The 44,215-nt window shown below is 53.0% G+C and carries 37 protein-coding genes, 16 tRNA genes and 1 rRNA gene (2 of these 54 running past the window's edge); 43 read left to right on the top strand and 11 right to left on the bottom strand.

What is annotated here, in order from left to right; translation table 11 throughout:
- From MKZ15_RS19385 to MKZ15_RS19305, 17 genes are all read left to right on the top strand, one after another.
- Positions 1-1,989: ribosomal RNA gene (locus MKZ15_RS19385) — 23S ribosomal RNA — on the top strand (it extends 938 nt beyond the left edge of the window).
- Positions 1,990-2,107: 118 nt separating this feature from the next.
- Positions 2,108-2,183: transfer RNA gene (locus tag MKZ15_RS19380), tRNA-Asn, on the top strand.
- 6 nt (positions 2,184-2,189) lie between these two features.
- A tRNA-Ser gene (locus MKZ15_RS19375) sits at positions 2,190-2,281 on the top strand.
- Between the two features lie 22 nt (positions 2,282-2,303).
- A tRNA-Glu gene (locus MKZ15_RS19370) sits at positions 2,304-2,375 on the top strand.
- Between the two features lie 83 nt (positions 2,376-2,458).
- Positions 2,459-2,534: transfer RNA gene (locus MKZ15_RS19365), tRNA-Val, on the top strand.
- 19 nt (positions 2,535-2,553) lie between these two features.
- Positions 2,554-2,627, top strand: a tRNA-Met gene (locus tag MKZ15_RS19360).
- Between the two features lie 34 nt (positions 2,628-2,661).
- A tRNA-Asp gene (locus tag MKZ15_RS19355) sits at positions 2,662-2,738 on the top strand.
- Positions 2,739-2,755: 17 nt separating this feature from the next.
- Positions 2,756-2,831: transfer RNA gene (locus MKZ15_RS19350), tRNA-Phe, on the top strand.
- 19 nt (positions 2,832-2,850) lie between these two features.
- Positions 2,851-2,926, top strand: a tRNA-Thr gene (locus MKZ15_RS19345).
- 3 nt (positions 2,927-2,929) lie between these two features.
- Positions 2,930-3,015 (top strand) — tRNA-Tyr (locus MKZ15_RS19340).
- A gap of 7 nt (positions 3,016-3,022) precedes the next feature.
- Positions 3,023-3,096 (top strand) — tRNA-Trp (locus MKZ15_RS19335).
- Between the two features lie 32 nt (positions 3,097-3,128).
- Positions 3,129-3,204: transfer RNA gene (locus tag MKZ15_RS19330), tRNA-His, on the top strand.
- 23 nt (positions 3,205-3,227) lie between these two features.
- A tRNA-Gln gene (locus tag MKZ15_RS19325) sits at positions 3,228-3,299 on the top strand.
- A gap of 5 nt (positions 3,300-3,304) precedes the next feature.
- A tRNA-Gly gene (locus MKZ15_RS19320) sits at positions 3,305-3,379 on the top strand.
- Between the two features lie 11 nt (positions 3,380-3,390).
- Positions 3,391-3,464: transfer RNA gene (locus MKZ15_RS19315), tRNA-Cys, on the top strand.
- A 10-nt stretch (positions 3,465-3,474) separates the two neighbouring features.
- Positions 3,475-3,560 (top strand) — tRNA-Leu (locus MKZ15_RS19310).
- 21 nt (positions 3,561-3,581) lie between these two features.
- Positions 3,582-3,661, top strand: a tRNA-Leu gene (locus MKZ15_RS19305).
- Between the two features lie 97 nt (positions 3,662-3,758).
- On the opposite strand, the gene MKZ15_RS19300 is transcribed toward MKZ15_RS19305, so the two are convergent.
- Positions 3,759-5,708, bottom strand: coding sequence for a GxGYxYP domain-containing protein (locus MKZ15_RS19300; RefSeq protein ID WP_339817435.1), 1,950 nt, complete (start codon positions 5,706-5,708; stop codon positions 3,759-3,761).
- 399 nt (positions 5,709-6,107) lie between these two features.
- Here MKZ15_RS19300 and MKZ15_RS19295 point away from each other — a divergent pair, with 399 nt between their 5' ends.
- From MKZ15_RS19295 to MKZ15_RS19255, 9 genes are all read left to right on the top strand, one after another.
- Positions 6,108-7,361, top strand: coding sequence for a GntR family transcriptional regulator (locus MKZ15_RS19295; RefSeq protein ID WP_339817433.1), 1,254 nt, complete (start codon positions 6,108-6,110; stop codon positions 7,359-7,361).
- A 194-nt stretch (positions 7,362-7,555) separates the two neighbouring features.
- Positions 7,556-8,554, top strand: coding sequence for a sugar ABC transporter permease (locus tag MKZ15_RS19290; protein WP_213623235.1), 999 nt, complete (start codon positions 7,556-7,558; stop codon positions 8,552-8,554).
- Complete coding sequence (locus tag MKZ15_RS19285) at positions 8,526-9,449, top strand: carbohydrate ABC transporter permease (RefSeq protein ID WP_213623236.1); 924 nt, start codon at positions 8,526-8,528, stop codon at positions 9,447-9,449. Before MKZ15_RS19290 ends, MKZ15_RS19285 begins: the two co-directional genes overlap by 29 nt.
- Before the next feature lie 130 nt (positions 9,450-9,579).
- Positions 9,580-11,052, top strand: coding sequence for an extracellular solute-binding protein (locus MKZ15_RS19280; protein WP_155606108.1), 1,473 nt, complete (start codon positions 9,580-9,582; stop codon positions 11,050-11,052).
- A gap of 24 nt (positions 11,053-11,076) precedes the next feature.
- Entirely contained in the window at positions 11,077-14,109 is a 3,033-nt protein-coding gene (locus tag MKZ15_RS19275; protein ID WP_339817428.1) for a glycoside hydrolase family 38 C-terminal domain-containing protein, read from the top strand.
- Positions 14,110-14,162: 53 nt separating this feature from the next.
- Complete coding sequence (locus tag MKZ15_RS19270) at positions 14,163-16,472, top strand: hypothetical protein (protein ID WP_339817426.1); 2,310 nt, start codon at positions 14,163-14,165, stop codon at positions 16,470-16,472.
- Positions 16,473-16,526: 54 nt separating this feature from the next.
- Entirely contained in the window at positions 16,527-18,563 is a 2,037-nt protein-coding gene (locus tag MKZ15_RS19265) for a DUF4965 domain-containing protein (protein ID WP_339817424.1), read from the top strand.
- Between the two features lie 294 nt (positions 18,564-18,857).
- Complete coding sequence (locus MKZ15_RS19260) at positions 18,858-19,700, top strand: aldo/keto reductase (protein WP_339817422.1); 843 nt, start codon at positions 18,858-18,860, stop codon at positions 19,698-19,700.
- Positions 19,687-19,887, top strand: coding sequence for a LysR substrate-binding domain-containing protein (locus MKZ15_RS19255; protein ID WP_193417330.1), 201 nt, complete (start codon positions 19,687-19,689; stop codon positions 19,885-19,887). Before MKZ15_RS19260 ends, MKZ15_RS19255 begins: the two co-directional genes overlap by 14 nt.
- 68 nt (positions 19,888-19,955) lie before the next feature.
- On the opposite strand, the gene MKZ15_RS19250 is transcribed toward MKZ15_RS19255, so the two are convergent.
- The 5 genes from MKZ15_RS19250 to MKZ15_RS19230 all read right to left on the bottom strand — a co-directional run bounded on the left by MKZ15_RS19250 (position 19,956) and on the right by MKZ15_RS19230 (position 24,463).
- On the bottom strand, positions 19,956-20,813 hold the full coding sequence (locus tag MKZ15_RS19250; RefSeq protein ID WP_339817420.1) for a YitT family protein: 858 nt from the start codon (positions 20,811-20,813) through the stop codon (positions 19,956-19,958).
- A gap of 74 nt (positions 20,814-20,887) precedes the next feature.
- Positions 20,888-22,135 (bottom strand): cation:proton antiporter, encoded by a 1,248-nt coding sequence (locus tag MKZ15_RS19245; protein WP_193417332.1) that lies wholly within the window; start codon positions 22,133-22,135, stop codon positions 20,888-20,890.
- A 1-nt stretch (position 22,136) separates the two neighbouring features.
- The gene (locus MKZ15_RS19240) at positions 22,137-22,631 is read right to left on the bottom strand and encodes a cation:proton antiporter regulatory subunit (RefSeq protein ID WP_155606119.1); all 495 of its coding nucleotides are present in this window, start codon (positions 22,629-22,631) and stop codon (positions 22,137-22,139) included.
- 132 nt (positions 22,632-22,763) lie between these two features.
- The gene (locus MKZ15_RS19235; protein ID WP_193417333.1) at positions 22,764-23,117 is read right to left on the bottom strand and encodes a hypothetical protein; all 354 of its coding nucleotides are present in this window, start codon (positions 23,115-23,117) and stop codon (positions 22,764-22,766) included.
- Between the two features lie 65 nt (positions 23,118-23,182).
- The gene (locus MKZ15_RS19230; RefSeq protein ID WP_339817417.1) at positions 23,183-24,463 is read right to left on the bottom strand and encodes an ArsB/NhaD family transporter; all 1,281 of its coding nucleotides are present in this window, start codon (positions 24,461-24,463) and stop codon (positions 23,183-23,185) included.
- A 353-nt stretch (positions 24,464-24,816) separates the two neighbouring features.
- On the opposite strand from MKZ15_RS19230, the gene MKZ15_RS19225 reads away from it, so the two are divergent.
- From MKZ15_RS19225 to MKZ15_RS19195, 7 genes are all read left to right on the top strand, one after another.
- Entirely contained in the window at positions 24,817-25,113 is a 297-nt protein-coding gene (locus MKZ15_RS19225; RefSeq protein WP_059041158.1) for a hypothetical protein, read from the top strand.
- A 64-nt stretch (positions 25,114-25,177) separates the two neighbouring features.
- Complete coding sequence (locus MKZ15_RS19220; protein ID WP_155606122.1) at positions 25,178-25,852, top strand: PspA/IM30 family protein; 675 nt, start codon at positions 25,178-25,180, stop codon at positions 25,850-25,852.
- A gap of 5 nt (positions 25,853-25,857) precedes the next feature.
- Complete coding sequence (locus MKZ15_RS19215) at positions 25,858-26,358, top strand: PspC domain-containing protein (protein ID WP_155606123.1); 501 nt, start codon at positions 25,858-25,860, stop codon at positions 26,356-26,358.
- A 3-nt stretch (positions 26,359-26,361) separates the two neighbouring features.
- Positions 26,362-27,063, top strand: coding sequence for a PspA/IM30 family protein (locus MKZ15_RS19210; RefSeq protein WP_155606124.1), 702 nt, complete (start codon positions 26,362-26,364; stop codon positions 27,061-27,063).
- Between the two features lie 114 nt (positions 27,064-27,177).
- On the top strand, positions 27,178-27,828 hold the full coding sequence (gene liaF / locus MKZ15_RS19205; RefSeq protein ID WP_155606125.1) for a cell wall-active antibiotics response protein LiaF: 651 nt from the start codon (positions 27,178-27,180) through the stop codon (positions 27,826-27,828).
- 19 nt (positions 27,829-27,847) lie between these two features.
- On the top strand, positions 27,848-28,930 hold the full coding sequence (locus MKZ15_RS19200) for a sensor histidine kinase (RefSeq protein ID WP_193417335.1): 1,083 nt from the start codon (positions 27,848-27,850) through the stop codon (positions 28,928-28,930).
- Positions 28,905-29,558, top strand: a complete 654-nt coding sequence (locus MKZ15_RS19195) for a response regulator transcription factor (protein WP_155606127.1) — start codon at positions 28,905-28,907, stop codon at positions 29,556-29,558. The genes MKZ15_RS19200 and MKZ15_RS19195 overlap by 26 nt, the downstream gene beginning before the upstream one ends.
- 22 nt (positions 29,559-29,580) lie before the next feature.
- On the opposite strand, the gene MKZ15_RS19190 is transcribed toward MKZ15_RS19195, so the two are convergent.
- Genes MKZ15_RS19190 through MKZ15_RS19180 form a run of 3 tightly spaced genes read right to left on the bottom strand, consistent with a single transcriptional unit; the run spans position 29,581 to position 33,301 of the window.
- Positions 29,581-30,726, bottom strand: a complete 1,146-nt coding sequence (locus MKZ15_RS19190; protein ID WP_213623244.1) for a Ger(x)C family spore germination protein — start codon at positions 30,724-30,726, stop codon at positions 29,581-29,583.
- A complete protein-coding gene (locus MKZ15_RS19185) occupies positions 30,723-32,213 on the bottom strand; it encodes a spore germination protein (RefSeq protein ID WP_213623245.1) in 1,491 nt (496 codons plus the stop codon). The genes MKZ15_RS19190 and MKZ15_RS19185 overlap by 4 nt, the downstream gene beginning before the upstream one ends.
- Entirely contained in the window at positions 32,210-33,301 is a 1,092-nt protein-coding gene (locus MKZ15_RS19180) for an endospore germination permease (RefSeq protein ID WP_339817415.1), read from the bottom strand. Before MKZ15_RS19180 ends, MKZ15_RS19185 begins: the two co-directional genes overlap by 4 nt.
- Before the next feature lie 69 nt (positions 33,302-33,370).
- Between MKZ15_RS19180 and MKZ15_RS19175 the strand changes: the two genes are divergently transcribed.
- The 4 genes from MKZ15_RS19175 (at position 33,371) to MKZ15_RS19160 (ending at position 38,425) form a co-directional block, all read left to right on the top strand.
- Entirely contained in the window at positions 33,371-34,183 is an 813-nt protein-coding gene (locus MKZ15_RS19175) for a YwmB family TATA-box binding protein (protein WP_339817413.1), read from the top strand.
- A 25-nt stretch (positions 34,184-34,208) separates the two neighbouring features.
- Positions 34,209-34,958, top strand: coding sequence for a fused MFS/spermidine synthase (locus MKZ15_RS19170; RefSeq protein WP_339817412.1), 750 nt, complete (start codon positions 34,209-34,211; stop codon positions 34,956-34,958).
- Positions 34,959-35,130: 172 nt separating this feature from the next.
- Entirely contained in the window at positions 35,131-36,681 is a 1,551-nt protein-coding gene (gene zwf, locus MKZ15_RS19165) for a glucose-6-phosphate dehydrogenase (protein WP_339817411.1), read from the top strand.
- A gap of 160 nt (positions 36,682-36,841) precedes the next feature.
- Complete coding sequence (locus MKZ15_RS19160) at positions 36,842-38,425, top strand: peptide chain release factor 3 (RefSeq protein ID WP_155606133.1); 1,584 nt, start codon at positions 36,842-36,844, stop codon at positions 38,423-38,425.
- Between the two features lie 68 nt (positions 38,426-38,493).
- Here the strand turns inward: MKZ15_RS19160 and sspI are convergent, their stop codons facing one another.
- Positions 38,494-38,730, bottom strand: coding sequence for a small acid-soluble spore protein SspI (gene sspI, locus MKZ15_RS19155; protein WP_193417338.1), 237 nt, complete (start codon positions 38,728-38,730; stop codon positions 38,494-38,496).
- 145 nt (positions 38,731-38,875) lie between these two features.
- Between sspI and MKZ15_RS19150 the strand changes: the two genes are divergently transcribed.
- The 6 genes from MKZ15_RS19150 (at position 38,876) to MKZ15_RS19125 (ending at position 43,009) form a co-directional block, all read left to right on the top strand.
- The gene (locus MKZ15_RS19150; RefSeq protein ID WP_155606134.1) at positions 38,876-39,550 is read left to right on the top strand and encodes a TrkA family potassium uptake protein; all 675 of its coding nucleotides are present in this window, start codon (positions 38,876-38,878) and stop codon (positions 39,548-39,550) included.
- A gap of 41 nt (positions 39,551-39,591) precedes the next feature.
- A complete protein-coding gene (locus tag MKZ15_RS19145; RefSeq protein ID WP_339817408.1) occupies positions 39,592-40,383 on the top strand; it encodes an RNA methyltransferase in 792 nt (263 codons plus the stop codon).
- 48 nt (positions 40,384-40,431) lie between these two features.
- A complete protein-coding gene (locus tag MKZ15_RS19140; protein ID WP_339817405.1) occupies positions 40,432-41,058 on the top strand; it encodes an ABATE domain-containing protein in 627 nt (208 codons plus the stop codon).
- Between the two features lie 115 nt (positions 41,059-41,173).
- Positions 41,174-42,082: a pyridoxamine 5'-phosphate oxidase family protein gene (locus MKZ15_RS19135; RefSeq protein WP_339822526.1), complete on the top strand. Its 909-nt coding sequence runs from the start codon at positions 41,174-41,176 to the stop codon at positions 42,080-42,082.
- A gap of 31 nt (positions 42,083-42,113) precedes the next feature.
- Positions 42,114-42,482, top strand: a complete 369-nt coding sequence (locus MKZ15_RS19130; protein WP_339817403.1) for a hypothetical protein — start codon at positions 42,114-42,116, stop codon at positions 42,480-42,482.
- A 14-nt stretch (positions 42,483-42,496) separates the two neighbouring features.
- On the top strand, positions 42,497-43,009 hold the full coding sequence (locus MKZ15_RS19125) for an HPP family protein (protein ID WP_339817401.1): 513 nt from the start codon (positions 42,497-42,499) through the stop codon (positions 43,007-43,009).
- Positions 43,010-43,081: 72 nt separating this feature from the next.
- Here MKZ15_RS19125 and MKZ15_RS19120 read toward each other — a convergent pair whose 3' ends face one another.
- A protein-coding gene (locus MKZ15_RS19120; RefSeq protein ID WP_339817399.1) for a response regulator crosses the window boundary here: on the bottom strand, positions 43,082-44,215 show its 3' portion. The gene runs 390 nt beyond the window's last position; 1,134 of the gene's 1,524 nt are visible here — the last part of the coding sequence; the start codon falls outside the window, past its right edge; it ends in the stop codon at positions 43,082-43,084.

Raw genomic sequence — 44,215 nt, 5'->3', positions numbered from 1 at the left:
AGGGTTACCAAGCTCAGTCAAACTCCGAATGCCACAGACTGATTAACCGGGAGTCAGACAGTGAGTGCTAAGATCCATTGTCAAAAGGGAAACAGCCCAGACCATCAGCTAAGGTCCCCAAGTGTGTGTTAAGTGGGAAAGGATGTGGAGTTGCACAGACAACCAGGATGTTGGCTTAGAAGCAGCCACCATTTAAAGAGTGCGTAATAGCTCACTGGTCGAGTGACTCTGCGCCGAAAATGTAACGGGGCTAAACACACCACCGAAGCTATGGCTTGATGCTTTGCATCAGGGGTAGGGGAGCGTTGTATGTAGGTTGAAGGTGTACCGTAAGGAGCGCTGGACAGCATACAAGTGAGAATGCCGGTATGAGTAACGAAAAGATCAGTGAGAATCTGATCCGCCGAAAGCCTAAGGGTTCCTGAGGAAGGTTCGTCCGCTCAGGGTAAGTCGGGACCTAAGGCGAGGCCGAAAGGCGTAGTCGAAGGACAACAGGTTGAAATTCCTGTACCACCGTAATCCGTTATGAGCGATGGGGTGACGCAGTAGGGTAGTGACGCGAGCTGATGGATGCTCGTCCAAGCAGTGAGGCTGGTGTGTAGGCAAATCCGCACACCGTAAGGCTGGGCTGTGATGGGGAGGGAAAATTATAGTACCGAAGGTCATGATCTCACACTGCCAAGAAAAGCCTCTAGTCAGGAGAAGGTGCCCGTACCGCAAACCGACACAGGTAGGCGAGAAGAGAATTCTAAGGCGCGCGGAAGAACTCTCGTTAAGGAACTCGGCAAAATGACCCCGTAACTTCGGGAGAAGGGGTGCCCCGGTAGAGTGAATAGCTCGAGGGGGCCGCAGTGAAAAGGCCCAAGCGACTGTTTAGCAAAAACACAGGTCTGTGCGAAGCCGCAAGGCGAAGTATACGGGCTGACGCCTGCCCGGTGCTGGAAGGTTAAGGGGAGTGGTTAGGGGTAACCCGAAGCTATGAACCGAAGCCCCAGTAAACGGCGGCCGTAACTATAACGGTCCTAAGGTAGCGAAATTCCTTGTCAGGTAAATTCTGACCCGCACGAATGGCGTAACGACTTGGGCGCTGTCTCAACGAGAGATCCGGTGAAATTTTAATACCTGTGAAGATGCAGGTTACCCGCGACAAGACGGAAAGACCCCATGGAGCTTTACTGCAGCTTGATATTGGACTTTGATACGATTTGTACAGGATAGGTGGGAGCCTAGGAAGCCGGAGCGCCAGCTTCGGTGGAGGCGCCGTTGGGATACCACCCTGATCGTATCGGAGTTCTAACCTGGTACCGTGATCCGGTACGGGGACAGTGTCAGGTGGGCAGTTTGACTGGGGCGGTCGCCTCCTAAAGAGTAACGGAGGCGCCCCAAGGTTCCCTCAGAATGGTTGGAAATCATTCGAAGAGTGCAAAGGCAAAAGGGAGCTTGACTGCGAGACTGACAAGTCGAGCAGGGACGAAAGTCGGGCTTAGTGATCCGGTGGTACCGCATGGAAGGGCCATCGCTCAACGGATAAAAGCTACCCTGGGGATAACAGGCTTATCTCCCCCAAGAGTCCACATCGACGGGGAGGTTTGGCACCTCGATGTCGGCTCATCGCATCCTGGGGCTGAAGTAGGTCCCAAGGGTTGGGCTGTTCGCCCATTAAAGCGGTACGCGAGCTGGGTTCAGAACGTCGTGAGACAGTTCGGTCCCTATCTGTCGTGGGCGCAGGAAATTTGAGAGGAGCTGTCCTTAGTACGAGAGGACCGGGATGGACGCACCGCTGGTGCACCAGTTGTTCCGCCAGGAGCATAGCTGGGTAGCTAAGTGCGGACGGGATAAGCGCTGAAAGCATCTAAGCGTGAAGCCCCCCTCAAGATGAGATTTCCCAATTAGTAAGACCCCTTGAAGACGACGAGGTTGATAGGCCTGAGGTGGAAGTGCAGCAATGTATGGAGCTGACAGGTACTAATCGGTCGAGGGCTTATCCAAACAACTCCAAAAAGTGGCGTCAGGCTGAACAAGCCGATCCGAGCACTTGAGGAGACTAACACGCAAATTCGTTTCGTATCCAGTTTTCAAGGATTAAACCTTGATAAGTTCATAATGTTCCCTGATAGCTCAGTTGGTAGAGCACTCGACTGTTAATCGAGTTGTCACAGGTTCGAGTCCTGTTCGGGGAGCCACTATATGGAGAGGTGTCCGAGTTGGCCGAAGGAGCACGATTGGAAATCGTGTAGGCGTCACAAGCGTCTCGAGGGTTCGAATCCCTCTCTCTCCGCCATAATCTTTCAGCTCTACTGCATGGCCCGTTGGTCAAGGGGTTAAGACACCTCCCTTTCACGGAGGTAACAGGGGTTCGAATCCCCTACGGGTCATTTTATTCCTTTGACAGCTACTTCATTGATTCACTTGATTTATAGTGGAGTTATCTGGTACAATAAAACTTGTCTTTTCCCATGGAGGCTTAGCTCAGCTGGGAGAGCATCTGCCTTACAAGCAGAGGGTCGGGGGTTCGATCCCCTCAGCCTCCACCATATAATATCTTATTACTGACGCGGGGTGGAGCAGCCCGGTAGCTCGTCGGGCTCATAACCCGAAGGCCGCAGGTTCAAATCCTGCCCCCGCAATTATCCTCGCAAGAGGATGGCATCATCCAAGTGTGGAGCCGTGGTGTAGAGGCCTAACATGCCTGCCTGTCACGCAGGAGACCGCGGGTTCGAATCCCGTCGGCTCCGCCATTTAACTTTATATGTAAGGCTCGGTAGCTCAGTCGGTAGAGCAGAGGACTGAAAATCCTCGTGTCGGCGGTTCGATTCCGTCCCGAGCCACCATTCAACTTTTCGTTGAAGAGCCGGTGTAGCTCAACTGGTAGAGCAACTGACTTGTAATCAGTAGGTTGGGGGTTCAAGTCCTCTCGCCGGCACCACGTGGAGGCTTAGCGAAGTGGCCAAACGCAGCAGACTGTAAATCTGTTCTCTGACGAGTTCGGTGGTTCGAATCCATCAGCCTCCACCAGTTTTATAGGGGCATAGTTTAAAGGTAGAACAAAGGTCTCCAAAACCTTTGGTGTGGGTTCAATTCCTGCTGCCCCTGCCACATTTTTTAGAAGTAGTGAATTTCATATTATGGCGGTCGTGGCGAAGGGGTTAACGCACCGGATTGTGGCTCCGGCATTCGTGGGTTCAAGTCCCATCGATCGCCCCATTTACTTTAACAATCAAATATAGTGGGGATTAGCCAAGCGGTAAGGCAACGGACTTTGACTCCGTCATGCATAGGTTCGAATCCTATATCCCCAGTATAAGCGGACGTGGCTCAGCGGTAGAGCATCGCCTTGCCAAGGCGAGGGTCGCGGGTTCGATTCCCGTCGTCCGCTCCATTTTTATATTTGGCGCCATAGCCAAGTGGTAAGGCACAGCTCTGCAAAAGCTTTATCCCCAGTTCGAGTCTGGGTGGCGCCTCCATTCATGTTTCGCGGGAGTGGCGGAATCGGCAGACGCACAGGACTTAAAATCCTGCGGTAGGTGACTACCGTACCAGTTCAAGTCTGGTCTTCCGCACTTTTGAACAATTTTATATATGCCGGTGTGGCGGAATTGGCAGACGCGCGCGACTCAAAATCGTGAGGGAAACCGTGGGGGTTCGAGTCCCTTCACCGGCATCACTATTACAATAAAAGGCCTCAAGGACGAACGTCCTTGAGGCTTTTTGTTTTTATTTATTAGGTCGATTCAATGAAGTTTGGTAAAAGCGTTGCGTTACTGGTTTTCCTGAAGATCCTCGTTAGTATCTAAAGAATGTGGCTTCACAGATAATCCGTTGGCCTCGCGGATAAGAGAGAAGTAATGATCGCCACGTACGACTTCAAACTCCGATCCAAGTGCTTCGCTCATCGTGGCAACATCTGACGGCGTCAAGCTCCACGCTAGCAAGCCCAGTGAGACGAACAAGGGGGATTGGCCATCCCAGTTGGCTTTGGCTTCCTCGAGGATGCGTAAACCGTCCTGAACGGTACTGATGCCCTGAATCGTTGATACCGGCAGAGAATCATTTACGATCTCCACCCCGTGGCGGTCCTCCCAGCTGAGGAACAGTCCAGGCGCTTTGTAATAACGCTCATAAGCTTCCGCATAAGCTGAGCCAAGCGGTACATTTTCCCCGTCGATTCGATTCAGTACATACGTGAGATTCATTCCACTCTTTTGCAAGTATTTATAAGATTTCTTGAGATAGTCCGCAAATGAGGCTTCTGGCCAAGCCTCAGGGTAGAAATAGCCGGCGCCGGACGGTCCGGCGATAATCAGATCGTTAGCAGTTGCCGTCTGCCGGAAATAATTAAGCATGGCCGGTGCGGCATCGTACAACAGCGGGCTGGACGTCCAGTTGATCGGCACCTGACCGCGGGCGGGGTCATCCCACAAAATCCGCATGCGATGCTGATTATATTGGAAGTTATCGCCTTCGCTGAAAGTGTACGTGACATAGATTTTGTTCTCTAATGGAGGCGCAGCGGGTGCTTTGGTCTTGACCTGCTTCGCTTGGGTACTGGAGAAAACGGTCAAGTTGCTAAACCAGTCGGCAGCCAAGACGTAGACGCCATGGTTGGAGGTGACTTCCACGGAGCTGAACTCACCTGCTACGTCGTTGCTGAACCATCCGAGGTAAGGCGTACCCGGCTCGACGTCAGCCATGATTTTCTCGAACAAAGCTCTTTGCTCCGGATCATTCACTTCCAGCCAGAACACCATGGCTTTGTTGGCGACCGCATAATCGCGGAGATAACCGTACGGTTCTTTCTGCTCGGAGGAAGGGGGTTGAATGCTGCCGGCAGAAACTTTGTACTGGTTCCACATGTTGACGGAGGCCGTTAGCTCCTGGGTGCCTGCAGGCGGAACAAAGCGATAAACGAAGTATCGTCCGTTATCGGCGAAACGATGTCCGCCATCTCCGGCTGAAACCTGGGAGTCCTGCCGATCGTAAAGGAACGGCTCCTCCTCCGGTGTTCCCGGAACAAACTGGGCGATCGTTTGTCCGTCGGCCTGGATCACGATTTCATGCACGGCAGAACCCCAGCCGTCCTGCGTAAATGCATCGTCAAAACGCAAATAGACGGCATCCCCGCCCATAAACGGAGTCAGGTCCAGATCGTAGGTGTCTTTGTTACTGGCATCGCGAATCTGTTCGGTTTCCTCCGCAATCACCTCAAATGATTCAGGGAGTCCCGGAGGGAGTTTTACGGAGACGTTTGGACTGAGACCGACAAGCATGCGGTGCGTCGTTTGTTTCCACAGATGCTCGTATTGCCAGGTATAGGCGTCCATGCGGTCCTGGAACCGGCCGCGCAGATCGTCAAGTACCTTCAGGCGATAGGGAGAGACCTTGAGTTGTTGAGCTAATTCAGGGCTCGCGACAACGGCGTTTTTGAGTCCGGCTAAGGTCGTCGCGACGTTAATCGAGTCCGGAACCTCCGGATCGTAGATGATGATGCCTTTCACTTCATTTTTGTATTTCTTCACGAGATCCAATGCTTCATCGTTCAGCTGATATGGAACCTTGAGATCGTTCAGCCAGGTTAACTTGCCCTCTTCTTCGTTTTCCAGCAAGTAGATGCGGGGTTCGGAACGGTTGATGACACCTTGCAGTGTTGCCAGCAAGATCTTGATATCGCCAGGGGATTTTACCACATCGACTACATCAAGCCGTTTCACCTTCCCGAAGCTTGGAAGCGCTTGCGATTTAGGCCAGCTAATCGTGTTCTTGGATGCAGTCTCCGTTGAGGATTGAGCCGTTGCTGAGGTGGTGCCAAGGGTTAGGGACATTGTGCAGAATAAAACGAAACAAGTCATCGTTATTTTGCGAAACAAATGCGTTCACCTCGTATCCTCATATTTAGGGCCATCGTTCGTTCAGGTTCCTCTTGAAAGCCGGATCCTCGAATTCCCTCCTTTATCGGCCGATTGTGCAAAAGTTAACGATAGCACCTGTATAATATGTTTAATATATCCAATAGTGATTGTCAAGCAAGAGTACGACATTTAATGGATTGACGAAATGCTATAAATGATATAATGTGAATATATGGAGAGTAAGAAGATAGGAGAAGTCTTATGCAAAACGAACGTAAACCGTTATATATGCAGATTCAACAGCACTTCAAAGATATGATCTTGCAGGGCATGCTGCGAGAGAACGATAAGATCCCATCGGAGAAGGAATTGATGGAGCAGTTTGACGTCAGCCGGATTACGGTAGCCAATGCGCTGATGCAGTTGGCGAAGGACGGTTGGATCTACCGGATCCCCGGCAGGGGCAGTTTCGTGAGCGAAGGGATCAGCGAGCTGCTCCAACGCCACCAAGGTTCGGCGGCACCGGACGGCGGGCCTTGGACGGTACTTGATGGAAACTTTGGGGCGTTGACGCATAACGTTACCTCATTTGGCGGTGCTTTAACCGATGCTCAACAGGGAGGAAGCGAAGCTGGGATCCAGGCTCCGGGTCGAAAGACGATCGGGCTGGTCATGCCGATGCTGGTCGACTATTTTGCCATTCGGCTGCTACAGGGGATTAATAACATCATTGCCGACAGTCCCTACAGCCTGCAGATTGTGTTGACGTACAATTCCATCGATCGAGAGAAGGAAGCGATCAACGACTTGATTCGTAAAGGGGCGGCCGGGCTCATTATTTTCCCTTGCGACGCGGAGACGTACAACGAGGAAATCTTGTCCCTCAAGATGCGGGGCTACCCATTCGTTTTGATTGATCGTTATTTGCCTGGCGTGGCCACGAATTTGTCGCGCAGCGACGGGTTAATCGGTGGACAGCTTGCTATCGATTATTTGTGGGGCTTAGGGCATCGGGATATCGCCATCTGCTCCGATTCGCCACTGCCCACGATCACGGTGGAGGAGCGGATTAACGGGTATATGGAGGCGCTCAAACAGAAGGAAGCGATGATTAATCCGGCGCTGATCCTAACCGATTTCGATGTGGATTATCGCGAGATCGACAAGAAACACCCGTTGTACCGGTTCATCAAGAACCAGATAGCCACCGCCTATATTACGCTAAACGGGCGGCTTGGCCTGCACATCTACTCGATTTGCAAGGAACTGGGACTCAAGGTGCCGGAAGACGTCTCGATCCTCACGTTTGACGATCCCTCGCCGGGGCTGCATGAATGGGGGTACTTCTCACATATCTCACAATCCGAGATTGAAATGGGGGAGGCGGCAGCCCGTATTCTACTGGACATTTTCCAGAAGCCTGATGCCAAGGATTCGGGATACACGAAAGTGATCCTAGAGCCGAAATTAATCGAAAGCCAATCGACCGGACCGCTCCGGAAACGGACAACGTAAAAAAGGAACGATTGACAGGACATCTGCTTGCTAACAAGTAGGTGTCTTTATTTGCGAAAAATTAGCGATAAATGATATATCTAATATCTTGACATAAATGACATAGTGAAATATAGTTAATAATACAAATAGATAAACAACTAACAACCGATGCTTAATCAGTGCACTTCACAGTAAGGAGGGTTGCTTGGACGATGGAAAATGCGGGATTACGGGAGCGGAAAATACCGCTGCAGCGCAGGTTAGGGAGACATAAGGATGCTTTGATTGCCGCCGTTATCCTAGTGCCGATGTTCTTGGTATGGCTTGTGGTTTCGGGTTTCCCCACTTTATTCGGGTTCGTATTAGGTTTCTTTGAATGGGTGGGGTTGGCGGATACGCCTAATTTTATCTGGTTCGATAACTTTGTCAGCTTCTTCAATAATCCGGTGTATACGGATGCCTTGTGGAGATCGATTTGGTTGGGCGGACTGGTGACAGTCATTACGCTTGGAGCAGGGTTCTTTGCCGCACTGCTGATGAATATGCCGTTGTTCGGCAAGGGATTTTACCGTTCGATCTGGTATATCCCCGCCATCACAGCAACAGTTGCGACCACGCAGGTCTTCAACATTTTTCTGGATTCAAACAATGGGGTCATTAACAACATTTTAAAAGCCATGGGCAAGGAACCCATCGTCTGGCAGTACTCTGTCGGATGGGGCATTTTCTGGATCGTGGTTTACTCCGTCTGGAAAGGGGTAGGCGGGGCGGCATTAATCTGGCTGGCCGGTTTGCAATCTGTGGATTTGTCCTTATACGAGGCGGCGGAAATCGACGGTGCGGGACGATGGAATAAGCTGCGGTACGTAACGCTGCCAGGGCTTAAGCCGATCGCGACGTATATCATCATTACGAACTTGATCGGGGCGATCCAGATTTACGAGCAGGTGCTGTTTATCACCAACGGCGGGCCTTATGGGCAAACCGAAGTGCTGGTGTTCCGTATCTACCGGGACGGCTTCTGGGATTTCAATTTAGGAATGGCAGGCGCTTCTTCACTCATTATGGCATTCATCGTCATCGTCGTGACCGTGCTGTACTACAATTGGTCTACAAAATCCGACAAACGGACGACCATTCCGCTGAAGCCTATCAAACCGGGGAGAAAGGAGGAACATCCGCATGCCCAGTCAGCCAAACGCCAAGGTTAGCAGACAGTTCAAGCCCGTTTATTTGCTGGGCCATCTCATCCTGCTTGGCGTCGGGATCATCCTGCTATATCCGCTCATCTTTATGGTGCTTGCCGGCTTTTTTACCAAGACGGAATTCTCCTCGACCGTGTTAGGCATTTTCCCGATTCCGAAAGCACCGACGCTGGAGAACTTTAAAGCGCTGATCGCCGGATCCACAGACGCGGCCGTAGCCACCTATATGAAAAACTCGCTTATTCGTACGGTATACAATACGTTTTGGGCGATTTTGACCTCGTTCCTGGCCGGATACGTATTCGCACGACTTCGGTTCAAGGGACGGGACGCGATCTTTCTGATCTTGCTGGCCACGCAAATGATTCCCGGTACACTGGCCATCATTCCGACCTACCTTGAATTTGCTCGGTTTCCGTTCGCCGGAGGGAACGATGTATTCACCGGGGGGACCGGGATTCTGAACTCTTGGTGGGTTTACTTCATCGGCGGACCCAGCATCAACATCATGGGAACGTTTCTGGTGAAGCAGTCGCTGGAAAAGGTGCCGCTGGAAATTGACGAAGCCGCTATCGTAGATGGGGCCGGGACGTTCCGGTTGATCTTCCAGATCCTGTTCCCGCTGCAGCTGCCGATCATGGCGTTTATCGCGATCACAACGGCGCTCGGAACGTGGAATGACTTTATTACCCCGTTCTTCTATACGACCAGCGATGGTTTGCAAACGCTTCCGGCAGCGATCACGCGGATATCCTCCGTTGGAGCTAGTCCGGGTGCGGTGATCAACTACCCGATGATCATTACTTTAAGCTTGGGCATTACGGTTCCGGCACTGCTGATCTTTGCCTTCTTCCAGAAGTACATCGTGCAGGGCTTAGCTAACACCGGGATCAAAGGTTAGGATGAGGAAATTCAGAATGGAATGGAGAAGGTCATTACGGTCCTTTATGGATCGGAAGGATACACACCAAGTTGATAACTTGATTTTTCTTTAAGCGCTCATGATGAAAAAAATTAGGAGGGGTTCACGCATGTTGTTGAAAAAAATGCACGTCACGCTTCTTTCACTGCTGCTTATCGCCTTGTTAGCTGCTTGCGGATCGGGGGGAGGCAACGCTGCGGGTGACAATCCGCCCGCGAACGATCCGGGAACCAACCAGAATCAGCCGTCCGGCAATGACGGGTCTTCTTCTGCAAAAGGCACAACCATTACCGTGTTGAACGAGGGGGCCGTAGGGATTGGCGTTGGGGTCCTTGGTGATCTGCTGGAGAAGAAGAAACAACAGACCATTGCTGACGAGACGCTGAACCCGCGGATCACGGAGGAGGATTACAATTATACTCCAGGTCAGCCGGTGCAAAAAGCAGGTGTATTCCCGTACTATTACCAATCGATCATGAACGAGAAATTGCAAAGTAAAAACATTACCGTAAAAACCGAGGACTGGGGTTGGGGCGAGCCGCTGATCCAGAAGCAAACGGCTGGATTCCTGGCCAAAAACATGCCCGATATCATCGTTGGGGAAACGCAAATGCCTGGGTTTGCCCAGCAGGGTTTGCTCGAACCCTTCCCGGACGATATGGCGCAGGAAATCCGTGATAATGTCGCGCCGGCCGCCTGGAAGCCGATGGAGTATGACGGGAAGATTTACGGTTTCGCTTCACAGCCTGGCGTAAGCAGCTTGTTCTGGAACAAGAAGCTGGTGAAGGAAGCGGGTCTTGATCCTGATAAAGCGCCGGCGACTTGGGATGAACTGCTAGCTAACGTACAGAAGGTAACCGAAGCGGGCAAAGGGAAGTTCTACGGCGGTGGGGTCTACGCTGGGCCCAATGCCGGCGGGTACTTGCGGTATGGTACACTACTAGTGATCAATGGCGGAGGATTCGCCGATGATCAAGGTCAGCCTGTGTTCAACTCTGACGCCAACGTGGAAACGGTGCAATTCTTGAAGGAGCTCAACGCAAATCATCCTGCCGGATTGATGGCGAACACAAATGAAGGGACGTATTTCGACGCCTTCAAAAAAGGACAAATCGCTTATCTGATCGACGGACCTTGGCGGGCAATCGAAAGCTCGCAAATCGGAATCGAGTACGGAATGTCGCAAATTCCGCTGTCCTCGGACGGCAAAGCCGGAAATATTACGATCGGCGCAGCGTTCCATGCCGTACCTAAGGATGCGAAGAACAAGGAAGCCGCGTTTGAGTATATTCGCACGATGTACAGCGAGGAAATTCAGCAACTGATCGCCGATACCGGCGTGCGCTCTCCTGTATTGAAGTCAATTGCCGAGACCGATGCGTACAAATCCGCGTATCCGGAAATGTATCAGCATTATCTGGCCATGTCCGGCAATGTGCAGGGGCTGCCGACGTTTGCCAAAGAAGATTCGAAGATCTGGCAGATCTTCGGCGAAGCCGTCACCAAAGCGTTGATGACCAAAGGGGATGTCCAAACCATCATGGACGAGGCGCAGAAGAAGGCTGAGGCTATTACGAAGTAAATTACATTGAAAGAGTGATGCAGCATGCCTTATGAATCAAATCACATCATGACCCAAAAGGCGAAGCAAAGGCTTGCCAAATTACAAGAGTACGTCTATCGCCCGATCGCCGGGCTTGAGGTTGAAGCTTGGGTGACGAAAGAGCCGGTTCCTTTTGCCGAGCGGATGAGCGGCCGACACGTCCGGCTTCAACCCGGAGATAAATGGGGAGAGTTGTGGGATTGCGCCTGGTTTCATTTTCAGGGTACCGTTCCGAAAACGGCCGCAGGCCAAAAAATCGTTCTATTGATCGACATTAACGGCGAGCTATGCCTCGTGGACGAAGCCGGAACCCCGCGCCAAGGCTTAACCAACGTGAGTTCCGAGTTCGACTACAGCCTGGGGCGGCCTGGCAAACGGGTGGTGGACGTAAGTGCCGCCGCCCGGGGCGAGGAGGCCATTGACCTCTGGGGAGATGGCGGCTGCAATGACCTGTTCGGCCATTATCGCAGCGGGACGCTGAAGGAAGCAGTAATTGCCGTTTGCCATGAGGAAGCCCGACAATTGGCTTACGATCTGGAGGTACTGATCGAGCTGGTCGAGCAACTGCCGGATTCTAGCGCAAGGAAAGCCCAAGTGCTGCAGTCCGTCTACGAGGCGGCACATCTTCTGGCGGAGATCAATGAGAAGACGGTGCATTCGGCGAAGGAACGAGTGGCCCACGAACTGGTGAAAAAAGGCGGCGATTCCGTGCTGACGGTCAGCGCCATCGGCCATGCGCATATCGATTTGGCTTGGCTCTGGCCGATCCGCGAGACGATTCGCAAAGGGGCACGGACCTTCTCGACCGTGCTGCGCAACATGGAGAAGTATCCGAGTTATGTGTTTGGCGCAAGCCAGCCGCAGCTGTACCAATGGATGAAAGAGTATTATCCGCAACTTTACGCGGAAGTGAAGGAGCGAATCCGCGAGGGCCGCTGGGAGGCGCAAGGCGCGATGTGGGTCGAGCCGGATGCGAACATTTCCGGCGGCGAGGCGCTGGTGCGTCAGATCCTGTACGGCAAACGGTTCTTCCGGGAGGAGTTCGGGAAGGACATGAAGGTGTTATGGCTGCCGGACGTCTTCGGTTATACCGGCAGTTTGCCGCAGCTGCTCAAGAAATCTGGCGTCGACTACATGATGACGCAGAAGCTCTCGTGGAGCACCTACAACACCCATCCGCATCACAGCTTCTTCTGGGAAGGCATCGACGGGACGAAGGTGCTGACGCATCTCCCGCCAGAGGATACTTACAATAGCCCGGCCGCTCCGCGGTCGCTGGCCAAAATTGAGCAATCTTACTTAGACCGGAACGTCTCGGAACACGCCTTGATGTTGTTTGGAATCGGCGACGGTGGCGGCGGACCTGGGGAGGAGCATCTGGAGCGGCTTGAACGCGAGCATAACTTACTGGGACTTCCACCGGTCGTCCAAGAGCCCTCGCTTGCATTTTTTGAGCGATTGGAGCAGGAAGCTTCCCGTTTCCAAACTTACCGGGGCGAACTGTATCTCGAGAAGCATCAGGGGACTTTGACGACGCAGGCGCGCAACAAGTGGTATAACCGCAAACTGGAAAAGGCGCTGCGCGAGCTGGAATTCGCCGCTTCGCTGCAGCTCGTGCTCGGCGAAAGCCCGGCGGCGTACCCGGCCGCTCGGCTGGAGGAGATTTGGAAGGAAATGCTGTTATACCAATTCCATGATATCTTGCCGGGTTCGTCGATCACGCGCGTGTACGACGAGTCGCTAGAGCGCTACGCCAAATTGCTGGGCGAAGTCCGGGCGATGACCGCGGAAGCCTATGGGCGCGCGGCTAGCCGATCCGGCGTTGCTGCCGGCGAGACCGTCCTGTTCAATTCCTTGCCGTGGGAGCGGCGGGAGTGGATAGAGATCGGCGGCAGCTGGCAGTATGTACAAGTGCCGGCGATGGGCTGGCGTGAGTTGAAGCAGGCTGCTACGGAAGCGCCGGCAACGGGGCTGATTGCCGAGGAGCTCCGTCTGGAGAACGAGCGCCTTGAGGTTCGGTTCGCCGAGAACGGCAGCATCGTGTCGTTATACGACAAAGCTGCCGGGCGGGAATCGGTTCAGCCGGGTACGGAAGCAAACCTCTTTACGGTCTACCATGACGATGGCGATGCCTGGGACTTCCCGCGCGACTACCGCGAGACCATCGCCGGGACGATGACGCTGGAAAGCCGTCGTGCTTACGTCTCTGGGCCGCAAGCGATCATTGAACAGGTATACCGCTTTGGAGAATCAACGTTAAAACAAACGATCCGCCTGCTTCAAGGCGATGATCTGCTGCGATTTGACACGGAGGCGGATTGGCAAGAACACGGGAAAATGCTGCGGGTTGCTTTTCCAGTGGCGGTGGTTAGCGATCAGGTAAACTGTGAAATCCAGTTTGGGGTCTTGAAACGGCCAACGACGCGGAACAACGCGATCGAGTTTGCCCGCGACGAAATCTGTGCCCATCACTATCTGGATCTGTCGCAGCCGGATTACGGCGTAGCGCTGCTGAACGACAGCAAATACGGGCATCGCGCGGAAGGCGGCGTCTTGGACCTGAACCTGCTGCGCAGTCCAGGCTACCCGGACCCGCAAGCCGATCGGGCGGAGCACCGATTCACGTACGCTTTGTATCCACATGCGGGCGATTTCATCCAAGCAGGCGTATATCGCAAAGGGTATGAGTTGAATATTCCGCTCACTCCGGCGGAAGCGATCCCGGTGACGGTGGATGGCAGCCGGGCTGCTGATATCCATGCATCGCGGCCGATGCCGCTCATTTCGATCGATCATCCGAACGTGATGGTGGAAGCCGTCAAGAAAGCCGAGGACAGCGATCATTTCATCTTCCGGTTGTACGAAACGGCGGGAGCCGGGGCAAATGGTGGGCTGAGCTTCGGGATGACTTGCCGAACCATTGAAGAGACGAACCTGCTCGAGGAGCCCATTTCGCTATTGGCAGAAGATACAAATCAAATTCGCTTACCGTTTACACCGTTTGAGATTAAGACGATTCGCGTTCAGTTGGCGTAACCATAGAGTAGGGGCTTCTAACGAACTTCTAAGTTGCGAAGGAGGGGCATGGCGTGACGGGAAGAGCACGGGCAGAGGAACGGACCGGGTTCCAGGAAGGCAGCAGTTATGGTGCTTCGTATGACCTGCAGGCGGATTTCGTGATGGTGTATGGCATAGGGGAAACGATGCCCCAGCGTATCCGAGAGTGGGCGGCGCGGGGGTATCGGGTACATCTGATGACCGGGGTGTCCTGGGGAGGTTACCAAGACTACCTGAACGGCAAGACGGACGGTCGCCCCCATTGGGATGAAGCCCAGAAATATCAGGACGGCGAGATGATTATCCACGGAACTTCGGTAGATATTCCTTACATGGTGCCAACGATCAGCTATGCCGACTTTCTCGTGGAAAGGATTCGACCGGCTGTTGACGCCGGTGTGGAAGCCATCCATTTGGAGGAGCCGGAATTTTGGGTGGAAGGCGGTTACTCCGAGGCGTTCCAACGCGAATGGCAAAATTATTACAACGAACCATGGCAAGCGCCCCATTCCTCGGAGGATGCACAATATCGTGCCTCCAAGCTGAAGGCTTATCTGTACACGCGATGCCTGGATCGCATCTGCTCAGCGCTAAAAGAGTATTCGTTGGTCCGGTATAACCGGCCACTGCGTTTTTTTGTGCCGACGCACAGCTTGATCAACTACACCCAGTGGCGGATCGTCAGCCCGGAATCGCGGCTGCTCGACGTGCCGACGATCGACGGCTACATCGCTCAGATTTGGACGGGGACGTCGCGGACGGCCAACGTTTACGAAGGAAAGCGCGCGGAGCGGACGTTCGAGACGGCGTTCCTGGAATACGGAATTATGCAGGAGTTGGTGCGCGGGACGCATCGTCGCATGTGGTTCCTGCATGATCCGATTGAGGACGATCCGACGAGAACTTGGGCGGATTACCGTGAGAACTACGTTAAGACATTGATCGCTTCGCTATTGCATCCGGCCGTTTCCCGCTATGAGGTGGCACCTTGGCCTCGGCGGATATTTAAGGGAAGTTATCCGTCCGCCGATGGTAACGGCAAAGAGGGGATTCCGGCCGAATACGCGACGATCCTGCTGAACGTGATGCATACGCTGGGGAACATGGAACAGGAGGAGGTTCGGGTGTTTGGTAATGCCGCCGTCACTGGCGTGCTCCTGGCCGACTCGGCTATGTTCCAGCGGAAACGGATCGGAACGGAATCGTCTGGTTTCATGATGAAATACGACGGGACCAACGAAGTGAAGTTAACGGAAGAATCCGCGGTGGAGTTGCTCAATTTCTCGGCGTTTTACGGGCTGACGTTGCCGCTTGTCAAACATGGGCTGCCGGTCCGACCGGTGCAGCTCGATAACGTTCGGCGGTTTCCCGGATATTTGGACGACTACCGCGTGCTGGTATTAAGCTATGAGTTTATGAAGCCGGAATCTCCGGATTTGCATGGGGTATTGGCCCAATGGGTGCGGGAAGGCGGCGCACTCCTTTACGTCGGGGATGATAGCGATCCGTATCATGGAGTCCGAGAATGGTGGAATCAGGGAAGGCGACATTACGTTTCGCCCCGGGCCCACTTATTCGAATCGCTTGGGTTACCATGTGAGGCCGAGGCAAATGTGGAGGGGATCACATGGGTTGGCGCTGGACTGGTCAGCTATTTGTCGATGCGGCCGGACCGGATCGCGGAAAGTGAAGAAGCGGCTATGCGGTTCCGTACTGCGGTAAGGGAAGCGATGGAGGCGTTGGGCAGCATGCAGGGAATGGCAGATACGGCTCACTCCACGCAGCACGAAGTCTCTGGCGGCTCTTCGGGAGAGCCGTCTTTGCCGGACGCGCTCAGCTGGGAACCGGCGAACTTTTTCCATCTCCGCCGCGGTCCTTACGTCATTGCCTCCGTTATGAACGAATCGATTAGCGAAACGCCGCTTGAACTTGAAGGTCTCTTCGTCGACCTTCTTGAGGCCGATTTGCCCGTCAAAGAACGGGCCACGGTCGAGCCGGGCCGCCAAGCCTTACTTTATGATTTGGCGTACACCGGGCCGGGTAGCCTTAGTTCCGGATCCGGCGTGATCGCTGCCTCCTCCCGGATCGAAGATTTCCGCGAGGATGAGCGCGGCATGACGTTTACGGCCAAGGGACCTCGCCCGCTGCAAGCCGTGGCGCGGATCCGTTGCGATTCAAGTCCTGTGGCCGTTTCTGCAGAGGAGCTTGATCTTGGACAGGGTGATGGTCTTGCAACAGCGTCTACCGTATCGCCGCAATTCGAATGGGATGCGAAGTCGCGTACATTGCTCATCCATTACGAGCATGGGGACGAAGGAACTCGCATCACGGTGAAGAAATAGGAAACGAAGGAACAACGACAGAATCTCGATATCCGCATGGGAGGCAGATAACCAATGAATACGAAATTGCGTCCACCGGCAGTACCTTTGGTAACCATCGATCCTTATTTCAGTGTTTGGTCGATGGCGGATCGTCTGACAGACGATTTCACTCGCCACTGGACCGGGCGCCGTCAGGCGTTTACCGGCTTGATTCATATCGACGGCGTGGCTTGGCGGTTTGCCGGGCGCGTCGAGTCCAATCCGGAGCGGTATTATACGGAGCCGGAGGCGATGAACCAAACCGGTCTTGAAGTCACGCCGCTCTCCACCCGCTACCAGTTTGAAGCGGGAGGGGTCGGGCTGGACGTGACCTTTACCAGTCCGCTGCTGCCGGACGATCTGGAGCTGTTGTCGCGGCCGGCTTCCTATGTTTCTTTCCGCGTACGTTCTCTTGATGGGTCGCCTCATCAGGTGCGTCTGTACGTTGACGTAACCGGGGAATGGTGCGTTAACGAAACCGATCAGGCGATCACTTGGCAGCAAGAGGAGCAAGGTGGTCTAACCGTATTGCAGGTCAGCCATTCCGAGCAGAAGGCGCTCCATGTTTCGGGCGATGACCAGCGCATCGATTGGGGGACTTTCATGCTGGCCGTCAAACAAGCTCCGGATGTTCGGACCTATCTGGACAAGGCGCAGATCCGGAAGCAGTTCGACCGGGATGGCGAAATTCGGTCCAATGAAGGCGCGGCACCGCTCGCTCAACCTCAGCCGGTTCGGGATGCCGAGTTAGTTATGGCCTCCGTGTGGGAGATCGGCGAGGTGGCCGGAACGGACGAGAAGTCCCAATTGATTGTTCTCGCCTACGACGATGTGTATGCGATCGAGTATTTTGGCCAGCCGCTGGAGGCTTATTGGAAAAAGGATGGAAAGACAATCACGAACCTATTGGATGAAGCGTTCCGAGATTACCCGGATCTGATGGCACGTTGCGATACGTTTGATGTCAAGCTGCGCGAGGGTGCGATCCGTTCCGGTGGGGAGAAATACGCCGATATCCTGTCCCTAGCCTACCGGCAGGCGATTGCGGCGCATAAACTGGTCCTTGATCCTGAGGGGCAAGTGTTGTTCATGTCGAAGGAATGCTTCAGCAACGGCTGTATTGCGACGGTGGATGTGAGCTATCCGTCGATCCCGCTGTTCTTGCTGTACCAGCCCGAGCTGGTTCGCGGCATGATGCGGCCGATCTTCAAATACGCTGCCAGCGACGCCTGGACGTTCGACTTTGCGCCGCATGACGTTGGCCAATACCCGCTTGCTAACGGCCAGGTGTATGGGGAGAATGCGCTGGAGGCGCAAATGCCGGTCGAGGAATGTGGCAACATGCTTGTCATGGCTGCTGCAGTCACGTTGGCAGATGGGAACACGGACTTCGTGCTGGAGCATCGTGAGTTGCTCGCTCAGTGGGCCGACTATTTGGCGGAGCATGGGCTTGATCCGGAGAATCAGCTGTGCACTGACGATTTCGCCGGACATTTGGCGCGCAACGCCAACCTGTCGGCCAAAGCGGTGATGGGTGTAGCCAGCTACGGCTTGTTGTGCGGGCTGCTAGGCGAAGAAGAAACGGCAGAACGTTACCGCCGGGCGGCCTCGGACATGGCCCGCAAATGGGAAGGGCTTGCTGCCGATCCGAGCGCCGACAGCCATACGATGCTGGCCTTCGGCCAGCCGGGGACCTGGAGTCTGAAATATAACCTCGTTTGGGACGGCATCTTCGGGACCGACTTGTTCGGGGAAGACATGATCCGTCGCGAGGTTGCCTGGTATGTAGAGAAGCAGGAACGGTATGGAACACCGTTGGACAATCGGGCGGCCTATACGAAAGCCGATTGGTTGGTATGGGCCGGAACTTTGGCGGAAGGTCGCGAGGATTTTGAACGGATCGTATCGCCGCTCTGGACTTTCCTGAATGAGACGCGGGACCGCGTCCCGTTTACGGATTGGTACGATACCAAGACGTCGGCGCAAATCGGCTTCCAGCACCGGACCGTGGTTGGCGGATTGTACATCAAGCTGCTTAAGGATCGCGGGTTGGGGCCGAGCCGGGCCTAACACGGCAAGTGCAGTATAGTATCATCAAATCGTTCCATCCTGGGTTGCCCAGGCTAGGCAGACATCGGATTCTATTCGATTTTTCGAATAGAAATTGTCGTTACTCCCGTGAAAAGAGGATTCTATTCGATATTTCATATAGAATCGCTCTCTTAGGCCTGCTTGGTGGGAAATCTGTACGAAATTTCATACACATTCCTCAGAAATCGTCGGTATCGGCGATTTCTGTTCGTTTTTTCGCATACATCGGATATGATATCCTGAGAGTACATCTTCAAAAGGAGTGTTCATACTATGGAGCAAATCATTCCGGAAATTAAGTTAAATGACGGTTTAAAGCTGCCAGTGGTCGGTTTAGGCACCTACACGCTTCGCGGCAGCGAAGGCGTGCAGTCGATCGTAAATGCGATCCGGTCCGGCTACCGCTTGCTGGATTCCGCTTATAACTATGAGAACGAAGGAACCGTCGGCGAAGCCGTAAGGCGCTCTGCGGTACCGAGAGAAGAGCTTATCATCGCGTCCAAGCTCCCCGGCCGCTACCATACGTACGATAAAGCGGTGAAGGCAATTCAAGAATCGTTGTACCGCGCTCAATTGGATTACTACGATTTGTATTTGATCCACTGGCCCAATCCGATTCAAGGCCACTATGTGGAAGCATGGCAAGCTTTGATCGATGCGAAAAAGTGGGGGCTGATCCGCTCCATCGGAGTCAGCAATTTCCTGCCCGACCACCTGGACCGCCTGGTGGAGGAAACCGGCGTGACGCCAAGCGTAAACCAAATTGAGCTGCATCCGTTCTTTAATCAGGCCGAGCAACGCAAGTACCACGAAGAGCACGGGATCATCACGGAATCGTGGAGCCCGCTGGCTCATGGCAACGAGGTGTTGAATCACGAGTTGCTCCGGCAAATCGCCGAACGCCACGGGAAGTCGGTATCCCAAATTATTCTGCGTTGGCATTATCAGTTGGGGGCCGTATCCATTCCGAAATCGGCTTCCGCCGCTCGTCAACTGGAGAACCTCTTCCTCTTCGACTTCGCGCTGGATGAAGGAGAAATGGACCGGATCTCCGGCTTAACCCGTCCGGATGGACGGCTAAGAAATCAAGACCCGGCGGTATATGAGGAGTTTTAATATCGGTATCGCGGTCTTACCTCGGCGCAGCATCGCGCGGGAGACTTTGACCGGTGAGCTTCGACAGCTTGAACTTCCCGGATACTTGAACCGACGACGGATTTGTCTGGTTTATCGGGAGGAGAAGACCTTGTCCGCCGCCGCTCGAAAATTCAATCAATATATGTCGAGTCAAGTTTTCGGTTAGCGCCCGTGAAATAAATGTATCCGTAAACAAAGCGAGCCGCAGAGAGATAACCTCTGCGGCTCGCTTTTCTAATCCTTCGGATCAAACGTGATTTCACTTTCACGGTCACATTGATGGACGACGGAGATGAATCGAGATCTCTCCAGCCGGTGGCATTGGCACTCCAATATGCCAATCCCGTTCTCGTTCCCGGTCCCTGTCGGCTCCTGCCGGTAAACGGCCACGCGATTTAGGTACCGCAGCAGCTCCTCCTGGATGGCGGCGCAATGCCGACTCTTGATATGCACGGTTTGGGCCAAGCGCGTACCTTGTACCGGAAGCTTGATTGCTTCAAAGGCAGACAGGTAGGCGATGATTGAATAAAGGGCTTGAAGGAAGCCGAAGTGAAAGCCGGCCCCAATTAAGATCAGGCAGTTCAGCAAAAGCAAGATCCGTTCCGGGGACAACCTTCCATAGCGGAACTGGTTTACGGCTTTCTCGGCGATGTCCAAAGCCCCTCCAAAACGTAAGGATAAACCGAGCCCAAGTCCCAGAGCCACCCCGCCAATTAGCGCCGCCAGCAGCGGTTCGGCAATCAAGGAGGGGTAGGGATGGAGCACGAGGGTCCCGAGTGAGAATACCAATACTCCCATCACTGTGAAGATCCCGTAGGACCAATGGATGTTGTTGCGATGGAACAGAAGCAACGGCAGATTTAGCAAAAACAAGAATAATCCGAGCCGCAACTCCGTCTTTAATGCCAGTAATGCGGATAAACCTGTCATCCCTCCAACGACGATGCCGTGGGGCATCAGGAACAGCTCTAAGCCGACGGAGGCAAGCATTGCCCCGGCAATGACGCCAACGGCACGGGGATACGCCGGAAATACATGCTTCATGCCACCGCGAATCTTCCCGGAGGAATGTACTCTCATCTGGTGTCTCAAACCGACCCCTCCTTACGGGATGAAACCATCTTCAAGGGTAGGCGGTTCATAAACCTGGTAACCGGATCAGGCCGTTATTGCGGCGAAGTTTCCTCTTGAAGCTGTTGTTGCTGCTCCTTCCGCTTCACATGCCGCGCTTCGAAATGGAACACTTTATCCAGCAGCTTAAAGACATGTTTGCTCTCCTTCGCGAGCAGCGGGCCCAGGATCGCCAGGACCAGCACGTACAATGCGGCAAACGGCTGCAAAATGGACGCCAGCCCGCCGGCTTTCCCCAGATTAACTAATATGATGGAAAATTCCCCGCGGCCCATGATCGTGAGGCCGATATTCATCGATGACTTCGGAGACAATCCGGCTTTTCGCCCGGCGATCATTCCGGCGGTAATGTTGCCGATCAAGGTAATGGCTACGGCAGCTAGTGAATACCAGACGGCACCGCCAAGCTCCGTCGGGTCGATCGATAAACCGAAGCTGAAGAAGAAAATCGCTCCGAAGAAATCGCGGAATGGGATCACGAATTTCTCGATTTGCTTTACATGCTCCGTCTCCGCGAGCACGAGGCCAAGCAGCAAGGCACCGATCGCTTCGGCAACGTGCAGCGTTTCGGAGAATCCGGCAATCAGGAAGAGAACCGCGAACACGACTAAGATAAACAACTCATTCGAACGGATATTTAGTGCGCGGTTGAGCAAGGGAACAATTTTTCTGCCGACAAGCAACAGAACAAGCATATAGCCAAAAGAAATGGCGGTCGATAACAGGATGCCGCCAATGGTTGACGAACCGCTTAAGATTAAACCCGACAGGACGGAAATGTAGAGAGCGAGGACAACATCCTCGAACATAGTAATACCTAGGACCATCTCCGTTTCGGGGTTGGCGGTCCGTTTCAAATCGACGAGTACTTTAGCCACGATGGCACTGGAGGAGAAGGTGGTGATACCGGCAATCAGGAGGACCTCCGCGAATTGGAAGCCGGCTACCCAGCCGAAAATGATGCCCAAGGCAAAATTAATGGAGATATATATGCTTCCGCCAAGCACGATCGATTTGCCGGATTTGATGAGCCGGCTGACGGAGAACTCGAGACCTAAATAAAAGAGCAGGAACAAGACGCCGATCCGACCGAGGAACTCGATGAGCTCCGCGCTTTCAATGAAGCGGAAATCCAAATGTCCGAGTTCCATCGCGTGCGGACCAACGGCCATCCCGATGAGAATGTAGAACGGGATGACGGATAAACGAAGTTTAGCGGAGAGCAGTCCGGCCGCCGCAATCAGGGCGATGGCCAGACCGATCTCAAGCACGAGATGATCCAATTCAACCACTTCCATTCAATAGGATCTGTCTAATTTGTTGTTGGTGGAGCCGTTCGCCTAACACGACGACCATCGCGTCGGCCGTTAGCATGAGATCGGGTCCAGGATTGATGTGTTTTTTGTGATTTTTCTCAATAACGGCGATGATGGTCGCTCCGGAACGTTGACGGATCTTGAGCTCGCCAATCGTATGACCGATGGCCTTGTAATTAGGCTCTAATTTATACCATTCAATGATCAGATCGCCTAAAGCAACTTCAATGTTCTCCAAAGCCGTAGGCTTGTAAGTCACGCCGCCGACGATGGCCGAGACGTATCTCGCTTCATCGTCGTCCAAGGTTACCATGGAGACGCTGTCGTCCGGATCGTCGTGATCGAAATGATATAGCTCGCGTCTGCCGTCATCATGAATAATAATCGTCAGTTTGTCGCCGCTGCGAGCCTGGATCACGAATTTTTTTCCGATTCCCGGCAGATCTGTTTCTTTGAGATTCATTTGAGTCAAGCCTCCAGTTTTTAGAGTCATCATTCCCATTTTGGGTATTGCAAAATAAGCCTCATGCGTTTTTCGTTTTTTGAAAACGTGAAAGCAAGGCAGAAGGCTAGTTTCAAAACATGTCAACTTGGGTTAAGCCACGAACATACTCGTAAATTTGATGGGCATAAGCAGGAGCCGCTTTAACAGCAGGCAATATAAAGGGCGGAAACGCACCCCTGGCGCCAGCAGCAAAAAGCTGATCAGGGCCGGGACGGTATCCAGTTGATGCGGGGTTCTGTCGATAAACAGTTTACCTTTGGACATTGCATTGTTGAGGCGCAGCGGTACTTTGTGGTGGACAGTGTGATAGTCCGTTTCTAACGTTTCTTCCCCGCTGGCTTCCGCCTGAAGTGGGGTTGAAAGGAAGGAAGGCAGGGAAAAAGCCATAAACAACGACAAAATCACAGCAACCAACCAGCGAAGACTTGAGTTTTGCGTGTTCATGCTTAATCCCTCCCCTTGGACATCGAATTACTTATCTTAAGGATAGCATACCGTCATCTTCCTTTTCAAAGGAAATACCGGATAAGGATATACGCGCTCGAGAGCGCGATCGATAGGAGCATTAGCGGGAAGCCGTATTTAAGGAAGCGCATAAACGTAATCGGCTCCCCTTCCTTAGCGGACATGCCTGCGGCAATCAAATTGGCACTGGCTCCAATCAGCGATCCATTGCCACCGAGACAAGCGCCAAGCGCTAGACTCCACCAAAGCGGCTCCAGGTTGCTGATTCCCATGGCCCCCATATCCTGGATCATCGGGATCATCGTTGCGACGAACGGGATATTATCAAGGAAAGAAGAGGCAATCGCGCTTAGCCAAAGAATGAGCATGGAAGACGTTAATGGGTCGCCTCCGGTCAGGTCGATGGCCCACTCGGCCAACCGCTTAATGGTCCCGGTTTCGATCAATCCGCCGACCAAGACGAACAATCCGATAAAGAAGAAGATAGTTGGCCATTCGACGTTGCGAAACGCTCTTTCCATCACATGCTCTCCGGTGAGCAATAGCAACAGGAAAGCCCCAGCCAACGCTACAGTGGCCGATTCCAGATGGAATGTCTGGTGTAGGAAGAAGCCAAGCAATGTCAGGCCTAAGATGACCAAGCATTTCGTGAGAAGGCCCCGATCCGTGATCAAGCCATTCAGGCTGATGTTCATGATCTTCTTCTGGTTTTCCGGCGTTGATTGAATACTTTTGCGGAACATGATGACAAGAAGCGGTAAGGTGGCCGCCAGAATCACGATGACGATAGGCGCCAGGTTTTGCAGGAAAGCGACAAAGGTCAGTTCCTTTACGGCGCTGCCGATCATGATATTCGGCGGATCCCCGATCAAGGTCGCTGTACCCCCGATATTCGATGCGACAACCAGTGAGAAAATATAAGGAAAGGCCTTGACCTTAAGCTGGCGGGTAATGCTGAAGGCGACCGGCACCATCAGAATGATCGTCGTCACATTATCTAGAAATGCAGACCCGATTGCCGTAATTAACGCTAGCAGCCAGAGGATCGTGACGGGATTGCCCTTGGCCTTCCGGGCCGTCCATATTCCGATATACTTGAATAGTCCCGTTTCTGCTGTGGTATTTACGATAATCATCATCCCGATCAAGAGACCCAGCGTATTAAAATCGATGTGATGAATCGCCGATTCCTGGTCGATGATGCCGAAGACGATCATAAGAACGGCACCGACCATGGCCAGCATCGTTCGATGGATTTTCTCCGAAATGATCAGCCCGTACGTGAATAGAAAGATAATGATAGCCCAGATTGCTTGTTGCTCCATAATAATTCTCCTCTCCAAGGTGCCTTCACCCTAGGTATCTTTAGGTTGCCATGTAGGGGCAGAATTATGCCATTCCGGGTCAAAAAAAGGCAAAAAGAGCCCGCTACATGGCAGGCTCCTCCGATAACTCTCATTTTCTATTGTTTGGTCTAACTCACATCATTATAGACTGATTTTATTTAAAAGTAAAGGATTTGCGGGGGGAACGGCCTCCTAGCCTGTAAACCCTTGGGCTGAGCACATCCTCGACTTAGGTCTAGGTTGAAAAACCGTCCGTAGTCCGTTTTGGAAAACCTATATTCCACCTAGAATAAAGACATAAGGTTGATCAAATGAGAGGCGGTGATAAATCGATGAAAACAAATCGACCGAATGTATTCGCTATTGTACTAATTGCCCTGGGCGCTCTGATTCTGCTCGGCAAGTTGACTCCCTTCCTGGGCAGCCTGTTTGGCCTGGTGATCGCGATCGTGATGATCGGTCTCGGCTATTACGGGATTCGCCGGGGGAACGCCTTCTTCGGATGGCTGGTGCTGATTTTCGGGGTCATTTCCCTGATCTCCAAGCTGGCCTGGCTGATCGTTCCGCTCTTGGGTATCGGATTAATCGTATACGGTATCTCTTCCCTTAGAGGAAGACGGAGCTACTGATTTAAATAGCATACACGCAAAATAACTTGAAATGAGGACCGAAAGGTTAGGAGGGAAGGGTGTCATGAGTGTATTTCGTCGGGTACGAGATATTACGGTAGCTACTTTGAATGAAAAGTTGGAGCAATCCCAAGACCCGGTCAGATTGATCGACCAGTTCCTGATCGAGACGCGGCAGGAAATCGCCGAAGCCGAGAAGCTGCATTACCAATACAGCGGTCATGCTAAGCAAATGAAGCAGCAGGTAGATCAAGCCAAGGTCATGCGCGACAAACGCGAGGAACAAGCGCTGCTCGCTTTGAAAGCAGGCGAGGAGCACTTGGCTAAGCTAGCCTTGCAGGAGAAGATGCTGTATGAGGAAAAGGTGGAGCAATACACCGAATTGTACTCGCAAAGCTTGGAATCGCTGCAGGAATTGGAAGCTCAGCTGAATGAATTGAAGACCGAATATCAGGTCGTCTATAGCAAACGTCAATATTATTACGCAAGAATGGAGACGCTTCGTTTACAGCAGCGGATGAACCAGCGGATGAGCGGTTACGGCGTACAGGATGTGCCGAAGATGTTCCATCGCTTGGAGGATCGGGTGTCCGATATGGAATGGGAAGCCCGCAGCCTGCGTGAATTGCGGAGAGCGGGTACGGATTTCGTAAACCAAGCCGGTTCCGCCATTCAATCGACTCTGGAACAGGAGCTCTCCCGCTTGAAGCAGAAGCTGAATAACAAGGGAGAGGAGTAAGATCGATGGGAAGACCTTTGTATCGTTCCCGAAGGGATCGCTGGATCAGCGGTTTAATCGGCGGGTTGGGCGAATATTTCGGCATTAACGTCGGCGTGCTCCGGCTGATCGCCTTTCTAAGCATATTCTTCACCGGCGGGACAACGATTTTCATCTACTTTATCGCCACCTTGGTCATCTCCAAGGAGCCGTATCCGCCTCACGATCCGTACTATAACGGCGGATGGCCGGGCGGAGGCCCGCAGCCGGGTTACGGCCCCAAACGCCGGGACTTCTACGAGGATCCCCGTTTCGGTGCCCGCCCGCCGTTCGGAAATCCCAACGGAAATACTTACGGAACCCAGCCGCCGCAATACGGCGCGGGCGCTCAGGGAACCGGCTTCCATGCCGCCCCGGGAGCTTCTAATCTGGATTCCATGATGGAAGATATCGAGAAGAAAGCGATGAAAAAAGAACTGGATGAGCTGCGTAAGAAGCTCTCCGACTACGAGAAGGGAGAAGTGTAAAACATGGGAGTATTCAAAAGAATTAAAGATATTACGAAAGCATCTGTTAACGACTTGCTGGATAAGGTGGAAGACCCGATTGTCATGCTCAATCAGTATCTGCGCGATATGGAGGCTGAAATTCGCGACGCCGAAGTGACGGTGGCCAAGCAAATGGCCAATGAACGCCGGATGAAGCAACGCTTGGACGAAGCAGCTCGCATCTCCACGCAACGGGAAGCTCAAGCTGAAATTGCTCTCCGCAACGGGCAAGAAGAAGTGGCCCGCAAAATGCTGGAAGAGAAAATTCATTACGATCAAAAGCAAACGGAATTCGCCGAGCTGCATGCTCAATCCGAGGCCCAGGCGGCTGAACTCAAGCAACAGCTGCATGAGATGAAGGACGAATTCTATAAACTGCGCAACAAACGGAACGAGCTGGTGAGCCGTGCGCAAATGGCGAAAGCTAGAAAGCAAATGTCGCAAATCAGCAGCCTGCATACGATCGAAAGCGGCAACGCTTCGCTCGGATTCCACCGGATGGAAGAGAAAATCATGCAGTTGGAAGCCGAAGCCGAAGTGGCCGGCGTTGTCTATCGGGGCACATCGCCTTCCACGTACGTCAGCCCGGCGGATGCCGAGAAGCAGTTGAAGGTGGATGCGCAGCTTGAAGCGCTGAAAGCGAAATTGAACCCGACCGCGGAACGCGAAGAAGACAAGGAATAACTACACGTCCGTTGGACATTGTGATATTCTAAATACTGGTGAAGCCATGCGGTATGGGGTCCCATACCGTTATGGCTTTTTACAACTCTATGAACCTGCAGGGAGGTGCGGCATATGGATACACGGAAAAGGTTCTTAGCCATCGCTTTGATTGGATTTGGGGTACTGTTGATTTTCGGGAAGTGGCTGAGTTTCTTCACCATTGTCGCCCTCTTGTTTCTTGCGTTCGGCATTTATAAGATCCGGCAGGGAGAGCAGGTCAAAACCGGCTATATCTTTCTTGCGATCGGCGGAGGGATGATCCTGCTGGACCACTTTATGTTGGTCCTGGCGATTCTGATGATCTCACTTGGTTATTACTACGCGAAAATTCGCAAAACGCAGCCCCAGGGCAATTATGTACAGAAGCAAAACATCACCTCCAGTATCCGATGGGACCGCGATCCGTGGAGCTTGCGGAATACGAGCATGTGGCATGTGCTCGGGGAGCTGGACATCGATTTGTCGCTGGCGATGGTGGAAGGGGGACATAACGTCCTTATGTTTCAAGGGATCGTCGGGGATGTCGATCTGGTGATTCCGGAGGATTACGGCGTGGAGATCGAAGCGTTCGTTCTGTTCGGGCAAATCGATTTCAGCCAAGACAAAGAAACGGGCATGCTCAATCGGCTGTATTGGAAGTCGCCGAATTATGAGATCCGTGAACAAAAAGTGAAAATCATCATTTCCTATCTTGTAGGGGATGTCGATATACGTTTAACTTAAGACAGGAGGAACGTCCCGCATGAAATCGAAAAAGCCAAGCAATATGGTATCCCGCAGCATGCGCGGAGGAATTCTCCTGTCTGTCATTATGATGGCGGCCACCTTTTACGTGCTGTATACATACGGGTATTTTCACCCCCAAACGTCCTGGAGGACGGGGATTAAGGCCGGCGTCACGCTACTGTCGCTGCTGATCATCATCGGTGCGGCTTACGGCTTAATTCAGGGATATCGTCCCAAACGCCAAATTGACGGACTACGCGAAGCGCTCCTGCAATGGGAGAAAGGCAACCAAACCGGGAGCGTTCCAAAGCTCGGCGAAGATGAACTCGGCCGACTGGCCGAGCAACTGGAGCGGATCGGTAAACGCTGGGAGGAGCAAGTGTCTTCCCTTCAGCGATTGTCGACGCATAATGCCCAATTAGCCGAGCAGGCTCGAGTTTCAGCCATTGTGGAGGAGAGGCAGCGGCTCGCTCGTGAGCTGCATGATGCCGTGTCCCAGCAGCTGTTCGCCATCTCGATGACGGCCACGGCCGTAGGGAGAACGCTGGAGAAGGACTTCGACAGGGCACAGCGCCAGGTGGAATTGATCGAGGAAATGGCTTCGGTCGCCCAGTCGGAAATGCGAGCGTTATTACTTCATTTGCGGCCGGTTTACCTGGAAGGTAAGGAGTTGTCCCAAGGCTTGCGCGATTTGGTCAAGGAATTGAAAACCAAGGTCCCGATGGATTTAACGCTCGAGATGGACGAGGATTTGAGCTTAGGCAAGGGCATCGAGAACCATTTGTTCCGCATCATTCAGGAGGCGATGTCCAATACGCTGCGACATGCCAAGGCGGACAAGATGGAGATCCGGATCCACCGCCGGGGCGAAGCGGTCAAGGTGACGCTGCGCGACAACGGCATCGGCTTCGAGCTGGATGATAAGAAGCAGGCCTCCTACGGTCTGTCCACCATGCAGGAACGCATCCATGAAATCGGCGGATCGATACAGTTTATTACCGCGCCCGGCAAAGGGACGCGCATTGAGATTACCGTTCCACTAATCAATGAAGAAAGCGGGGAAGAGATCAGCCATGGAGATGGAAGACAAGGAGATTAAAGTACTGCTTGTGGATGATCATGAAATGGTGAGAATCGGCCTGGCGGCGGTGCTGGGCACCGAAGACGGCATCGAGGTCGTCGGAGAGGCCAGCAGCGGGGAAGAAGGAATTCGCTTGGCGCAGGAATACCGGCCGGATGTCGTGCTGATGGATCTCGTCATGGAGGGGATGGACGGAATCGAAGCTACCCGGCAACTGCTCGCGCAGCATCCGGACTGCAAGGTGATCGTGCTTACCAGTTATCTGGACGACGAGAAGATGTACCCTGTTATCGAAGCCGGAGCTTTCAGTTATCTGCTCAAAACGTCGCGAGCATCCGAAATCGCTGAGGCGATCCGTGCTGCGGCCCGGGGCCAATCGGTCCTGGAATCGCAGGTCGCTTCCAAGATGATGAACCGGTTTCGTCAGCCGAAGGTGGAGGCTCCGGCTCATGAGGAGCTAACTGAACGCGAAATGGATGTTCTGCGTTTGCTGGCCCAAGGCAAATCCAATCAAGACATCGCCGATGATCTGATTATCGGGATCAAAACGGTTAAGTTCCATGTCACCAATATATTGGCAAAGCTGGGGGTTGAGGATCGCACCCAGGCGGCTATTTATGCTTATAAAAACGGTTTGGCGGAGTAATCATCTCCGACAAACCGTTTTTTTACCGGTTCAGCAATTTATAGGAGGAGGAATGAACGAGGGTCACTTCGGCTTGGATCTTGTCCAATTCCATCAAGGAGATTAGCGGCTTACCGCGGGAACTTAGCTCTTTCCAACGCGCCTGGTCATGGCGGTACAGCTTCTCCTCCAGGTTGTAAAGATCGATCTTTTTTGCTTTCGCTGCCGTGAAGGAACGCTGGATTTCTTGTTCAATTTTCTTCTCCGCCAGCTCATCGATGGCGGCGGCGGTGACCCTCGTGGCCGTGCCCGCCTCCGTGATATAGGCTTTGATCCGTACCCGAATGCGAACCTTAGGGTTCTCGTCTCCTTCGCTGAGACCGATGTCCGAATGGCTATGGATGATGCTAAGCGTCACCGGTGTACCATCTTCCAAGGTCAGAGTCAACGGGAATTTGACCATTCTATTGAAAGCGACATACCTCGCGCCCTGAAGCATTGTTGGATCAACGAGTCCGCGGTTCGAACCCTGCGCGATGGCATAAGCGCCGGTAAGCTTCACTTGGGAAACGGGTTTGCCCTCCCCCTTCCAGACCTCGTTCGTACAGCTTATCTGAGGCAATAACGCCGTAACCGCCGGTTCCTTAATGCCGTTCATCAGTTTAATGATCTGAATGGGCTCAACGAAGGAATACTGCCTGAATATTTCCTCGGGATCAAGCAGTTCCGAATTCAAGACCGATTCGTTTAGAAGGGAAATGCTCGAAAATATTTCGGGAATCTTCTGATGGGTCCCGAATACCCAAGGTGTATACCGAAGATCGCGGGTTTGGATCAACCCGTTGACGGCGTCAGGTAACTGCTTGTCGAGCAACGCACGGGAGAGGACAACTGCCCGGACATGGGTCCAAAACGTTCGTTGCTGGGAGGCGGAATAGAGGGAGCTCAACGCCTCGTCGATCGTCCTCCCCTCGCCTTTACCGATCCACACTTTACCGGCTCCCGTTTTAACGGTGCCTTCTTGTTTTGCAATTTCCGCAAAGTCCAGCAATTGGGTATAGATGATAAAACGGCCTTCAACGTAATCGATTCCCAGCGCGGTGATGAAATTGATGTTTTGCGCTTCTTTCATATCCCAACAACCCGTCAGCAATAGGATAAGGGCGAGGATCGCCAGTGCGGCTCTCAAGGATCATCCCTCCTTGCGATTTTGTCGAGCGGATGAAGGATACGCGGCCTTTTATGGATCGAGTCCGAAGGTTTCTTCAGCACGGCTTCGACAAAGTCGCTTTTGACAAACGGGGAGTACGGGGAGAGATAAGGCACGCCGTAGGACTCCAGGGAGGAGAGGTATAGGGCCAATCCGATAAAGCTGATTAAGAATCCGAACATTCCGAATATGGAGGACAAGAGTAGGACAGCAATTCGGAGATGGGCAGCCGTCCCGCTTAATGTCTGATTCTCCAATGTCGAGCTGGCCACGATCGAGATAGCTGCGGCAACGATGATGGTCGGCGAAGTGATCCCTGCGCGTATCGCAGCATCGCCGATAATCAAACCGCCTACGACGGTAATCGTTTGTCCCATGGCCTGGGGCAAGCGTTTACCTGCCTCGTTGAAAATTTCAAACAGAAATAACATGATGAAGGCCTCAAAAGGGACGGGAAACGGCAAGCCGTGCCGGGAATTGCTAATGGTCGCCAACAGAGGGACGGGAATTTGCTCCAAATTGAAGCTGGTCAGTGCCACATAAAAGCCCGGCAGAAATAATCCGATCGTAAGTCCGAAAATTCGCAACGCTTTTTGCACCGATACGATATAAAATGGAGTACTGGCATCTTCCGGAGAGATCAGCAGGTTCATGAGCGTAACAGGTGCGACGATGGCGATCGGGTTCCCGTCGACCAATACGGCGAAACGGCCCGCCAACAGGGCATCGCAAACGTAGTCCGGTCTTCCCGAGTAGTCGGTTAGCGGGAAAATCGCTCTTTTATTTGCCCCTTTCACGATAGATTCTATAAACGAGGTGCCGATGATCGCGTCGGTCTGGATCCCGTTCAATTGACTCCGTGCTTCCTCGAGAATTTCCGGGTTGATGATATCCTGAATATAGAACAGCGCGATTCGCGTTTCTCCCCGCGTCCCTTTGAGGATCTCTTCCACGCCTAGCGAGGGGGTGCGCAACCGTTTTCGGATCAAACCGATATTGGTCGTCAGATTTTCAGTGAATCCATCACGGGCTCCTTTGACGGCCGCTTCGGTACTGGCCTCTTCCGGGGAGCGACCCGGCGGGTTGGAGATATTCAAGGTGAAGAAGGCTTGCTTCTCTTCAAAATAAATGACCAGCATACCGGAGTAGACCTGTTGCGAAAGATGATTCAGCAGGTCCGGTCCTTCGATCGAGTTCAGCGGCAAATAATGATTGTGACTTATCGCCTCGACTCCGGGGTCGGACTGTTCGCGAAACAGGTCGGCCAGACGCGGAAAGACGGTATCGTTCAGTTGTTTGATGTCCGTCATCGGTTCGCAGTAGATGAGGGTGATCGGATGGTTATGATCCGAATCGGCATCGAACCGGCGGATCTTGACGTCGGCCGAATGCTGGAAGTATTTTTTTAGAAACGGAATGTCAATAGGGTCTTCATGCTGGCCGGAGGGCCGGTCGCTGGGGTTCATGCAGTTCGTCCTTTCTTGCGTGATCTAAACATGGCGGCAACGGCAATGATTAACGTCAGGCATAAGATGAGGTAGGCGTTCGCGGGGAAGACGTACCGGATCATCAGATGCTGAAACGCGATGTCGGACAAGGTATAACAGCTTAACGGGACGAGAATGACGGCAAGGATGGCGAGCAAAGACGGTCTCCATCGGGTGGAGCGTTGCTTCCACATGTCGGCGATGACGATGAGAGCAAACGAAATGCGGATGCAGCTTCCCGACAACCATTGATAGATGGAAAAAAAGTCGGTTTGCGATACGTATTTGCCGAAACCGGCTATTCTCCATTCCTCGTAAGCCGGATATCGTTGGATCGCTGCCTCAAACGGATTGAATTCGGCAATCGCCCCGGTTAAGGGTCCCAGCGTTAATCCAAAGAGAATGAACGCAAACACGATAAACCGTTTCTTGTCCAACGGCGCCGGCAAATAAGGATGAAGAAAGAAGATAAAGAACACTTCGAACAATCCGGAACAGGCGTACAACACGCCCTTGAAGACCGGATTCCACCCTTGTTCGAATAGGGGGAATAGCAGACTGTAATCTTTATATTCGATGTTGACGATGGCGACGTAAAAGCCGAGAAGCACGACGAGCGGCAGAAGGATTCCGGAGGCGATGGCGATCGTCTTCATCCCCTTTAAAGCGCCGGAGAAACATAATAGCATCAGAATCAACGAGGTTGCGAGTACTGGGGTATACGGTAGGAACGTTACTTTCATCCACATGACGGTATCGAATAAACTAGACCACGCCGTTGCAAAGAAATAAACAGTGATGATGCATTGAAACAAAAAAGCAGGAATTCGCCCGAGTTGTTGGCGAATCCATTCGGGAAGGGGCTGAGTGCCGATCCGAGACGAAGCGAACCCAATCAAGCACACCATAATCGCAAAAGGTACAGCAGCAAGGAGCACGGAGAACCAGGCATCGCGTTTGGCCATTTGCAGCAACGCGGGTATGATGAAGACATGGTTGGTGATCCCGATGGTGAGCATCAAGGTCATGATGGCATGAAGTTTCGTTGGCTTCGGTGAGCGGATCATAGACTACTCCCATCTGAAATGTTCTGGCTCTTTATTCATGGTTTATTATTCGCAGAGGAGGTTCGTAGCATGCAAAACCGTAAGTTATGGAATATCGGTTTGTTGATCCTCATTTGCGCCATGCTGCTAGTTGGTTTGCAGCGCATAAAAGAAACGGGGCGGGAAGCCACCGCCCCGGGCCCGTTAGTAGCGGCGGAGTTGCAACTGGCCGCCTTGTATTCTATGGGCCAAGCGGTGACGTCAAATCCCTTTCAACTGACGTTGAAATGGCAGGGAGAATGGAGCTCGCTGCTTTCTCCGGAAGAAGCTGCCGGTGTGTTAGCCAGCCGGTTAGGATTGCCGAGCCCGAAAGCAGGATCCGTTCAGGGGCGCGCGGTTTATGAGGCCAAGGGTCATATCGAAGGTTTTCCGGCGGAGTTGGAGCTGACAAACCTTGCGGAAGGCACGCACTACGCGATGCTTCGATTGGAAGCGGTAGGTGGGAAAGAAGCGGCATTGGAGCGTCTACAGGAAGCGCAGCGGATCGCAGGGGAATCCCTGGCGGATGAAGGGGTCCAAACCGATTGGAACGCAGCCGTTCAGGGCGTGGCTTGGCCTGCAGTTGCAGCCAGTGGGGAGACGAATTCCGGGGAGGCCAAGCTCGCGGTCACGTTCGATAAACTGGAAGCTAAAATTAATCAAATACCCAAACTTAAATTAAAGTTAGCAGAAGAGTTTGCAGACGAGCAAACGGCTAGCCGCACCTACGTGGTTGACGCCTTCCCGATTGCTGTCCAAAGCGGCGGGCATCGCGTGGCGCTGCAATTAGCGGTCCACCGAAACAGCGGCATCGGGATGGATGAGATCACGATCGGCACACCGTTATTGACCGTGGAATATTAATGAAAATCAAGGAGGCGAGAAGCTGGTGCGACGTCTGCTGCTGCATGAGCGAAGCCGCTACTCGGAAATCTCCGTCTATGAAACGGACGAACTGTATGGAGAGCGTGGGGTGTTTCGCGTCCTGCAATTCGCTAGCGAAGCGGTGCAGGGCGCTATGGATATGAACCAGCCCGCACGGATCATACTAGAATATCCGCGCGCGATGCTATATCTACTTCGGCAACACGTTCCGGCGCTAGGCCGGGTGTTCATGATCGGCCAGAGAGCGGGGACGTTGGCCAGTCATTTGAAGGATGTTCGTGTCATGGTGGCGGAAATTGATCCGCTTGTGGCGGAAATTAGCCGAACGTATTTCGGTTATTCGGGTGATTCGGTGCGAATCGGGGACGGCCGCTACCTGCTGGAACAGGAGAACCCGGGAATCTTCGACGGAATTATTGTCGATGCTTTTTCCGAACAGGGTACGCCGTCCCATTTGACGTCGTTAGGTTTCTTTCAAATTGCCGCGGAGAGGTTGAGTCCGGAAGGTTTATTGCTTCTGAACGTGTTCGGCCGGGGAGCCGACGACACGTGGGTTGCGGCACTGACCTCGACATTGCGGGAAGTGATGACCTGTGTTCGGGTGTTTACACTGCCGACGGATCAACCTCATGATCAGCGAAATATGATGATTGTGGGTAGCCACAAGCCGATCACCTATCAAACCCACCGCATGGCGGGTTTTGAAGAGATCAAGCCTCGAGCGGGGTATCTCATTCATGACAGGACTTCGTAGAAAGGTTTGCATAAGTTTCTGAAAAGTGATTATTTTCTGAAATTTATATGATGGCATCCAAGTAGCGAATATGCTAAAATGGCATCACATCCCGTGATGCCATGTAAAGACATGTACTTGATCGGGAATTAAATGAACCATCACTAATCTTACATAGAAAGAATGAGGAGCCATGGCTGAAAATCTAACTCAGGAAACTGTTCGGCCCCCAGGGGCGGTATTTTTCATTTTTGGTGCCACCGGAGACTTGGCGCGCCGCAAGCTCTTCCCGGCCATCTATTCCTTATATCGTGAAGGCAAATTGGCCGAGGATTTCGCCGTGGTTGGCGTGGCTCGGCGTCCGCGTTCAGACGAGGAATTCAAGGACGATCTCTATCGTTCTATCGAAGAATTTTGCCGATATAAGATCAGTGACAAGGAACAATGGGCGCGGTTTGCCGAACATTTCTCCTATAAGTCGCTGGACATCAATAACGTTGATGGCTACCGCGAGCTCAGAGAATTGACCGAATCCGTGGAAACGCGATTTGGCATTCCCGGAAACCGTTTGTTTTATCTGGCGCTGGCGCCGGAGCTGTTCGGCAGCGTATCCTTTAACCTGCAGAAGGGCGGCATGCTGAGCACCAGCGGTTGGCATCGGTTGGTGATTGAGAAGCCGTTTGGCTATGACCTGCAATCGGCCCAGAAGCTGAACGAAGAATTGAGCCAGGTGTTTAAGGAAGAGGAAATCTATCGGATCGACCACTATCTCGGCAAGGAAATGGTCCAGAACATTGAAGTGATTCGCTTTGCGAATGCCTTTTTTGAGCCGCTATGGAACAACAAGCATATTGCCAATGTACAAATTACGCTGAGCGAAACGGTCGGCGTAGAGGAACGCGGCGGGTATTATGATCATGCCGGTGCGCTGCGCGATATGGGGCAGAACCATATGTTGCAAATGCTCACGATGATCGCCATGGAGCCGCCAAGCCGTTTGTTCCCTGAGGACATCCGTGACGAGAAGGTGAAGGTGCTGCGATCGCTGCGGCCTTACGATTCGGCTCAGGAAGTCAAGGAACACGTGGTGCGTGGGCAATATACCGAAGGAGAAACTAGAGGCAAGAAACTACCGGGCTATCGTCAGGAGGACAAGGTTGACCCGAACTCGAACACGGAAACGTATTTTGCGGCCAAAGTGTTCGTGGACAATTTCCGCTGGGCGGGCGTACCGTTTTATATCCGCACCGGGAAGCGGCTCCCCGTCAAGACAACGGAGGTTGTCGTGGAATTCAAGCAGATGCCAACCAATGTTTATCTCGGTCAAAAACATACATTAGAGCCGAATCTGCTGGTCATTCGCGTGAACCCGATGGAAGGCATCTACGTGAAAATCAATGCCAAAAAGCCGGGTTCGGAATCGCAAATTGAACCGTTGGCGATGGAATTCTGCCAAAGCTGCCTGGTGGGCATCAACTCGCCAGAGGCTTATGAACGCCTGATTCATGACGCAGCGCAAGGGGATTCGACCTACTTCACCCGCTGGGACGAAGTAGCGACGGCATGGGCCTTCGTTGATCGGATCGCTGCAGCCTGGGCGCAAAATCCGTCCGACATCAGCACGTATCCTGCCGGTTCTTGGGGACCGAAGGAAGCCGATGAGTTGCTTGCGAAGGATGGCTTCCACTGGTGGCCGGTGAACGGTCAGGAGGAAGACAACGTCATTTGGATCAGTCCGAATTAATGGATCTCCCCGTCACCCGAAAGGGTGGCGGGCGAATAGAATAGGGGTAGCTGGAAACACCTTTATGTCCCGGTGAGGACATAAGGTGTTTTTGCTTAACGGAAGGACAAAATATGTTACAATAGAGAACGTGAATTTGTGGAACGAGAGGAAAGTGAGCATGAGCAAAGCATTGGACCAAGTGCTGCAGCAGGAAGTGGACAAACGGCGCACGTTTGCGATCATTTCCCACCCGGATGCCGGGAAAACGACGCTAACCGAAAAACTGCTGCTGTTCGGCGGAGCCATTCGCCTCGCCGGATCGGTCAAGGCGCGTAAAGCGAGTAAACACGCGACAAGTGACTGGATGGAAATTGAGAAGCAGCGGGGGATTTCCGTCACTTCTTCCGTCATGCAGTTTGATTATAACGGCCATCGGGTGAACATTTTGGATACACCGGGTCACCAGGATTTCTCGGAGGATACCTACCGTACGCTGACCGCGGCGGACAGCGCTGTCATGCTGATCGACGTGGCTAAAGGCGTCGAGGCGCAGACGATCAAGCTGTTCCAGGTGTGCGCCAAACGGGGCATTCCGATCTTTACCTTCATTAACAAGCTGGACCGGGAGGGTCGGAGCCCGTTTGAGCTGATGGAGGAAATTGAGCAGGTGCTGGGTATCCGCTCGGTGCCGATGAACTGGCCGATCGGGATGGGCCGCGAACTATCCGGTGTTTATGACCGAATGAAGAATCAGGTAGAGCTGTTCCAGGGCGACGACCATTCCACGATTCAGGTGAAGAAGGTAGAGAGCTATAACGATCCTGTGATCCGTGAAATGGCCGGCGACTATCTTCATGATCAACTGTGCCAGGATCTTGAGCTGCTGGATGTCGCAGGCGATCCCTTTGATTTGGAGAAGGTCCTTCGCGGGCAGTTGACGCCGGTATTCTTCGGCAGCGCGGTCAACAATTTCGGCGTGCAGACGTTCCTGGACAATTTCCTGCAGCTAGCGCCTAAGCCGGAACCACGCCGCAGCACGCAAGGCATGATTGAACCGACAAACGAGAAGTTCTCAGGATATGTATTCAAAATCCAGGCGAACATGAACCCGGCCCACCGCGACCGGATCGCTTTCCTGCGCATCGTGTCGGGCAAGTTCGAACGCGGCATGTCCGTGAAGCATGTGCGTGCGGGCAAGGAAATCAAGTTGTCACAGCCGCAGCAATTCCTGGCACAGGACCGGGATATCGTAAGTGAGGCTTACCCAGGGGATATCATCGGGTTGTTTGACCCGGGGATTTTCCGGATCGGCGACTCGCTTAGCCAAGGCAGCGAAATCGTGTTTGACGAGCTGCCGACGTTCTCACCGGAGATCTTCGCTAAGGTGACGGTGAAGAACGCGCTGAAGCATAAGCAATACCAGAAGGGCATCGACCAGTTGACCGAAGAAGGTACGATCCAGGTGTTCACGACGGTCGGATTCGAAGACACGTTGCTTGGCGTGGTCGGGCAGCTTCAGTTCGAGGTGTTCGAGTACCGGATGAAAGGCGAATACGGGGTGGATGTGCAACTGCAGCGGATGCCGTTTCAGTTCGCGCGCTGGATCGTAAGCGACAAGATCGATCCGTCCAAGTTCCGGATCAATTCGACGCTGGTGAAGGACAAGAAAGGCAATTACGTTGCATTGTTCGAAAACGAATATGCGATGCGGACGGCGATGGAGAAGAATCCGGATGCCAAGTTCCTGGAAACTGCGCCTTAATCGGCGATACGCATTAATTAAAACAAAGACCGCCCTTGAACAGGCGGTCTTTGTTTTAGCGGGCAGTTCTATTTCAACGGTTTGAGGCTGGCCTGATCCACTTGCTGCTTGAGCACGGATACCAGTTCATTTTGTTCCGACGTATCGATATGCTTCCAGATCGTTTCGAAAACGACACCTAAGCCAGGCAACGCGGCTTCCTGAGCATCAATCGAGCCTTCGATCATCTCCCGCAGCCCCTGCTCGTCTTGGCCGTGGATTTTGTGCATAACCGCTTGACGCAGGTCGAGTGTAATGGATGGCACGTTTTTTCCCTCCTTGAAATATGTGATTGCCCGGTGTTAATTTGCCCGATCGGTTTCATGAACATGCAAGCTTGTAAATAAGCGGCTCTTTGCGGGATTGTGGTATACTAATTCGGATGAGAATTATGTTATGGGTGGTGAGAGTATGGCAAATGCAGCCAAAAAACAGTTTGCCGTCATCGGGATGGGCCGGTTTGGTTTAAGTGTGGCAACTGCACTCAGCAACATGGGATTTGATGTACTGGCCATCGATGCCGACGAGCATCATACGCAAGCTGTGGCGAATCTGGTGACACACGCGGTTTCCGCAGATTCCACCGATGAAGATGCGCTTCGTGCACTCGGGATTCGCAACTTTGATGTCGTCGTTGTGGCCATTGGCGAGGATATCCAGGCCAGCATTTTAACGACGCTGATTCTGAAGGATATGGGCGGGCCGCTTATCGTCGTAAAAGCGCAGAACGAATTGCATGGCAAGGTACTGCAAAAAATTGGGGCCGATAAGGTCATTTTTCCGGAACGGGATATGGGGCTTCGGGTGGCACATCATCTTACATCCCCGAACATATTGGATTACATCGAATTATCGGACGAGTACAGCATCGTGGAAATGCGAGTTAGCTCGCAGATGATCGGGAAGAACCTCAAGGAGCTGGATATCCGCGCACGGTTTGGTTGCAACGTGATGGCGATCAAGCAGGGCAGCAAAATGAATATTTCTCCGGCAGCAACAGACCGGCTGACGGAAGAAGACGTGCTTGTTATCGTCGGCGAGAAAAACGATTTGACGAAGCTGGAGCTGGCTTACGCGGAGTCCTAGGACAAACGGTCGGAAAAACATTGGTTGAGGATGGAGTAGGTATGGAAATATTGTCTCCGCAGAACCCCCGCGTCAAGGAATGGGCGGGGCTGCTCGAGAAGAAAAACCGGGACAAGCAAGGCAAATATTTAATCGAAGGCCTACATCTGGTGCAGGAGGCCCTTCAGGCGCAGGCGGACGTGGAATGCGTCTGCTACGACACCCTCGGCGGCATACCAGCCGAGCTGCAGACAGCGGCGTCCGCTCGGCTGGACGTCGATTGGATCGGCGTGTCCGCCGCCGTGATCGCCAAGTGCAGCGATACGAAGTCGCCGCAGCCGGTGTTCGCGGTCGTGCGTAAGGACCGCGGGACGATCGCTCCGCTCCTGGACCTCGAGCGGAGCTTGGTGGTGGTCCTGGACGGCGTGCAGGATCCCGGCAACGTCGGCACCATCATCCGCAGCGCCGACGCGGTCGGGGCGGACGGGGTGATTGTCGGCGCAGGCTGCGCCGACATTTACGGGCCCAAGGTGCTGCGCGCCACCATGGGCTCGCTGTTCCACCTGCCGGTCGTGCACGGCGACCTGGCAGAGGTGCTGCCGCAGGCGAAGCGGCGGGGCATCCGCCTGGCCGGCACAAGCCTGCAGGCGGCCGCGAACTGCTTCGCTTACGATTTCACGCAGCCGGTGTGGCTGCTGTTCGGCAGCGAGGGCAGCGGCCTCAGCCCGGAAGTCCGCGGGCTGATGGACGACGGGCTGCTCATCCCGATGCGCGGCCAGGCCGAATCGCTGAACGTGGCGATGGCCGCGTCCGTCCTGCTGTATGAGGCGATGCGGCAGCGGCATTATCGTTAAGGCAAGCCTTTGGTCAGCAAATAAAATGCAAATAAGGAGCGCGGTAGGATGCCGAAAAAGATAGCTCCGTCCTTTTGCTTTATAGGGAACCACCTTGCTTTGGATTTTATGAATACGAAGGTAGTTGCCGACGGGAAACTCGTGGATCTGCTGCAAACGTCAGACGATGTATGGAACTGGTTGAATCAAACCGATTTACTCGTCGATCAACCAACGGATTCCGAAACCCAATGGAGGGCAGGAAGTTCATTGGTCGAGGAAGCCATCGAACTGCGGACGGCCCTACATGCCATCCTCCTACAGGGGATGCAAGGGGCGGAAGCAGCCTTCGAAGAGGTAGAGCGAGTTAACCGATTCCTTAGGAGCAAGGTCATCACAACAACATTGCTCCAACAGGGTGGCCAAATCTTTTCGGTTCGGCACATTGAAGCCCAGAGACCGGCCGACCTACTTCTACCCGTCGCGGAAGCTGCGGTGGATTTATTAACGAAGTATGATTTGAGATTGGTAAAAAAGTGCGAAAATCCCCAATGCGTGTTGCATTTTTACGATAACAGCAAGAATAGCACCAGAAGGTGGTGCAGCCAGAAGACATGCGGGAACCGAATGAAGGTGGCTGCCTATTTGGAAAGACGAAAACGAGCGGAGAATGAAGAAACTAAGAACCCCGGATGAGTATCCGGGTTTTTTTTGTTTGATTTTATTAATACCCAAAATTCTTATTTACAGGTTAATGTTAATGAAATATAATACCCATTATAGAGTTAAGGAGGTTAAAAGAGAGGTGGCTATGAGCAGAGTGTACCATGCCGGGGAATTGGCAGTTCAGGCGTTGGCCGGAGAGCAAATCGTTGCAGAGCGGAACGGTTTGAGTATCAAGTCTGTTGTAGTTCAAGGAGCTTTTTCATATTTGCGAACCCAATCGCTGATCGTTTGTTCCACCATGGCGAATGACGGGAAAGTATGGTGTTCGTTTTTGACGGGTGAACCGGGGTTCATCCACGTGGTCTCGGAGAAGGAACTTACCGTGACCTCTCAACCGGCAACGAGCGACCCCATCTGGCGTGACTTGCAGGACCGTCCCGATATTGGTCTTTTAGCGATCGACTTCTTCCGGAGAATTCGGATGAGAATCAATGGAAAGGGTGTATATGACGGGGAGCAGCTTCGGGTAACGGTCGAACAGGCATACGGCAACTGCCCCAAATATATACAGAAGCGTTCGCTGCAACCAAGCAGCGGATCCTACCGGAGGGAACGATTGTCCCATCGCGGGGATGCCCTCAATGCGGAACAACAGGATTGGATCCGACAGGCTGATACTTTCTTCATCGGCAGTGCCAGTTCGGAAAGGAAAATGGATGCCTCGCATCGCGGGGGGCAGCCGGGATTTGTGAAGATTGAGGATGATCGAACATTGCTTTTTCCGGATTATTTCGGCAACTCCATGTATAACACGCTCGGCAATTTGTACAGCAATCCGGCTGCCGGGCTGCTGTTTATCGATTTTAACGGCGGGCATTCGCTACAACTGAGCGGACGTGCCGAGACGATCTGGGACAAGGCGAAGATTTCCCGGGTTCCAGGGGCGGAAAGGCTTGTCAGGTACACGATCGACGAAGTGATACACATCGAGAACGATACGCCGATCATGTGGGAATTTCACGAGTTTTCCCCGGCAAGTCCATCATTATTGTAATTACTAATTGATAATCAGGAGGTTGGCTTCAATGACAATAGCCAATAAATTTGTGATCATTATCCAAGCGAATCAACAGGATGTAGGGAAGGCTGTTCACGGATTGCTGTATGGATATGAGCTTCACGAGGAAGGGTTCGAAGTGGATATCCTCTTCGACGGAGCAGGGACGGAGTGGCCAAATGAGTTCAGCAAGGCGGAGCACCCTTTCAACGTTGTGTATAAGCAAGCGATGAAGTCGGGGATCGTCAAAGGCGGCTGCCAAGCATGTTCCGGATTCTTCGATACCGCGGATGAAATGCAGGAAGCTGGCGTGCCGCTTGTCGGAAATGAAAACACGGGAGGACATCTTCCGTTCGCCCAATATATAAAAGATGGGTATTTTCCAATTGTACTGTAAGGGGATGTTGCGGGATGATCCGAACCTATTTACATAAAATGAAGGGGGCTGGAAGCAGCCCGCTAAAAGTGGTGCCGGGAAACGCAGGGATGGGTTTTGTAGGCGGCCTGGTCACGATTTCCTTGCTTTCCCTCTTAACCGATATGACTTCTGCCGTATGGATCATGGCTCCTTTCGGAGCGAGTTGTGTACTTGCTTTTGGGATCTGGGACGCTCCGCTATCGCAGCCACGGAACATCATAGGAGGACATCTCGTCTCTACGTTTGTTGGTTTAGTCTATTTTCATCTTTTCGGCGACGGTGTATGGGTCGTAGGTTTGGCAGTCGGCAGCGCCATTGCAGCCATGATGTTGACGAAAACAACGCATCCGCCCGCGGGGGCTGATCCGATAGTGGTTATCCTTGCAGGCAGCGGGTGGTCGTTTCTAGTTACACCCGTACTTTTGGGTTCTGTTCTTATCGTGGTTATCGCGATAATTATCAATAACCTGCATCGTCATCGCAAGTATCCTACCTTTTGGTATTAGTTGAGGCGGAAAACAAAGAATCAAAAACAAAAAGCCGGAAGGATCTGCTCGAAAGATCTCTTCCGGTCTTTTTTAGGTATCCCCCAGCTTCTTGCGGATTTCGGAAGGATAACAGCCATAGTAATCGACAAACAGCTTGGTGAAGTGGCGGGAGCTGAAATAGCCTACGCGTTGGGCAACATCCTGAACCTTAGCGTCCGGCTCGGTCAGGAGCAATTCCTTGGCCTTCAGCATACGGATGCTAGTGACATATTTGACGAAGGTGATGCCTTGTTTTTTATGGAATAATGAGCTCAAATAATTGGGGGTCACCTGAAGCTCCTCCGCCAAAGAGCCGATGGAAATATCTTCTTGATAATGCTCGTCTACGTAGTCCATCGCCCGCTTCACAAGGTCACCGCTTGCGGCAGCGGCACCTTTCCCCTCTTGGATCAATAGGAGGTCCCCTTGATGCTGGAGGGCTTCGATCCATTCTGCAGGCGGAAGTTCCACCTGAAGGGCAGGACAGATCGCTTCTCTCAAAAAGACGGTGATCCGTTCAAAACGCACGGGATCCCCTTGCAACCCAGGCAAATGCTGCTTACCGAACGCAGATAATTTGTTGAGATAACCGACATAATCTCGGTCCTGATATAAGCCGATGAGTTGATGAATTGACCTGCCGAGGGCGGCAACATCTTCCCTGGATGTCTCAGCACGAAGCTCGGCTAAGGGATATAGCTTGTTTAACGGCAGGGTAGCTCTAAGCGTAGAAGCAGCATGCAGTTCCTCCAGCTGTCCTAACAGTTCGCGCACCGAGAGACAGTTCTCGCTTGGCAGGACCGTCACTGGGAAGAAGAGCATCTCCCCATGGCGATCTTGCCCAAGGGCCATCATAATCTGGCGCTGCAGGGCTTGGTGAACCTCGTCGTTCGATCCAGCGCCCGAAGTCGGCCAAGCCCAGACGGAGGTTAGATTATCCTCGCTCAATTGCAGATGTCCGCAACGAATTCCTTTTGCCAGGGCATGCCTTTGCGCAGCCTGTTGAATGGTCAAGGCCAGATCGTTTAACCGGGAAGCGGACGGCTTACTCCGGTGAACTCCATAGAAAAGCACGCCGAAAAAGCAATAACCTTCATAAGCGGGGTCTAGCGGCTGCGTCCCCGTCCCCGTTTGGAACTCCCGATAACGGTTCGATAACCAGTGCTCGAATTCATAATCAAGGAA

Origin of the sequence: Paenibacillus sp. FSL R7-0216 (assembly GCF_037969915.1) — a bacterium.
Classification (GTDB): Bacteria; Bacillota; Bacilli; order Paenibacillales; family Paenibacillaceae; genus Fontibacillus; species Fontibacillus rhizolycopersici.
The sequence above is the reverse complement of the archived record's forward strand: the minus strand, read 5'-3'. Positions and strand labels throughout refer to the sequence as shown.

Coding starts and splice junctions, on each gene's coding strand:
- MKZ15_RS19280 (WP_155606108.1), top strand. CDS start 9,580: ATGTTGTTGAAAAAAATGCACGTCACGCTTCTTTCACTGCTGCTTATC.
- MKZ15_RS19275 (WP_339817428.1), top strand. CDS start 11,077: ATGCCTTATGAATCAAATCACATCATGACCCAAAAGGCGAAGCAAAGG.
- MKZ15_RS19240 (WP_155606119.1), bottom strand. CDS start 22,631: ATGAATCTCAAAGAAACAGATCTGCCGGGAATCGGAAAAAAATTCGTG.
- MKZ15_RS19175 (WP_339817413.1), top strand. CDS start 33,371: ATGCAAAACCGTAAGTTATGGAATATCGGTTTGTTGATCCTCATTTGC.
- MKZ15_RS19220 (WP_155606122.1), top strand. CDS start 25,178: ATGAGTGTATTTCGTCGGGTACGAGATATTACGGTAGCTACTTTGAAT.
- MKZ15_RS19200 (WP_193417335.1), top strand. CDS start 27,848: ATGAAATCGAAAAAGCCAAGCAATATGGTATCCCGCAGCATGCGCGGA.
- MKZ15_RS19150 (WP_155606134.1), top strand. CDS start 38,876: ATGGCAAATGCAGCCAAAAAACAGTTTGCCGTCATCGGGATGGGCCGG.
- MKZ15_RS19135 (WP_339822526.1), top strand. CDS start 41,174: ATGAGCAGAGTGTACCATGCCGGGGAATTGGCAGTTCAGGCGTTGGCC.
- MKZ15_RS19295 (WP_339817433.1), top strand. CDS start 6,108: ATGCAAAACGAACGTAAACCGTTATATATGCAGATTCAACAGCACTTC.
- MKZ15_RS19140 (WP_339817405.1), top strand. CDS start 40,432: ATGCCGAAAAAGATAGCTCCGTCCTTTTGCTTTATAGGGAACCACCTT.
- MKZ15_RS19215 (WP_155606123.1), top strand. CDS start 25,858: ATGGGAAGACCTTTGTATCGTTCCCGAAGGGATCGCTGGATCAGCGGT.
- MKZ15_RS19230 (WP_339817417.1), bottom strand. CDS start 24,463: ATGGAGCAACAAGCAATCTGGGCTATCATTATCTTTCTATTCACGTAC.
- MKZ15_RS19195 (WP_155606127.1), top strand. CDS start 28,905: ATGGAGATGGAAGACAAGGAGATTAAAGTACTGCTTGTGGATGATCAT.
- liaF (WP_155606125.1), top strand. CDS start 27,178: ATGGATACACGGAAAAGGTTCTTAGCCATCGCTTTGATTGGATTTGGG.
- MKZ15_RS19145 (WP_339817408.1), top strand. CDS start 39,592: ATGGAAATATTGTCTCCGCAGAACCCCCGCGTCAAGGAATGGGCGGGG.
- MKZ15_RS19130 (WP_339817403.1), top strand. CDS start 42,114: ATGACAATAGCCAATAAATTTGTGATCATTATCCAAGCGAATCAACAG.
- MKZ15_RS19160 (WP_155606133.1), top strand. CDS start 36,842: ATGAGCAAAGCATTGGACCAAGTGCTGCAGCAGGAAGTGGACAAACGG.
- MKZ15_RS19125 (WP_339817401.1), top strand. CDS start 42,497: ATGATCCGAACCTATTTACATAAAATGAAGGGGGCTGGAAGCAGCCCG.
- MKZ15_RS19265 (WP_339817424.1), top strand. CDS start 16,527: ATGAATACGAAATTGCGTCCACCGGCAGTACCTTTGGTAACCATCGAT.
- zwf (WP_339817411.1), top strand. CDS start 35,131: ATGGCTGAAAATCTAACTCAGGAAACTGTTCGGCCCCCAGGGGCGGTA.
- MKZ15_RS19290 (WP_213623235.1), top strand. CDS start 7,556: ATGGAAAATGCGGGATTACGGGAGCGGAAAATACCGCTGCAGCGCAGG.
- MKZ15_RS19225 (WP_059041158.1), top strand. CDS start 24,817: ATGAAAACAAATCGACCGAATGTATTCGCTATTGTACTAATTGCCCTG.
- MKZ15_RS19235 (WP_193417333.1), bottom strand. CDS start 23,117: ATGAACACGCAAAACTCAAGTCTTCGCTGGTTGGTTGCTGTGATTTTG.
- MKZ15_RS19180 (WP_339817415.1), bottom strand. CDS start 33,301: ATGATCCGCTCACCGAAGCCAACGAAACTTCATGCCATCATGACCTTG.
- MKZ15_RS19255 (WP_193417330.1), top strand. CDS start 19,687: ATGAGGAGTTTTAATATCGGTATCGCGGTCTTACCTCGGCGCAGCATC.
- MKZ15_RS19185 (WP_213623245.1), bottom strand. CDS start 32,213: ATGAACCCCAGCGACCGGCCCTCCGGCCAGCATGAAGACCCTATTGAC.
- MKZ15_RS19285 (WP_213623236.1), top strand. CDS start 8,526: ATGCCCAGTCAGCCAAACGCCAAGGTTAGCAGACAGTTCAAGCCCGTT.
- MKZ15_RS19210 (WP_155606124.1), top strand. CDS start 26,362: ATGGGAGTATTCAAAAGAATTAAAGATATTACGAAAGCATCTGTTAAC.
- MKZ15_RS19260 (WP_339817422.1), top strand. CDS start 18,858: ATGGAGCAAATCATTCCGGAAATTAAGTTAAATGACGGTTTAAAGCTG.